The 57,671-nt window shown below is 46.7% G+C and carries 49 protein-coding genes (1 of these 49 running past the window's edge); 12 read left to right on the forward strand and 37 right to left on the reverse strand.

Annotation, left to right across the window (positions count from 1 at the left end):
* Positions 1–347 precede the first annotated feature (347 nt).
* A complete protein-coding gene (locus MHH56_RS21050) occupies positions 348–1,589 on the forward strand; it encodes a nitrate/nitrite transporter (RefSeq protein ID WP_339203640.1) in 1,242 nt (413 codons plus the stop codon).
* 280 nt (positions 1,590–1,869) lie between these two features.
* On the opposite strand, the gene MHH56_RS21055 is transcribed toward MHH56_RS21050, so the two are convergent.
* Together MHH56_RS21055 and MHH56_RS21060 are read right to left on the reverse strand one after the other, a co-directional pair.
* The gene (locus tag MHH56_RS21055; RefSeq protein ID WP_339203641.1) at positions 1,870–2,910 is read right to left on the reverse strand and encodes an anthranilate phosphoribosyltransferase; all 1,041 of its coding nucleotides are present in this window, start codon (positions 2,908–2,910) and stop codon (positions 1,870–1,872) included.
* Between the two features lie 12 nt (positions 2,911–2,922).
* A complete protein-coding gene (locus MHH56_RS21060; RefSeq protein ID WP_339203642.1) occupies positions 2,923–3,537 on the reverse strand; it encodes an ANTAR domain-containing protein in 615 nt (204 codons plus the stop codon).
* Positions 3,538–3,857: 320 nt separating this feature from the next.
* Here MHH56_RS21060 and nirB point away from each other — a divergent pair, with 320 nt between their 5' ends.
* From nirB to cobA, 4 genes are read left to right on the forward strand one after another with little or no spacing between them, the layout of a single operon-like run.
* The gene (nirB, locus tag MHH56_RS21065) at positions 3,858–6,296 is read left to right on the forward strand and encodes a nitrite reductase large subunit NirB (RefSeq protein ID WP_339203643.1); all 2,439 of its coding nucleotides are present in this window, start codon (positions 3,858–3,860) and stop codon (positions 6,294–6,296) included.
* Between the two features lie 12 nt (positions 6,297–6,308).
* Complete coding sequence (nirD, locus tag MHH56_RS21070) at positions 6,309–6,623, forward strand: nitrite reductase small subunit NirD (RefSeq protein ID WP_339203644.1); 315 nt, start codon at positions 6,309–6,311, stop codon at positions 6,621–6,623.
* 13 nt (positions 6,624–6,636) lie between these two features.
* Positions 6,637–6,819 (forward strand): hypothetical protein, encoded by a 183-nt coding sequence (locus MHH56_RS21075; protein ID WP_339203645.1) that lies wholly within the window; start codon positions 6,637–6,639, stop codon positions 6,817–6,819.
* Positions 6,816–7,592, forward strand: coding sequence for a uroporphyrinogen-III C-methyltransferase (gene cobA, locus MHH56_RS21080; RefSeq protein ID WP_339203646.1), 777 nt, complete (start codon positions 6,816–6,818; stop codon positions 7,590–7,592). Before MHH56_RS21075 ends, cobA begins: the two co-directional genes overlap by 4 nt.
* Before the next feature lie 120 nt (positions 7,593–7,712).
* On the opposite strand, the gene MHH56_RS21085 is transcribed toward cobA, so the two are convergent.
* The 10 genes from MHH56_RS21085 to MHH56_RS21130 form a co-directional block, all read right to left on the reverse strand.
* The gene (locus MHH56_RS21085) at positions 7,713–8,438 is read right to left on the reverse strand and encodes a FadR/GntR family transcriptional regulator (RefSeq protein ID WP_339209690.1); all 726 of its coding nucleotides are present in this window, start codon (positions 8,436–8,438) and stop codon (positions 7,713–7,715) included.
* An 81-nt stretch (positions 8,439–8,519) separates the two neighbouring features.
* Positions 8,520–9,245, reverse strand: a complete 726-nt coding sequence (locus MHH56_RS21090; protein WP_339203647.1) for an LUD domain-containing protein — start codon at positions 9,243–9,245, stop codon at positions 8,520–8,522.
* The gene (locus tag MHH56_RS21095; RefSeq protein ID WP_339203648.1) at positions 9,238–10,767 is read right to left on the reverse strand and encodes a LutB/LldF family L-lactate oxidation iron-sulfur protein; all 1,530 of its coding nucleotides are present in this window, start codon (positions 10,765–10,767) and stop codon (positions 9,238–9,240) included. Before MHH56_RS21095 ends, MHH56_RS21090 begins: the two co-directional genes overlap by 8 nt.
* Position 10,768: 1 nt before the next feature.
* On the reverse strand, positions 10,769–11,491 hold the full coding sequence (locus MHH56_RS21100; protein ID WP_076266754.1) for a (Fe-S)-binding protein: 723 nt from the start codon (positions 11,489–11,491) through the stop codon (positions 10,769–10,771).
* A 1,757-nt stretch (positions 11,492–13,248) separates the two neighbouring features.
* Positions 13,249–14,007, reverse strand: coding sequence for a DeoR/GlpR family DNA-binding transcription regulator (locus tag MHH56_RS21105; RefSeq protein ID WP_339203649.1), 759 nt, complete (start codon positions 14,005–14,007; stop codon positions 13,249–13,251).
* Positions 14,008–14,044: 37 nt separating this feature from the next.
* On the reverse strand, positions 14,045–15,514 hold the full coding sequence (locus tag MHH56_RS21110; protein ID WP_339203650.1) for a rhamnulokinase family protein: 1,470 nt from the start codon (positions 15,512–15,514) through the stop codon (positions 14,045–14,047).
* The gene (rhaI, locus tag MHH56_RS21115) at positions 15,511–16,731 is read right to left on the reverse strand and encodes an L-rhamnose isomerase (protein ID WP_339203651.1); all 1,221 of its coding nucleotides are present in this window, start codon (positions 16,729–16,731) and stop codon (positions 15,511–15,513) included. Before rhaI ends, MHH56_RS21110 begins: the two co-directional genes overlap by 4 nt.
* A 31-nt stretch (positions 16,732–16,762) precedes the next feature.
* Complete coding sequence (locus tag MHH56_RS21120) at positions 16,763–17,134, reverse strand: sensory rhodopsin transducer (RefSeq protein WP_339203652.1); 372 nt, start codon at positions 17,132–17,134, stop codon at positions 16,763–16,765.
* Between the two features lie 13 nt (positions 17,135–17,147).
* The gene (locus MHH56_RS21125) at positions 17,148–19,217 is read right to left on the reverse strand and encodes a bifunctional aldolase/short-chain dehydrogenase (RefSeq protein ID WP_339203653.1); all 2,070 of its coding nucleotides are present in this window, start codon (positions 19,215–19,217) and stop codon (positions 17,148–17,150) included.
* A gap of 255 nt (positions 19,218–19,472) precedes the next feature.
* Complete coding sequence (locus MHH56_RS21130; protein WP_076266748.1) at positions 19,473–20,378, reverse strand: ArsR family transcriptional regulator; 906 nt, start codon at positions 20,376–20,378, stop codon at positions 19,473–19,475.
* A gap of 183 nt (positions 20,379–20,561) precedes the next feature.
* Here MHH56_RS21130 and MHH56_RS21135 point away from each other — a divergent pair, with 183 nt between their 5' ends.
* Both MHH56_RS21135 and MHH56_RS21140 read left to right on the forward strand, forming a co-directional pair.
* Positions 20,562–21,728, forward strand: coding sequence for an iron-containing alcohol dehydrogenase (locus MHH56_RS21135; RefSeq protein ID WP_076266747.1), 1,167 nt, complete (start codon positions 20,562–20,564; stop codon positions 21,726–21,728).
* 16 nt (positions 21,729–21,744) lie between these two features.
* Entirely contained in the window at positions 21,745–22,572 is an 828-nt protein-coding gene (locus MHH56_RS21140; protein WP_339203654.1) for an aldo/keto reductase, read from the forward strand.
* 63 nt (positions 22,573–22,635) lie between these two features.
* Here the strand turns inward: MHH56_RS21140 and MHH56_RS21145 are convergent, their stop codons facing one another.
* The 10 genes from MHH56_RS21145 to MHH56_RS21190 all read right to left on the reverse strand — a co-directional run bounded on the left by MHH56_RS21145 (position 22,636) and on the right by MHH56_RS21190 (position 35,685).
* Entirely contained in the window at positions 22,636–23,796 is a 1,161-nt protein-coding gene (locus MHH56_RS21145) for a sn-glycerol-1-phosphate dehydrogenase (RefSeq protein WP_339203655.1), read from the reverse strand.
* Between the two features lie 84 nt (positions 23,797–23,880).
* A complete protein-coding gene (locus MHH56_RS21150) occupies positions 23,881–25,680 on the reverse strand; it encodes a substrate-binding domain-containing protein (protein WP_339203656.1) in 1,800 nt (599 codons plus the stop codon).
* Positions 25,681–25,757: 77 nt separating this feature from the next.
* The gene (locus MHH56_RS21155; RefSeq protein ID WP_339203657.1) at positions 25,758–26,969 is read right to left on the reverse strand and encodes a response regulator; all 1,212 of its coding nucleotides are present in this window, start codon (positions 26,967–26,969) and stop codon (positions 25,758–25,760) included.
* A 24-nt stretch (positions 26,970–26,993) separates the two neighbouring features.
* Complete coding sequence (locus MHH56_RS21160) at positions 26,994–28,766, reverse strand: sensor histidine kinase (protein ID WP_339203658.1); 1,773 nt, start codon at positions 28,764–28,766, stop codon at positions 26,994–26,996.
* Positions 28,767–28,883: 117 nt separating this feature from the next.
* Positions 28,884–29,933, reverse strand: a complete 1,050-nt coding sequence (locus tag MHH56_RS21165; protein ID WP_339203659.1) for an ABC transporter substrate-binding protein — start codon at positions 29,931–29,933, stop codon at positions 28,884–28,886.
* A gap of 70 nt (positions 29,934–30,003) precedes the next feature.
* Positions 30,004–31,032: a galactofuranose ABC transporter, permease protein YjfF gene (gene yjfF / locus MHH56_RS21170; RefSeq protein WP_076266740.1), complete on the reverse strand. Its 1,029-nt coding sequence runs from the start codon at positions 31,030–31,032 to the stop codon at positions 30,004–30,006.
* Entirely contained in the window at positions 31,032–32,039 is a 1,008-nt protein-coding gene (locus MHH56_RS21175) for an ABC transporter permease (RefSeq protein ID WP_339203660.1), read from the reverse strand. The genes yjfF and MHH56_RS21175 overlap by 1 nt, the downstream gene beginning before the upstream one ends.
* Positions 32,011–33,546, reverse strand: coding sequence for a sugar ABC transporter ATP-binding protein (locus MHH56_RS21180; RefSeq protein WP_339203661.1), 1,536 nt, complete (start codon positions 33,544–33,546; stop codon positions 32,011–32,013). The genes MHH56_RS21175 and MHH56_RS21180 overlap by 29 nt, the downstream gene beginning before the upstream one ends.
* A gap of 165 nt (positions 33,547–33,711) precedes the next feature.
* A complete protein-coding gene (locus MHH56_RS21185) occupies positions 33,712–34,764 on the reverse strand; it encodes a Gfo/Idh/MocA family oxidoreductase (RefSeq protein ID WP_339203662.1) in 1,053 nt (350 codons plus the stop codon).
* A gap of 33 nt (positions 34,765–34,797) precedes the next feature.
* Positions 34,798–35,685: a sugar phosphate isomerase/epimerase gene (locus tag MHH56_RS21190; RefSeq protein ID WP_339203663.1), complete on the reverse strand. Its 888-nt coding sequence runs from the start codon at positions 35,683–35,685 to the stop codon at positions 34,798–34,800.
* A 126-nt stretch (positions 35,686–35,811) separates the two neighbouring features.
* Here MHH56_RS21190 and MHH56_RS21195 point away from each other — a divergent pair, with 126 nt between their 5' ends.
* Together MHH56_RS21195 and MHH56_RS21200 are read left to right on the forward strand one after the other, a co-directional pair.
* Positions 35,812–36,702 carry an AraC family transcriptional regulator gene (locus tag MHH56_RS21195; RefSeq protein WP_339203664.1) on the forward strand — a complete coding sequence of 297 codons (891 nt, stop codon included), beginning with the start codon at positions 35,812–35,814 and terminating at the stop codon, positions 36,700–36,702.
* A gap of 76 nt (positions 36,703–36,778) precedes the next feature.
* Positions 36,779–37,696 carry a DUF4358 domain-containing protein gene (locus tag MHH56_RS21200; protein ID WP_339203665.1) on the forward strand — a complete coding sequence of 306 codons (918 nt, stop codon included), beginning with the start codon at positions 36,779–36,781 and terminating at the stop codon, positions 37,694–37,696.
* Between the two features lie 100 nt (positions 37,697–37,796).
* Here MHH56_RS21200 and MHH56_RS21205 read toward each other — a convergent pair whose 3' ends face one another.
* A complete protein-coding gene (locus MHH56_RS21205; protein ID WP_339203666.1) occupies positions 37,797–39,683 on the reverse strand; it encodes a beta-L-arabinofuranosidase domain-containing protein in 1,887 nt (628 codons plus the stop codon).
* 190 nt (positions 39,684–39,873) lie between these two features.
* On the opposite strand from MHH56_RS21205, the gene MHH56_RS21210 reads away from it, so the two are divergent.
* Together MHH56_RS21210 and MHH56_RS21215 are read left to right on the forward strand one after the other, a co-directional pair.
* Positions 39,874–40,731 carry a helix-turn-helix transcriptional regulator gene (locus tag MHH56_RS21210; protein ID WP_339203667.1) on the forward strand — a complete coding sequence of 286 codons (858 nt, stop codon included), beginning with the start codon at positions 39,874–39,876 and terminating at the stop codon, positions 40,729–40,731.
* 74 nt (positions 40,732–40,805) lie between these two features.
* The gene (locus tag MHH56_RS21215; protein ID WP_339203668.1) at positions 40,806–41,342 is read left to right on the forward strand and encodes a GNAT family N-acetyltransferase; all 537 of its coding nucleotides are present in this window, start codon (positions 40,806–40,808) and stop codon (positions 41,340–41,342) included.
* 83 nt (positions 41,343–41,425) lie between these two features.
* On the opposite strand, the gene MHH56_RS21220 is transcribed toward MHH56_RS21215, so the two are convergent.
* From MHH56_RS21220 to MHH56_RS21265, 10 genes are all read right to left on the reverse strand, one after another.
* Positions 41,426–42,598, reverse strand: coding sequence for a sugar ABC transporter permease (locus MHH56_RS21220; protein ID WP_339209691.1), 1,173 nt, complete (start codon positions 42,596–42,598; stop codon positions 41,426–41,428).
* Positions 42,599–42,600: 2 nt separating this feature from the next.
* Entirely contained in the window at positions 42,601–44,124 is a 1,524-nt protein-coding gene (locus tag MHH56_RS21225; RefSeq protein ID WP_339203669.1) for a xylose ABC transporter ATP-binding protein, read from the reverse strand.
* 80 nt (positions 44,125–44,204) lie between these two features.
* Positions 44,205–45,305, reverse strand: a complete 1,101-nt coding sequence (gene xylF, locus MHH56_RS21230; protein WP_339203670.1) for a D-xylose ABC transporter substrate-binding protein — start codon at positions 45,303–45,305, stop codon at positions 44,205–44,207.
* A 133-nt stretch (positions 45,306–45,438) separates the two neighbouring features.
* Complete coding sequence (locus MHH56_RS21235; RefSeq protein WP_339203671.1) at positions 45,439–46,986, reverse strand: response regulator; 1,548 nt, start codon at positions 46,984–46,986, stop codon at positions 45,439–45,441.
* Entirely contained in the window at positions 46,964–48,430 is a 1,467-nt protein-coding gene (locus tag MHH56_RS21240; protein WP_339203672.1) for a sensor histidine kinase, read from the reverse strand. The genes MHH56_RS21235 and MHH56_RS21240 overlap by 23 nt, the downstream gene beginning before the upstream one ends.
* A complete protein-coding gene (locus tag MHH56_RS21245) occupies positions 48,427–49,404 on the reverse strand; it encodes a substrate-binding domain-containing protein (protein ID WP_339203673.1) in 978 nt (325 codons plus the stop codon). The genes MHH56_RS21240 and MHH56_RS21245 overlap by 4 nt, the downstream gene beginning before the upstream one ends.
* Before the next feature lie 182 nt (positions 49,405–49,586).
* The gene (gene fucU / locus MHH56_RS21250) at positions 49,587–50,012 is read right to left on the reverse strand and encodes an L-fucose mutarotase (protein WP_339203674.1); all 426 of its coding nucleotides are present in this window, start codon (positions 50,010–50,012) and stop codon (positions 49,587–49,589) included.
* A gap of 39 nt (positions 50,013–50,051) precedes the next feature.
* Positions 50,052–51,554 carry a rhamnulokinase family protein gene (locus MHH56_RS21255; protein WP_339203675.1) on the reverse strand — a complete coding sequence of 501 codons (1,503 nt, stop codon included), beginning with the start codon at positions 51,552–51,554 and terminating at the stop codon, positions 50,052–50,054.
* Between the two features lie 50 nt (positions 51,555–51,604).
* Positions 51,605–52,264 carry a class II aldolase/adducin family protein gene (locus MHH56_RS21260; RefSeq protein ID WP_339203676.1) on the reverse strand — a complete coding sequence of 220 codons (660 nt, stop codon included), beginning with the start codon at positions 52,262–52,264 and terminating at the stop codon, positions 51,605–51,607.
* Between the two features lie 15 nt (positions 52,265–52,279).
* Complete coding sequence (locus MHH56_RS21265; RefSeq protein ID WP_339203677.1) at positions 52,280–54,070, reverse strand: L-fucose isomerase; 1,791 nt, start codon at positions 54,068–54,070, stop codon at positions 52,280–52,282.
* Between the two features lie 126 nt (positions 54,071–54,196).
* Here MHH56_RS21265 and MHH56_RS21270 point away from each other — a divergent pair, with 126 nt between their 5' ends.
* On the forward strand, positions 54,197–55,216 hold the full coding sequence (locus MHH56_RS21270; RefSeq protein ID WP_339203678.1) for a LacI family DNA-binding transcriptional regulator: 1,020 nt from the start codon (positions 54,197–54,199) through the stop codon (positions 55,214–55,216).
* Between the two features lie 45 nt (positions 55,217–55,261).
* Here MHH56_RS21270 and MHH56_RS21275 read toward each other — a convergent pair whose 3' ends face one another.
* From MHH56_RS21275 to MHH56_RS21290, 4 genes are all read right to left on the reverse strand, one after another.
* On the reverse strand, positions 55,262–55,783 hold the full coding sequence (locus tag MHH56_RS21275; protein ID WP_339203679.1) for an ABC transporter permease: 522 nt from the start codon (positions 55,781–55,783) through the stop codon (positions 55,262–55,264).
* Between the two features lie 165 nt (positions 55,784–55,948).
* A complete protein-coding gene (locus MHH56_RS21280; protein ID WP_339203680.1) occupies positions 55,949–57,037 on the reverse strand; it encodes a glycosyltransferase family 2 protein in 1,089 nt (362 codons plus the stop codon).
* A 150-nt stretch (positions 57,038–57,187) separates the two neighbouring features.
* The gene (locus tag MHH56_RS21285) at positions 57,188–57,394 is read right to left on the reverse strand and encodes a hypothetical protein (RefSeq protein ID WP_339203681.1); all 207 of its coding nucleotides are present in this window, start codon (positions 57,392–57,394) and stop codon (positions 57,188–57,190) included.
* Between the two features lie 97 nt (positions 57,395–57,491).
* Positions 57,492–57,671, reverse strand: partial view of an NAD(P)-dependent oxidoreductase gene (locus MHH56_RS21290; protein WP_339203682.1) — the 3' end only. It continues 669 nt past the right edge of the window; only the last 180 of its 849 coding nucleotides appear in the window; its start codon lies beyond the right edge, outside the window; the stop codon is at positions 57,492–57,494.

Consider the following 57,671-nt stretch of genomic DNA (forward strand, 5'->3'; position numbering starts at 1 on the left):
AAAAGCCCTTTCCCGCGTCTGGGAAAAGGCATCATTGCCGCAAGAGTTAGCACGCCACTGTGCTGTACTCGTTCTATAATATATAGATTAGTTCATGTTAATTTACATGTCAACATATATAACGTAACCAGAATCATTTTACCGAAAAATATTTATATGTAATGTATATTGACATAAATATTACGCCGACCTATAATTCGAGTTGGGGTTACAAAGTTTGTGATCCAATGCATACAAGAGGTCGCACAATGATGTGCTGCCTATGGCAATGAAGCCGCATTTCGTTCCTTAATAAGGACGGATTGCGGCTTTTTTAGTTTATACCATTAGAAAAGGGAGAGATTGGGATGGAGAGAAAAGGATTTTGGCAAAGCGGGCACAAACCTACCTTATTTAGTGCATTTCTTTATTTTGACATGAGTTTTATGATTTGGGTGCTTATTGGTCCTCTCAGCGTCATTATTGCGGCCGATTATCCGATGGACCCTGTTCAAAAAGCAAACCTCGTAGCTCTTCCTATATTAGGAGGTTCTATTTTAAGATTAGTGTTAGGTTTCATGACCGATTATATCGGCCCCAAACGAACAGCTCAGTTCGGAATGCTCTTTACTCTTATTCCATTAATAATGGGCTGGAAATTCGTGCATTCCTTGGATCAGCTCTATATCGTAGCCCTTCTGCTCGGCGTTGCTGGCGCCTCATTTGCTGCAGCCTTGCCGCTTGCCAGCCAGTGGTATTCCAAGGAGCATCAAGGACTTGCAATGGGGATAGCTGGGGCTGGAAATAGCGGCACAGTCATTTCTACCTTGTTTGCTAACCGCTTGGCGCAGCATTACGGCAGCTGGGAAATGGTTTTTGGACTGGCTCTCATTCCGATCATAATCGTCTTTATTATCTTCACGATCTTTGCCAAAAATAGTCCGAACCGTCCTGCGCCTAAGAAGCTATCACAATATGCACAAGTTTTAAAACAAGGTGATGCATGGGTGTTCTGTGCTTTCTACTGCGTAACCTTTGGCGGATTCGTCGGACTCTCCAACTATTTGACCATCTTCTTCAACACACAATATGGATTATCGCCAGTCAGAGCCGCTGATTTCACAACCTTCTGCGTCATTGCAGGCAGTTTCTTTAGACCCGTCGGCGGATATCTTTCAGACCGGATTGGCGGCGCAAGGATGCTCACTATACTTTACGGCGGCGCAGGTTTGATGCTTGCTGCAGTAGCATCATTGCCCACACTGCCTGTTGTCATTACTTTACTTTTCATCGGAATGATGTGTCTCGGCGCAGGAAACGGTTCTGTATTCCAGCTTGTACCGCAGCGCTTTGGCAGCGAACTAGGCCTCATGACAGGTATTATCGGGGCTGCTGGCGGCTTAGGCGGGTATGCGCTCCCTCTCATTCTCGGAAATCTTTATCAATCTACCGGCTCATATACTTCCGGCTTCTTGATCCTCAGCTTTGTGACGCTGGCATCTCTTATTTTGTTAACGGTCATGCAATCGAAATGGAAACATAAATGGATGGCTAAAGGCGGTAAAGCCCGTCTAGACGTTATCACAGATGCTTCTCAAGTTAATGTTTAATATGGAATTAATTGATTAGTTCAAGCAAAAACGCCTTCGGCGTCCTAAAACGCTGAAGTAGCTTTGACGGTGAAATATAAGATAAGTATGAGAAAATGATACACTTTCTTATATCCGAACCAAATACCCTTAGATTAAGCTGTTTGCTTAATCCAAGGGTATTTTTTCGTCATTTAAAGAGTTCTTTATGTACAGCCGTTTCGGAGTTTGAAGCAGCTCGCCATCTCCTCAGTACAGTAATTATTACGCAATCGATCCGATCGCTAATTCCGTTAGACCCTCATAGAATGGCAATGCCGCTACCGCGCATCGCGCCTTGCCATTTGCTATAAAGCTCCCATGGAGCACCTGTATCAAGCAAATGCTTACATGTATAAATCCCTTCTTCTATAGAGTCCACCTTCCCTGCGATCTGCAGTCGTACCGCCCCATTTAAAAGCACCTGGTTGACGAAGGCAATATGTCCTTCCCCTTGCAGGATAGCTTCCGTTATACGAATTTGCTCGGCTGGAGTCCAATCCGCGTCAGGGATAGGAGTCTCTAATCCATACGTGCCGGGATCGATAATTTGAAGACTAGATTCACCATTCTCGACGATATACGTACGAGTCGGACGCTCGATGAACAGATCCTCAGATCCTTCCACCCCTTGTACAATGAGTGCTTTTCTATACCGTAAATTAGTGGCCAATTGAGCCATTCTTGCAAAGACTGTATTATGATAAACGCCGAATACCAAATAAGGGGAATGGGAGTAATCGATTAGCTTCTCCGCCGTGTTGAGCACCGTTCGCATGCCAAGCTCTAATCGAATCGAACGCAATTGCTTCAGTGGTGGGCACCATTGCTCAGCTGGAACATAAAGCACACCCGTATCCATCGCTGCTTTTAAAATCTGCTCACGTGGAACAAGCTCCGCATTTATTCCTAATTCTAAAAGTAAATCGTGCAGCGTTATCCCCCACTTTGGAGGTAACGACGCTGTTCCATGGAGAGTGACCGGAAGTCCAGCCGCTGTAATCAGAAAGGCCGTCGCAAACGTACTAAAGAACGACTTCTTCCGCCCGTCATATGGCCCAGCACAATCTAGTCCTTGCTGCAGAGAAGTTCGATAAGCATGTTTACGACAGACAGACACGAACGCTTCAAGCTCTTCAACACTCTCCATCTTCATTCGTTCAGCTATAAAAAATGCACCGATTTGTGCTGGGGTAGCTTTCAAATCTAGAATGGCATTCGCTGCTCCCAGCGCCTCTTCGTAACTGAGATCGCGGGCGCCCCTCTTACCTCTGGCAACTTCCTTTAATAGATTCGTAATCATCGTATGGCTCCTTTATTTTGAATCTTGAAGGATTTGATAAACCTTAACAATTGACGTTGCGACGTCAACCATACGCTTGCGTTCATTCATCGCTTGCTTACGAAGCAAATCGTATGCTTCAGCTTCGGAAATATTTTTAATTTTGCACAAGATTCCCTTTGCCATATCAACCCACTTCCGTTCCTCAAGCCGGCTCTCCAGCTGTTTACGTTCATTCTGCCATTGCTGCCTCAAGAAATATTGTTTGGATGCGAAATGAAGTGCCCAGTGAAGTTCTTGCTCACTCATTGAAGCTGTCAAAATCCCGTCAATCGGCACTTCATCCTCGCAAAAAGCTGCGGATAAAGAAGCCATCGAGGCACTGCACCACCAGAGCATGGGCAAAGACCTCTGCTTCAGAAGAACCTCACCCCAAGTTTTAGTGTCATTCAATGGTAAGTGTAAAATAATTGCATCTGCGCTGCTTAAGTGTTTTCCAGCCTTTTTCGCGTCATTTATGCATACGACATGATAACCAAAGGTTGTAAGCCTATATTTTAGCGTTTGATTTTCAGGAATTAGTTCCATATAAGAAGCTGCTTCTGCTCCCGTTGTCACAGTACGATCCACCACTAACAAAGAACGCAAATAGAAGCACTCCCTCCTATTAGACTTTAGAAAAGTCTCAACACCAATCAATATCATTGTTACTATATATAACACAAAAACCTCTTTTTTGTCGATAATCAGATTTTTATTAATTTGATGTTATATATATTGACATTTAGTGCTGTGTCATTGTATATTTACGCTATTAGAAACCAAACATCCTCGAATACAATGGTGTATTCGTTTGAAGCGGCAAAGAAGCCTGCTTTCGTGATCTAGGGAGACGTACATCCTTCCTTGAACATGAAGCAGGCTTTATTTATTTTCAAACAGACAGAGATGAAGAGGAGAGGTAGACTATGGCTGTTTCAAAAAAATTAGTACTTATCGGAAATGGTATGGCGGGTGTCAGAACAATTGAGCATCTTCTCAAGATTGCCCCGGAGCGCTACGACATTACAATTTTTGGTTCCGAGCCTCATCCCAATTACAACCGCATTATGTTATCCTCAGTCCTTGCCGGAGGAGCGGATATGAATGAAATCGTCATTAATGACTGGGAATGGTACAAAGAAAATAACATTAAACTGCATACTGGACATAAGGTTACAAACATTGATACAAAACGTAAAAAGATTACCTCTCACTTAGGCATTGAAGTGGAATACGATGCGGTTATTATCGCAACTGGCTCCAATCCATTTATGCTGCCACTGCCCGGCGCTGACAAGGAAGGCGTCATCGGCTTTCGAGACATTAATGATTGCGAAGCGATGATTGATGCATCCAAAAATTATAGGAAAGCAGTCGTGATCGGTGGCGGTTTGCTCGGTCTTGAAGCCGCTCGCGGGCTTCTTCATCTAGGAATGGAAGTAAACGTTGTTCATATTCATCCCTATTTAATGGAACGACAATTGGATGAAGCAGCATCTAAGATGTTGCAACGTGAACTAGAAGCACAGGGCATGCAGTTTCTTTTGAAGAAAAGCACTGCTTCAATTAAAGGTAAACGACGCGCTTCCGGGCTAACCTTTACCGATGGCACTGAGGTTGATGGTGATTTGGTGGTTATGGCAGTAGGAATCAGGCCAAACATCGAGCTGGCTAGAGCCAGTGGCATTGAAGTTAATCGTGGTATCGTTGTCAATGATTTTATGCAAACCAATATTCCTGGTATTTACGCTGTTGGGGAATGCGCTGAGCACCGCGGCATTACCTATGGATTGGTAGCTCCGCTATACGAGCAAGGGGCTGTACTAGCCAAGCATTTGGCAAACGTCGAAACGACAGGCTATATGGGATCAGTCACATCCACCAAGCTCAAGGTATCAGGCGTTGATGTGTTCTCAGCAGGACGTTTCAGTGATGCTCCTGGTACACGCGCGCTAAAGTTTCAAGACGATTTGGCAGGTACGTATAAGAAAATTGTCATTCAAGACGGAATGCTGGTCGGAGCAGTACTCTTCGGTGACATATCAGATGGCGCGGAATTTTTTGCTTCTATTAAGAACGAAGTATCTATCACAGGACGCGAGAAGGAGCTGTTGCTCGGCATATCCTCTGATCTTATGGGGCAGTCCTCGGGCAATAACAGGCTTGAAGCCATGGCTGATGATGAAATCATCTGCGGTTGTAACGGTGTCTCAAAAGGAATGATCGCCGAAGCAATTACAACAAAAGGCTGTACTACCGTCGGCGCCATTAAATCCTGCACGAAAGCTTCCGCTTCCTGCGGCGGTTGTAAGGCTTTAGTTGAAGGCCTACTTAACTTATATGCTGGCGATGCTATTGGCGAACCTGTAAAGGAAGGTATATGCGGCTGCACAACGCTTAGCCGTGATGAAATTGTTTCAGAAATGACTCGGATGCGTCTAATGAGTACCAAAGAGGTTATGAATGTGCTCGAATGGCATAATCCAGAAGGCTGCACGAAGTGTCGCCCTGCACTTAACTATTATCTAGGCATGTTATATCCCGAGGAATATGTCGATGAAAAGGAATCACGCTTTACGAATGAACGATACCATGCGAACATTCAGAAGGATGGCACATATTCGGTCGTACCACGCATTTATGGTGGCGTAACGTCTCCTGCAGACCTAAAGAAAATTGCAGAGGTCGCTGAGAAATTTGAAGTTCCTTTAGTTAAATTCACTGGAGGACAAAGGCTCGATCTACTTGGGGTCAAAAAAGAGGATCTTCCAAAAATATGGGAAGAGCTCGATATGCCATCCGGTCACGCATATGGCAAAACACTGCGTACCGTGAAGACATGTGTCGGATCCACCTTTTGCCGATTCGGCACGCAGGATGCTATGGGTATGGGCATTCGATTGGAGAAAGCATTCGAGCGTTTGACGGCACCTGCCAAAGTAAAACTGGCGGTATCCGGTTGTCCACGTAACTGCGCGGAAGCTACAATCAAGGATGTTGGTATCATTGCTATCGACGGAGGCTGGGAAATTCATATCGCCGGGAACGGAGGCGTGAAAGTAAGAGCTACTGATCTACTCTGCATCGTTAAAACTGAGGATGAAGTTATGGAATGGTCATCTGCTTTTTTACAATATTACCGTGAAAACGCAACGTGGAACGAGCGTACCGCACACTGGGTGGAGCGTATAGGCCTTGCTCCCATTAAGAAAGCGCTCGAGAACCGTGAAGACCGCCTCGCTCTTGTGGAACGTATTCAGAAAACGCTCAGCTTAACGACCGACCCTTGGAAACAAATCGTCGAGAATGATAACTTACGTAAAAATTTCGAGCAATTACCTGGCGCGCAGCCGGTACAAATGTAGGAGGATTTACCTATGACAACGAAGCTATTGGTAGCTAACCTTTCCGACATTGATGTGAAAGGCTCACGTAGAATTAAAGTCAAAGAATTAGAAATCGCGATGTTCCGTCTGACAGACGGAAGTGTACTTGCCGTAGAGAACAGCTGCCCTCATAAAGGCGGTTTACTGTCAGAGGGTATGGTTTGTGGTTCAACCGTCCATTGTCCGCTACACGATTGGAAGATTGATCTTAAGAGCGGCAATGCACAAGAGCCTGATGACGGTTGTATTAAAACCTTTGAAACAGAAATCGACCACAAAAGCGGCTCCATTTATATAAAGATATAAGGTGGAATGATGTATGTCGTATGTAAAGCCTACCGAAGTACTGAATGCCATGGTCGAAGCCGGAATAGCAAAAGCTACTTTAAGAGCCTTTCAAATGGTGGTTTGCGGTTATCTCGCGGAAGCGATCTGTAACAAAGACGCATACGTTCCTTCAGAAAAATCGGTTTTGAATACCGCGGAAATCAGTAGCGTATGAAGATAAACACGAATGGTATCGTCTATATCGTCGGAGCAGGCCCTGGAGATCCTGAACTTATTACTGTCAAAGCAATGCGCCGTATTCAGATCGCTGATCTTATTTTGTACGATCGGCTTGTCAATAAGGAATTGCTTGACTATGCCGGACCCGATGCCGAACTAATCTACTGCGGCAAGTCACCAGGCATTCATGCGATGCCGCAGAATATTATAAATGAGGCACTAATTAAACATGCTTTGGAAGGAAAAAAGGTCGTCCGCCTAAAGGGCGGAGACCCGTTCGTCTTCGGACGCGGCGCCGAAGAAGCACTCGAGCTTGCCGCAAAGGGAATTCCTTACGAGATCGTGCCAGGCATTACATCTGCGATCGGCGCAGCCGCCGCTGCAGGTATACCTGTAACACATCGTGACTACGCAGCCTCCTTCGCTTGCGTGACCGGCAGCCGATGTCATAATGACAAATCGCCAATCCGATGGGATTTACTTGCGCATGGCGTCGATACGCTTGCCATTTATATGGGAGTTAACCAGTTGCCATTCATTAGAGAAGAGCTGCTGAAACACGGAAAAGCAACTACGACTTCTGTGGCTATCATCGAACGAGGAACGACAAAGGATCAGCGAACGATTATCGGAACCATTGCAAATATTCATACACTCGCCGTCTCTATGAATTTGATTAGCCCAGCTCTAATTATTATCGGCGAGGTCGTCCGTGTTAGGGAACATCTTCTGCATGCCGAGCAACAAGCAAATATATTAATTAGGTAAGACATTATTAGTGACCCCTCAAGCAAATTCACGATGAAAATGCTGCCCCCAGGGCAGCATTTCATTCTATCCTGTTGAAAGCACAATAAACCTAAGGCTTTCCATATCAACTCCTCTTAGCTACCTCTCTCCCAAATGCTTCAGCACGATGCTCTCAACATGCTTCAAATGCTGCTTCATTCGCTCAGCTGCAAGCTCAGGGTCCTTTTTCGCAATCGCTTCAACTATTGTAGAATGCTCCCTATAAAGTCGTTCCGCTACAGCCGCGCTCGAATAAAGCTCCACCCGCCTAATGTCATGGATAGCTGTTTCGATATGATTCATAATCGATTCGAACAAACGTACCATGATCGTGTTATGGGTCGCATTGGCAAGCGTGAGATGAAATCGTAGATCCAGTCTCTCACCTTCGGACTCATCACCAGCGGCACGCTCCATCTCATCGATAATTTGGCTCAGCTGTTTAAGATCCTCATCCGTATGCTTTACAGCTGCGATTGCAGCATTGGAAACCTCAAGCGATTCGCGAGCTTCCAGTAATTCCAGCACTGTCTTTCGGTTCATACGAAGAGACGCTAGCTCCGGCAGCTCCATATCAATCGGTACGCTGCGAATGACGCGACAGCCGCCTCCTTGCCGAATTTCAATCAAGCCCATCGCTTTAAGTGCGCTCAGCGCTTCGCGGGTAGTCGAGCGCCCTACCCCAAATTGCTCGGACATTTGTTTCGTAGAGGGAAGCTTATCTCCCACTTTTAATTTGCCATCTATAATAAGACGCTTCACTTGCTCGGTAATTTCCTCGTAATGATTGCGTTTTGACAGCTTCTCTACTTCTAATGACGGAATAACCTCTCACCTCCAACCTTAAACGGCATGCACTGCCTTCTAACAACGTCAAGCCGCTTCTCCTACCTTTTTACTTTACAGCTACCCTACTAACAGCGCATACACGATGCCTGGTCCGTGAACACCGATAGTCAAATCATTCTCAATATCGGATGAGCGGCTTGGGCCAGTAATAAAATGAATACCTGCTGGCAGCTGCTCGCGTCCCGCTTCATCAAACGTCACGAGCACTTCGCCAAGCCTCGTTTTTAAACGTTCGATCGGGATAATAATAATAAGTACGGTTGGCAGCAAACTGACGGACCGCCCTTTATTCGGAGCTGATAATACGGTAACTGAACCCGTATAGGCAACGGCATGATCCGCGATCACGATGCCAAAATCTGCTTCAGCTGCACGTGCGCGCCAATGCTGCTCAGCATCCGTATTCCACACTGATACCTGCGAACCCTTCAAAGCGCCTTCAAGATCGAGTTCATCCAGCTCTGGCTGATTTTGACGAATAATATATTTAGCACTCATTTCCTCCGCTTTGGAAACGATAAAGGATTTCACATCATCCATCGATGGAAGACGGGCTACATGACCGCCTACTGAAAGAAAATTGTCTGTAAACTGTTTGATTCGCTCTTCTTCCGGCCATTCGAATGAATTCCAAAAATCGGGAGCACCGCGAAAAGGATGCTGCGGCTTATGTGTCATTCTCGGATGCCTCAGCTTTGCCGCAATATCATTCATAAAAAACTCCTGTTTCGCCCGTGAATCTGCTTCAAGCTTTTCCAGCCATTGTTTATGTGTCTCAGCCATGACCATGTCCTCCTTTACTTTGCTTCTCCTCATGCTCACGAGTACGTACAAGCTCCTCCATCCGATTTTGCATGGACGGCTCCATCTGTTTTAAACCCTGCTTCAGCTCCTGATCAAGCGTATCCCAGCGATCACGGAACGATTCCTTCGGCAGGCTAGGTGTCACACGATAAGTGTTCCAGCCCTTTAGCGGCCCAAGCTTCGTCTTAATGACGCCGCTTCGTACGACGAGCTTCTGACCGAGCTTACCGAGTCGCAGTACCCCGCCAAGTCGCGAGGAATTGCCCATAATGGTGGCGAAGCCTTGCATACCGATGGACTCCATTTTGCTGCCATTTCCACTCTCCACCTTGCGTCTGCGTAAATAAACAAGCATATCATGAAGGGGGATTTTGACCGGACATGCCTCATAGCAAGCGCCGCATAAGCTGGAAGCATTGGCGACATCATCCCATTCGGCGATGTTTTTGTTCAAGGACGGCGTAAGCACGGCTCCAATTGGTCCGCTATACGTGCTGCCATAAGCATGACCGCCAATGTGGCGATATACCGGACAAGCATTCAGACATGCACCGCAGCGAATACAATTGAGCAGCTCTTGGAACTCAGGATCGCCAAGCTGCAAAGAACGGCCATTATCAATTATAATGATGTGCATTTCGTCCGGGCCGTCTGCATCCTCGGAGCGGCGCGGGCCTGTAATGCCATTCATATACATCGTCAGCTTTTGTCCAGTTGCCGAGCGCGGCAGCAATGTAGCCATCACCTCAAGATCAGACCACGATGGAATGATTCGCTCCATACCCATCAACGTAATTTGCGTTTTAGGGACGGTACTCACCATCCGAGCATTGCCTTCATTTTCAAAAAGCACCATCGATCCCGTCTCCGCAATCGCAAAGTTGCAGCCGGTCATCCCGATCTCAGCCTCCAAAAACTTCTCGCGCAGCTTTTTGCGAACGAAACCTGCAAGCGCCGTCGTATCCGGCGGCAGCGTATAACCAGCCTCCTTGGACAGCAATTCGGCGATTTGATAACGGTTTTTGTGAATGGCTGGGATGACGATGTGGGATGGCATTTCACCTGCAAGCTGAATAATATATTCGCCTAAGTCGGTTTCTACCGCTTCAACGCCAATGGATTCAAGCGCATGATTAAGATGCAGCTCCTCTGAAACCATTGACTTGGATTTGACGACCGACTTCGCATTCGCATGCTCTGCTATGTCTAGCGTCAGCTTGACTGCTTCCTCAGCCGTACTCGCAAAATGGACATGAACGCCGTTTGCGCGGGCATTGTTCACAAACAAGTTCAAATAATAATCCAAATGCGCGATCGTATGGAGACGAATTTGTCTGCCCCGCTCCCGCCATTCTTCCCAATTCCCGTGCTCGTCAGTCGCTTTTTTCTTCCCATTGCGCAGCCGTTCTGTAGTGAATCGCACCGCTTTGCGCAGAAATTCGTCGTTGAGGGCAAGATCCGCTCTTGCTTTTACTGTAGCTTCCTTTTTCACGACAGCCATCTTATTTCACCCCTTCATATAGCAGCTCAGCCAAGTGCATAACACGGACGGGTTCGTTGCGATAACGCAGGTTTCCAGCAATGTTGAGTAAACAAGCCATATCTAGCCCGACCAACACTTCCGCTTCCGTCTCCAGCACATGATCGACCTTCTCCGTCACCATTGCTCCAGAAATATCAGCCATCTTGACAGCGAATGTTCCGCCAAAGCCGCAGCAATCCTCAGCAAATGGGAGCGGTACAAGCTCAAGTCCCTTCACATTCTGAATAAGCGCAAGCGGCTCATCCTTTACGCCAAGTATCCGACTGCCGTGGCAGGAAGGATGATATGTCACTTTATGAGGAAATGCAGCGCCAACATCCGTAACGCCAAGCACCTGCACCAGAAACTGTGTGAATTCATAAGATTTGCTCTGAAGCTTGTTGGCCCGTTTCAGCATGACCGGATCATCCTCGAACAGCTTCGGATAATGGTGAATCATTCCCGTGCAGGAGCCTGATGGTGAAATAACGAAGTCGCTGTCTTCAAACGCATCCAATATCGTTTTGGCAGACTCCCTCGCTTCCTTCCAATAGCCGCTGTTGTAGGCCGGCTGTCCGCAGCAGGTTTGCACCGTCGGAAACTCCAATGAAACACCGTACTTTGCCAGCAAGCGCACCATCGCTTCGCCGACCCTTGGATATAACGCATCGCTTAAGCAAGTAATAAATAATGAGACCTTCATACCCGCACCCCTTTCGTAACTTATACCTCTATAATATCAGGTTGTCAGACAAGTTTGGTAAAATTTTTTATGTGAAAAATGTTTTAGATGTAAGAACACACATGCGCTTTCCAGCTCTCTATCGCTGATAACCAAACTGCCGCTGTATTCTGTAAGCACATATAGGTGCTTACAGACTCTCAACAATGTAACTTTTACGGCTGTAAGAACACATATGCGCTTACAACTCTCTTTCGTAGGTAACCAGCCTGTTAAGTTGCTCAATAAGCACCTATTTGTGCTTACAAGCACTCAGAAACGCCACTTTTACCGCTGTAAGAACACATATGTGCTTAAAGCTCTCTTTCGTAGGTAACCAGCCTGTTAAGTTGCTCAATAAGCACCTATTTGTGCTTACAGACACTCATGAACGTGACTTTCAACGCTGTAAGAACACATATGCGCTTACAGCATTCTCTCGTAGGTAACTAGCCTGTTAAGCTGCTCAATAAGCACCTATATGTGCTTACAAGCACTCAGAAACGCCACTTTTACCGCTGTAAGAACACATATGTGCTTAAAGCTCTCTTTCGTAGGTAACCAGCCTGTTAAGTTGCTCAATAAGCACCTATTGGTGCTTACAGACACTCATGAACGTGACTTTCAACGCTGTAAGAACACATATGCGCTTACAGCATTCTCTCGTAGGTAACCAGCCTGTTAAGCTGCTCAATAAGCACCTATTTGTGCTTACAAGCACTCTGAAACGCTACTTTTACCGCCGCAAGAACACATATGCGCTTACAGCATTCTTTCGTAGGAACCTGCCTCTTAAGTTGCTCAATAAGAACTTATATGTGCTTACAGGCACTCAGAAACGACACTTTTACCGCTGTAAGAACACATATGCGCTTACAGCATTCTTTCGTAGGTAACCAGCCTGTTAAGTTGCTCAATAAGCACCTATTGGTGCTTACAGACACTCATGAACGTGACTTTCAACGCTGTAAGAACACATATGCGCTTACAGCATTCTCTCGTAGGTAACTAGCCTGTTAAGCTGCTCAATAAGCACCTATATGTGCTTACAAGCACTCAGAAACGCCACTTTTACCGCTGTAAGAACACATATGTGCTTAAAGCTCTCTTTCGTAGGTAACCAGCCTGTTAAGTTGCTCAATAAGCACCTATTGGTGCTTACAGACACTCATGAACGTGACTTTCAACGCTGTAAGAACACATATGCGCTTACAGCATTCTTTCTAGGTAACCTGCCTCTTAAGTTGCTCAATAAGAACTTATATGTGCTTACAGGCACTCAGAAACGACACTTTTACCGCTGTAAGAACACATATGCGCTTACAGCATTCTTTCGTAGGTAACCAGCCTGTTAAGTTGCTCAATAAGCACCTATTGGTGCTTACAGACACTCATGAACGTGACTTTCAACGCTGTAAGAACACATATGCGCTTACAACTCTCTTTCGTAGGCAACATGCCTGTTAAGTTGCTCAATAAGCACCTATTTGTGCTTACAAGCACTCAGAAACGCCACTTTTAACGCTGTAAGAACACATATGCGCTTACAGCATTCTTTCGTAGGTAACCAGACTGTTAAGTTGCTCAATAAGCACCTATTTGTGCTTACAAGCACTCTGAAACGCCTCTTTTACCGCTGTAAGAACATATAAACTCTTACAGCTCACTTTCGCCAGTAACCCTATACTATATAACAATAATGGCGCTGCGCTTCTACTGAAGCCAGCGCCATCTATGCTCTACACCGTTGTAACGGAAATTTGTTTTTCCTTAAGCTGCGATAAGATCGCTGCTGGCAGCCGCTCATCCGTAATGATTGCATCTACATCATCTAATTCTGCCACGTGGGTAAACGCTTGAACGCCGAACTTGCTGGAGTCGGCGACCAGAATAACTTGATCCGCCATACCTACCATTTTGTGCTTGATGCGTGCTTGCAGCTCGTTCGACTCGCTTACGCCGCGCTCCAAATGGACACCTTTGCAGGAGAGAAATGCTTTATCCACATGATATGCGTCAAGAGAACGCTCGGCTAACGGACCGACATAGGACAATGAACGCGAAGCCAAGATGCCGCCCGTCGAGATGACTTCAATCTTCTCTTTGCTGCTCAGCTCCATCGCAACTTTGATGGAGTTGGTTAGCACCGTTAGAGGAATATCCGGCATGCTTGCCGCCATATACCAAGCCGTCGAGCTCGCATCAAGCAAAATACGCTCATTCGGCTGAATCAACTTAATCGCTTCCACAGCAATTCGTTTTTTCTCCTCCGCATGCGTAATCTCCCGCTCGAAATACGGAATTTCCGGCTGCTGATCCTTTACGCTAACCGCACCGCCATGGGAGCGGCGCAAACGTCCGGCTTGCTCCAAGCGGTCAAGGTCACGCCGAATCGTTTCCTCGGTCACCTGACATAGCTCGCTCAGCTCCGTAACCCGGATGCTGCCTCTCTCATTTACCAGCTGTACAATTTTATCGTATCGTTCATGGACCAGCATAACGTACCTCTTTCTTACTTATATTTGTATTCGCTGCTTAAGCGATTCCTGTTGTTTCTTTAAAAGCACGATATGCGCTCTTCCAAGCCTCATGCTGCTCTGGCTCATACACATCAACTGGGAATGATTCGCGTATCACTTTGCGCGCTTCCCAAATGTCAGCAAGCTGACCATTGGCAATCCACTGCACAATCATGTTGCCTATTGCGCTTCCTTCCACGGGTCCTGCCCACACCGGCTTGCCAATCGCATTTGCAGTCCATTGGCAGAGCAGCGTATTTTGAATGCCGCCGCCAACCATATGCAAACCGCTGAACGCTTGACCAGACAATTGCTCTGTTAACTCTAGCACATTTCGGTACTTCAAGGCTAAGCTCTCCAAAATACACCGAACAATCGCCCCTGTATCAGCAGGTGCCGTCTGCCTTGTGCGCAAACAATACTCCGTTATTCTAGCAGGCATATCACCCGGGTGCAAAAACAACGGATCATCCGGATCAATAAACGCAGCGAATGGTTTAGCTTCTTCGGCAAGCTTTACTAATTCGGGGAACGTATAAGAAATTCCTGCCCGCTCCCATGAACGTCTGCATTCCTGCAAAATCCACAGCCCCATAATGTTCTTCAGCAAACGATACGTGCCATAAACGCCGCCTTCGTTCGTAAAGTTCAGCTGCTGCGACAATTCATTAATGACTGGCTCGTCGACTTCTGTACCCATAAGCGACCAAGTGCCGCAGCTTAAGTAAGCAAATGACTTTTCAAGTGCAGGCACTGCAGCAACCGCTGAGCCCGTATCATGCTCCGCTGCTGCATAAACAGGAACGGACTCTATGCCAAGCTCCTCGCAAAGGGAAGCTCGCAAGCTGCCAACCTTCGCCCCTGGCTGAACAACCTCACCAAACAGTTCCGGCGAAATGCCAATCGAGCGAATCAGTTCCTCGTCCCAGCTGCCGGTAACAGGGTTATACAGCTGCGTTGTCGTTGCGTTGGAAAACTCATTATATTTCTCACCCGTCAAAAAATATCGGAGCAAATCCGGAATCATTAGAAAATGTTTGGCATCCCGCAGCTGCGGTGAATCTGCCTTCTTCAAAGCAGCCAGCTGGTAAATCGTATTAAACGGCAGAAACTGAATACCCGTCTTCGCAAATATCCCCGTTGCCGTCAATTCCTCTACTACCTGCTCCATTACGCCATCCGTATGATGATCGCGATAATGATAAGGATTGCCAAGCAGCTCCCCATTGCTTCCAATCAAGCCAAAATCAACGGCCCAAGAATCAATCGCAAGACTGTCCAGCGTAATGTCGCGATGCTTAACTAGCAGCAGCGCTTGCTTTAACTCATGTAGCAGTCGCAAAATATCCCAGTGCAGTCGATCGCCGACCTGCACCGGATCATTGGAGAACCGGTGCAGCTCCTCTACCTCGATCTTGCCATTATTCAGCCTGCCAAGCAGCGCTCTTCCGCTGCTTGCTCCGAGATCGTAAGCAAGGATGGTCACCAGCTGGCACCGCCCTTGCCTCTCGCCAATATGTCTTTGCCATAGCTGCTGCTTAGGTATGCTTTCATTGGATCATGCGGCAAGCCCTGCTCTTCGCGAATCGCGTGCAAAAGCGGTGTAACATCGAATTCAAATGCGCGGCGCACAGCATCCTCAGCGCCAAGAACATCATTGCGTTCAGCAGCATCATTCACTTCATCATGGTTAATGAGCAGCGCCTTTGCCAGCTGGGTTTGCACATTCAGGACGGAGCGGAGCATGGCAGGGATTTTTTGCTCGATATTATGCGACTGGTCAATCATATAAGTAATGCTCTCTGCATTGCCGCGAACAGCAGCATCCGCATCGCCTGCTGCGCTCAAGATTTGATAGAAAATCAAGAACAGCTCATAAGGATTCACAGAACCTACAATTAGATCATCATCCGCATATTTGCGGCTGTTGAAGTGGAAACCTCCCAGACGTTTCTCGTCCAGCAAATAAGCAACGATATGCTCGATGTTCGCGCCTGGCAGATGGTGGCCTGTATCAACAAGCACTTCCGCTTGCGGCCCTAGCTTTTGCGCCAAGTTGTAAGCCATGCCCCAGTCCGCAAGATCCGTATGATAGAACGCCGGCTCGAAACATTTGTATTCAATCAGCATACGCATGTCAGGCGTCATCGCACTGTACATTTCGGCCAAAGCTTCCTGCATCCAAGCTTTACGCTTGCGGATATGTCCTTGTCCTGGATAGTTTGTACCGTCGGCGAACCATAAGCTAAATTCACGCGAGCCCGTTTCCTTGGCAATATCTACGCATTCAAGCAAGTGATCAGTCGCTTTCCGGCGCACTGCAGCATCGGAATTCGTAACACTTCCAAGCATATAGTCTTCATCTTGGAATAGATTCGGATTTACCGCTCCAATCGATAGTCCAAGATCTTCCGCATGACTTCTAAGCTTGCCGTAATCCTCTACCTTATCCCAAGGAATATGGATAGCGATAGACGGAGCGATTCCTGTCAAACGATGCACCTGTGCAGCATCCTCAAATTTCTCAAACGGATTGCGAGGCACGCCTTCCTTCTGAAACACCTTAAAACGAGTACCGGAATCACCATATCCCCATGAAGGTGTTTCGATTTTGAGCGCTTTCAATTTTGCTTTTACCTCTTCAATGCTAATGCCTCTTTCTTTCTGCTGCTCCTCAAAAAACGTATAAGCGCGATCAGTCATTATGGAACACCCTCTCATTTATATTTTGAACCTATTTGATTGGAAAAGCCATCGTAGACATCAACGTATTCTCTGCCTGCGTCGAATCTAATCTGCTGTATTGTACAATGATTGGAATATTGCTCAGCACCTCAATGGCGTAAGGAACGCCGATTGGAATCGACGCCCCTTCCTTCATTAATGAGCTGGTGCGTATATGGTTTGTTCGTCTGCCAGGAACAACAACTTGAATATCTTCCATCGGCTCGCGATCCTCAAAATAAATCGTAATATGAATAATGGCTTCTTCGGTGGAGCAATTCAGCACGCATATCGATTCATGGCTGGTAAGCGTTCCCGTGCTGTCTGGCGGTATATAACCATCCGGTATATACCAAGATTTCTCGCCTCTCCCTTGGATCATATCGCCTAACCTCCTAACGGGTGAATGCAGCAGGTACGCCGCCGTCAATAGTTAACATACAGCCTGTTGTTTTATCTGCTTTGGAGGAGGCAAAAAATGCAATGCCCTCTGCGATGTCGCGCGGATAAATGTTGACGAGCAGCGTCGTGCGCTTGCGGTAGTATTCTTCCAGCTGATCCGGCTCAATGCCATAAGCCGCTGCACGTTCATTGCGCCAGCTGCCGTTCCAAATTGCCGACCCCTGCAAAATCGCATCCGGCAAAATCGTATTTACACGAATGCCGAATTCGCCGCCCTCAGCTGCGATACAGCGTGCCAAATGAGCTTCAAGCGCTTTTGCCGAGCTATAAGCAGATGCATTTTTACCCGCGTACACAGAGTTTTTCGATCCGATGAACACCATGTTGCCGCCAATGCTTTGCTGCTTCATTAATTTAAACGCTTCGCGAGCGACTAGGAAATAACCTGTTCCAAGCACATTCATATTCAAATTCCATTCCTTAAGTGATGTCTCGTCGAATGGGCTTGAAGTCGCAAGACCAGCGTTGTTCACGATAATGTCCACGCCGCCGTAAGCAAGTGCTGTCTCCGCATAAGCAGCTTTGACCTGCTCTTCGCTCGTTACATCCATTTTCACGGCTGTTGCTCGGCATTCGCCAAACTTCTCATTAATCTCTGAGGCAACCTTTTGCGCGCCTTCAAGATTAAGATCTGCAAGCACAACATGCGCACCCTCTGATACTAAACGGCGTGCTGTTTCACTTCCGATACCGCCAGCGCCGCCTGTGATGAAAGCAACCTTGCGCGAAAATTCCGTCTCAGCCGGAGCAAGCGACAATTTGTAAAGCTCTAATGGCCAGTATTCCACGTTGTACGACTCGTTCTCGCTAAGCGATACGAAATCACCTAATGCTGTTGCGCCGCGCATCACGGCAATCGCACGGTGGTATAGCGCTCCGCTCACTTGTGCCATCGCCCAGCTCTTGCCGGTGTTGATCATACCGATACCCGGAATTAGAATGACGCGAGGCGCTGCTTCAAACATGACGTCGCCTTCATTTTTGTTGCGTTCAAAATAAGCTTTATATTGCTCTTTATATGCAGCGATTCCTTCTGATAGTTTCGCCTTCAAACCATCGATATCCTCTGCATTTGGCGTCCAGTCAATAAACAATGGAACAACCTTCGTATGCACCAAATGATCCGGACATGCAGCGCCGACCTGCGATAATGTTGGAGAATTATTCCCGCTTACGAATGCAAGCACATCCGCTTCATCGTCAAATGTCAAAATCATCTTCTTCGCATCGCTCACTGCGCCGCGAATTGTAGGCATAACCTGTGCAGCTACGCTTTTGCGAACATCAGCTTCGAGCACCTCGTATTTCACGCCGCCAAACAATGAAGCCTCGTCAAAACGAGATTCAATGAATGCCTCTGCCTCGGAAATGATTTTGATCGTTTGCGCGTAACATTCCTCGCTTGTCTCGCCCCAAGTAACAAGGCCGTGCTTTTCCATCAGCACTAGCTCGGCATTTGGATTGGCAAGAACACCCTCGGCAATCATTTTGGAGAGATTGAAGCCTGGTCGTACATAAGGAACCCAGACGAAACGGTCGCCGAAAATTTCCTTCGCAAGCGCTTTGCCGTTATCCGCACAGCACAAGCTAATAATAGAATCGGGATGTGTATGATCCACATGTTTAAATGGAAGAAAAGCATGCAATAGCGTTTCAATCGACGCACGCGGGTGCTTCGAATCGATCATGCAGTTGACTAGGTAAGCAACCATCTCTTCGTCCGGCATTTCAGCACGTTCAAATAATGGACGGATATCATCCATCCGCAGTCCAGTAAAATTGCCTGCTTTCATAGAAGCAAGATCCGAACCGCTGCCCTTCACATACATCACTTCAACGTCGCGACCGCGGAAATCTTTTACGATTGTTTTGCTAGATGTATTGCCGCCGCCGTAATTGCAAACTCTGCGATCTGCACCAATGATGTTGGAGCGATATACGAGCTCAGCCAATCCGCCTTCCAACTGCGATGCTTTTTCGTTTTCCCACAAACTTTGTACCATGGATATACCTCCGAATGATGTTTTGTATTTGTTTGAATTGATCATACCACATTTGTTTGTGTTTGAATACGATTATTTCAAACACAAACAAAAATGTATATTTGTCGTTTTCTTTTTATTTTTTCGACTTACAAGCTATTCCCACAATTACGGGCAGCAAGCATATACTTAGTAGACAAACAAAAAAAGATGCCCCTCAAGGTTGTCAAAAACCTAAAGGGGCATCTCTTCATTATATACACTACGCAGCATTCCTTACTGGCAGCGCAGCGTCACTTCAATATCTTGGTTATAATTTCCGAATCCTTTGCCAAACAGCGTAACGCCGCCGCAATTTCTCGTCGTTGTGCTGGATGAGATGCGGAATAAAATTTCTTTGTCATACGCGAGCATTAGCTCGCCAATCGTAACATCAGATACTTTTATCCCGTCAATGTAAGATCCTTGCTGATTGACGCGGATCGTTTTCATAAATCCATACTGAATATTTTTATGCCACCACTCGGGAGTATACAACCCTCGCGAGCTTCCAAAATCGCCTGGATACGTCCACGTTCCAACACCGACACCGTTAATCGTAAAAGCAATATCCGATGGCAGGTGGTTGACGCTGCAAGGCGTGTCCGAACAGATCTCCATCGCGATTTCGAGCGACTCTGGCATTTCGTTGTTCACCATATAATTAGGTATACGGTATTCCACAAATCCTGAACCGAACCATAAGACTTTAGCATGGACATGCTCTGGATCGGCAAAATAACGCGGATCATCGCACATCCCGATCATTTGAGTATCGGATGCCAGTCCGCAGGTTGGTTTAATTTGGTACGAAGAATAATGTCCCACGGGAAGTGAAACCGAGTAACGCTTCGTTTCGTCCGTGACTGGTTCACTCTTAAAAACCAGCATCGCCTGCGACAGCTGGAGATGGCATATCTTTTGCATGCCGCGCTTGCCCGCCACGCTTTCGCTGCGAACAATGCCGGCTTCCTCCAGCATATGAATATGTCTTGTAACGATAGGAGACTTTATATCTAGCGCCTCGGATAAGCTTTTTATATTCATAGGCTGCACGCCTAGCAATTCAATCATTTTGACCCGTGTGTGTGATGAGAAGCATTCAAGAAACTTCATATTGCGGCTGCTCACTTCAATTTCCATTGCTGCTTCCCCTGTCTCTAGCTAATTTCAAATCATTATATAACTAAAAAGTTATCCTTTCAACACTTCCCTGCTCCACCTTGACTTATGGAGTAGAATTAACTAAAATAAACGGCGTATACATAACTCAAAAGATATTTAGTTACCTTTTTAGTTATCTAAATAGTTTTAGGAGGAATTAAGATGAACTCATTTCAATTCGTTAATCCAACTCATATTGTGTTTGGTGAAGGTACAGCCAAGCAAGTAGGCCAATTAACCTCCAAATACGGCAAAACAGTCCTGCTCGTTTACGGATCAGGCAGCGTCAAAAAAACAGGCTTGTACGATCAAACCGTAAGCCTTCTTCAAGAAGCTGGCATCAAGGTGCACGAGCTTCCTAATATTGAACCAAACCCGCGTTTAACTACCGTCAAAAAAGGGATCGACATTTGCCGCGCTGAAGGCGTTGATTTCATTCTAGCCGTTGGTGGAGGCAGCGTTATTGATGCAGCCAAAGCTATCGCTGCAGGTGTTCCTTATGAAGGCGATGTATGGGATTTCTTCACAGGCAAAGCTGTTATTCAAAAAGCGCTTCCGCTTGGTACGATTTTGACACTGGCTGCAACAGGTTCGGAAATGAACGGCTCTTCGGTCGTTACGAACTGGGAAGAAAACTTAAAGCGTGCTTTTGGCAGCTCGCATACGTATCCTGCATTCTCGATTCTCGATCCTACGCTTACGTACACGGTTCCTCGCAACCATACCGTTAACGGCGCTGTGGACATCATGTCCCATGTGTTCGAGCAATATTTCAGCTTAACGCCAAATACTCCGCTGCAGGAGCGCTTCTGCGAATCCATTTTGCAAACGGTAATTGAGAATGTTGAGTTAGCTCTTGAAAACCCTGAGGATGCGGCTGCTCGCGCGAACCTTATGTGGTGTGGTACGATGGCTTTGAATGGCGGTCTTATCAGCGTTGGCATGAGCAATGACTGGGCTTCGCACGGCATTGAGCATGAAGTGAGCGCCATTTACGATATTCCGCACGGCGCAGGCTTGGCTGTTATTTTCCCGAACTGGATGAAGTACGTTTATGAAGAGCGGGTGGATCGTTTCGTTCAATATGCAACTCGTGTATGGAATGTGAATCCAGAAGGCAAATCAGACAACGAAATCGCTCTTGAAGGCATTCAAGCGACTCGTGATTTCTTCACGAAAATTGGCGCTGAGTCACGTCTTGCCGACTTTGAGATCGGAAGCGACAAACTGGATCGCATGGCTGAGGAAGCTGTACGTTATGGCACGATTGGTTCATTCAAGCGTTTGGAAAAACAAGATGTTAAAGCTATTTTGGAATTATCACTTTAACTGGAGGTTACGATAAATGACTCATGCACTAACAGCACATACCACATTAAGTAACGGAGTAAAAATGCCTTGGCTTGGCCTTGGCGTTTGGAAAGTGAAAGATGATGGGGAAGCGGAAAGAACGGTCGCCTCTGCGATTGAAGCTGGTTATAGAAGCATCGATACAGCAGCAGCTTACAATAATGAAGAGGGGGTTGGCGCTGGTATTCGCAACAGCGGGATCGCGCGCGACGAAATTTTTGTAACGACAAAAATTTGGAATGCTCATCAAGGCTACGATTCCACGCTGACTGCCTTTGAAGACAGCAGACGGAAACTTGGCATTGAAGTTGTTGATCTATTGCTCATCCACTGGCCTGTAAAGGATAAGTACTTGGAAACTTGGCGCGCGCTTGAAAAGCTGTACCGTGACGGTTATGTACGTGCAATTGGCGTGAGCAACTTCCAAATCCATCATCTACAGGATGTCATTACAGCAGGTGAATTTGTTCCTATGGTCAATCAAGTGGAATACCACCCGCTTCTTACACAAACGGAGCTTCACACTTTTGCCAAGAGCCGCAGCATTCAGCTAATGGCTTGGAGCCCGCTTATGCAAGGAAACCTGGATCAAAGCGTGCTCGCTGATATTGCTGCCAAATATGGCAAATCGCCTGCTCAAGTGGTGCTTCGTTGGGATCTGCAAAACGAGGTCGTTACGATACCAAAATCGATTACTCCGGCTCGCATTAAAGAAAATGGAGATATTTTCGATTTCACGCTAACGTCTGAGGAAATGGCTCAAATCAGTGCGCTTAACCAAGATCACCGTTTTGGCCCAGATCCAGATAATTTCAACTTCTAAATTAAATCACTCCAAAATAATAACGGCTCCATCCTTGTTTCAAAGGATGGAGCCGTTTTTTGCTTAAATAGAATTATACGCGCTTAGTAACGTATATCTGTTTGGCCTAACGAGATGGGCTTTCTGCAAACTTGCCGTGAGCAGCTCCGTATCGACCCCGAGCTCCTCCGTCGTTGTCGGACCGCCAACCTGCTTTAGCCACGCTCTAATTTGGGCTTCATCCGGAAGTGCGGCAATGGCCTCCCGTACCTTCTCAGGATTAGCTGTAAAAGCTAGACCTTCTTCTTCAGCAGCAAGCTGGTGATATAGCTTGGAAATTTCCGCGCAGGCTACGCCAACCTTTGCACCGTGCAGCAGCTGTCTTTTGCCAAGGCGAATATATTCCATTTCCCAGAAATGCGATAAATGATGTTCTGATCCGGACGCTGAATGCGATTGACCGAATAAGAGCATGGCAAGGCCGGATTCAATAAGCGCTTCAATAAGTATGCGAATGCCTTGCTGGTCACGGGTAGCAATTAACGAAGCATTCTCTACACATTTGTTAAGTGCAATACGCGTAATTTCAGCAACCTCTTCTGAATAGGGCTCACCGCCTTCAGCTGCGCCAAAGCTCCAATCAAATAACGAAGTATATTTTCCCAGCATATCGCCAAAACCAGCAGCTACCATGACTGCTGGCGCAGCTGCGAGGATTTCCAAATCAGCAAATATCGCATCGGGGCCAATGGCCGCGATCGTCTTCTTCTCGCCGCGAATAATAATCGGCGCTCCTTTGGAATTGAAGCCGTCAACAGATGACGCAGTCGGAACAGATACAAAGGGAATGCCCGCTGTATAAGCGGCATAACGAGAAATATCATGTATCGTTCCTGTGCCTGCTGCAATGACTACCTGTGCTTTGCGCAGTTGAATGTCCAATAAGAGCTGCACGATCGATGCTTCATCCGCAATGACATCGCCTTGGCGGTCCGCCTTTATAATCGTCACATGAACAGAAATATCTTGCGCTGCAATGGCTTCCTCAAGTTGTTTCCCAGCAATGCTGTATGTAATCGCATCCGCAGCAATAACAACCTGACTATACTGCTTTTCCTTTATATATGGAGCTACCGCTTGAAGGGCACCCGCTTCGACAAGCAAAGGGTTTATTTCAATCGCTCGCAACGTTTCTTCATCAAAACCTGCTGCTAGCTTTTTCACTCTATCAATAAGGTTTGACATGGGCTATGCCTCATTTCGTAGTGTAATATTTTTATTCTGCTCTTGATGGCATACCTTGTCAACTTTAACAGCACTCTCCTTCTATTAATATTCACGGCTTGCTAGCGCCATTTTGGCAGATTCCTGCGTAAAAACACCTTCAGCAGTAATAATCTTCATCGGAAGCTCCTTGCCCTCTGACAAATCCTTAACCGCCTTCATGAGCTGAGGACCAAGCAGCGCATTGCATTCAACTGCAAAGTTAAGCTTTCCGATACTTAATGCTTTAAGAGCTGACTTAGTAGCATCAACAGAGATAATCGTAATGTCCTTACCCGGCCGCAAGCCAAAATCCTCAATGGCCTCAATAGCGCCTAAAGCCATATCATCATTATGGGAATAAACGACGTTTATCGCAGAGCCATGCCGTTTAAGCGCCGCCGCCATCAGCTCTTTGCCCTTCTTCTTCGTAAAGTCGCCTTGCAATGATTCAAGCAAAGTGAAGTTTTGATTGGTTTGGATAACCTCCTTGAACCCCTGCATTCGCCCAACAGCTGGCGCAGAGTGTGCGGTTCCTTGCAGCTCGACGAATTGATAGCTTTGTCCTTCCTCTGCCTCTTGAATCAACCATCTTGCCGCCCTTCTGCCTTCCTCGCGAAAATCTGAACCGATGTAAGCTGTCCACAGCGTATCATCGCTTACGTTCACTTCACGATCAGACAGTATGACTGGAATTCCTGCCTCCTTCGCCTCCTTCAATACTTCTTCCCAGCCGGTCTCCGTCTTCGGTGAGAAGGCGATCACATCCACCTTTTTCTTTATAAACTGCCGAATCAGTTCAATTTGTTTATCCTGCGACTGCTCCGCATTCTCATAAAGCAGCTCCACGCCTGCTTCCTTTGCCGCATTAATCACCGACTTTGTATTTGCGATTCGCCAGCCGCTTTCCGTACCCACCTGTGCAAACCCTAATACAATCGGAGATTGTGCCTCTTGGAGCGTAGGCGCTGGTGAATGCGTAACGCGCGGCTCGCCCTTCCCCTCCAGTTGATTCGTTATTTTCTGGCTGCGCAAAATAACTTTTTTGGGAATTCCCTTTTCTTTATTCAATATATCGACCGCATAACGAATCGCTTCCTTGCCGCCAGGGGGACTTGTAAAAGTGCCTGTCAGCTTGTTCTCCGAGACGAGCAGCAGGCTGCCGTTTTCAGAATTGACGCCATCGATGCCAATAATATTAATATCATTCCTATCAAGCTTCTGTACTGCACGATATGCGCCTAACGCCATCGCTTCATTATGGGCAAAGATTAAGTCAACCTCGGGTTGATCTTTTAACCAATCCGTTAGCAGATCCTCCGCTCGATCGCGCTGCCAATCCGCATTCATCGTCTGCACGATGCTAAGTTTGGAATTATGAATCGCTTCCCTAAATCCATTGCTGCGTTCTTCAACGGTCGGAGAACCGGCCAACCCTTGCATTTCAATAATTTTACCGCCCGACTCACCCAGCGTTTCCATTGCAAATTCGCCTGCTTTTCTGCCAATCATTTCATCGTCCGTACCGACATATAGCGTATAATCATATCCTGTCACGCCTCTTCCGAGCACGATAACAGGAATATTCTCGTAAACGGAGCTTACTGTTTGTGTGAGAGCTACTGGATCATCAAGCGATATGATGAGCAGATCGACGCCATATCCAACCAGCTTCTTCACATCCTTCGCCTGCTGCTCGCTGCTTTGCGCGGCATCGGTGAAGATGACCCGCATATCCGAGTGCCTGCTGACCTCCTGCTGAATTTCCTCATTCATGGCCACGCGCCAAGGCTCGCTCAAATTGGGCTGGGACACCCCGATCAAATAATTGTATCCGCTGTCATTTTTCACAACCTTTTCGTTCATTACGCACGCCCTCGTCCATACAACCAAAGCCACAAAAATCAAGCAAAGGATAAGAAAACCTGCTGCCTTTCTTCCAATCATGAACGTATCCCTTTCTTATAGACCATCGGCGAGGTTCCAGTCACCTTCTTAAAGGCGCTGCTGAAATAATGCTGGCTGCTGTACCCTACCTTCTCTGCAATTTCATACACTTTGAACAAGGGATCGCTCATCAATTGAATCGCTTTCCGAATTCGAACCTCTGTCAAATAATCGATAAAAGAAAGCCCAAGCTCCCGCTTCAGCTGCTTGCTTAAATAAGTAGGACTAACCTGCACACCTTCAGCGACATCACCAAGCGTCAGCGAAGGCATGTAGAAATTACGATCAATAAATTTTTTCGTCAAAATAACGATCGGAGACAAACTGCCTTTGCTGCCAAGCTCTCTTGACAACGTACGGTACAGCTTCGGAAACTCTTCGATACTCTCCACTGCCTGCTGCTCAAAAATAATCGTTTTTTCAAGAAGCGCTTCCATTTTATCTTGAATTTTCTGTCCTAACTTGAGCCATTCGTTATAGCTGTCTATACAGCCCATGACGATGATTTGACCTTTCTTATCGTTAAGCACAACATGATTGCCTGCTCCATTGCCAGCAAGCAGGTCCTCCGTAATGTTTTTCAAAGCAAACTCCAGAAGGTCGCGGTCCCACACGCGCATCGCCTTGCCGGATTCCACGTTTTGAATCACCTTAAAGGCGATCATGCCGACAGCATCTACCCAGCCAAGCCTTAGGAAGGCGGTCTGATTATGAATTTCCTCAGGCGCAATAATGCCTTCCAGCCATTTCAACAAAAACGTATCCCGAATCGCGACGGAATTGGTTTTGAGCTGCTTATCCATCCATTCCAGCTTTTGCTCCTTGTCTCGTTTCTGCTCAAGCTCGCTGATTGCTTTGCGTACAACAGTCTCCAGCTTGCTTTTCATTACAGGCTTGAGCATATATTCAAATACATGCAGCTTTACGGCCTGCTGTGCGTAACGAAACTCATCATGTCCTGAAATAACAATCACAATGCTGCGTTCCAGCGTTTGCCGCAGCCGCTCAATGAACTCCAGCCCGTCTACAAATGGCATGCAAATATCAACAAACAAAATATCAGGCTTACGCTCTTCCGCAAGCTCAAGCGCTTGCAAGCCGTTCTCGGCTTCGCCTACCAGTTCTATGCCAAGCTCCTCCCAAGGAAGCACCTTGGCTAATCCTCTGCGAATCTTCGGCTCATCATCCGCTATAAGCAGCTTCCACATCTCCATACCCCCAGCCATTTCAAGTTATCCAACCATTAACGGTAGTTTTACCACGATTTTGGAGCCTTGTCCCCGCTCGCTCTCAATGGTAAGACCATAACCAGAGCCATATGACAGCTTGATTCGTTCATTCACATTGTACAATCCATAACCTCGATCCTCGCCGCTTTGCCGGATAGCATGAAACGATTCATTCATCTGAATCAGCCGCTCCGCTTCAAACCCGACGCCGTCATCTTCAACGACGAGAACCAGCTTATTGTCTTCTGCAGAGCCATGTATACGAATCGTGCCTTTAGCCAGCTTTTCTTTGATGCCATGATAGATCGCGTTCTCGACGAGCGGCTGCAAAATGATTTTGAGCACGCTTAGCGTCTGCAGCTCCTGCGGAATGTCGATCTCGAAGGATAACTTATCCTCATATCTGGCCATTTGAATAATCAAATAGCTCTCCACATGCTGAATCTCGTCGCTAAGCGGAATAACCTCTCGTCCTTTGCTAAGGCTGATTCGGAAGAGATGAGTTAAGGCAACTACGATATCGACGATATCATCGGCATCCCGGTCCTGTGCCATCCACTGAATCGTATCCAGCGTGTTATAGAGGAAATGGGGTTTAATTTGTGCTTGCAATATTTTCAGCTCGGCCTCGCGTTTCTCCCTTTGCTCCAAATATACGAGATGAATCAAATTGTCAATTTCCTGCACCATATGGTTAAAGCTATTGCCCAGCTGTCCGATCTCATCTTTCGTTTTACTAGGAAAGCGCAGATGAAGCTCTCCTTCTTCTACCTTCTTCATTAAACTGCGCAGCTTCCCAACGGGACGAACGATCGCATTCGTGAAATACCAGGATGCCATAAAGGCAAGCAGCAGCGTGACCAGCGCAATAATAACGGTATAAAATTGAATGTCCGCAACGACTTGAAGCGACTCCTTAAGCGGAAACACGCCGACGATTCGCCAATCAAACTCTGGAAAGGTATTATAGATCATCTGGTATTCAAGCTCATTAACTTGGCGAATGACTTTGCCAGAGCGCCCCTCCATCCAATCGCCCGAAATGCGGTATACAATCGGATTGACTGGCGAATACACGACACCGCCATTCTCATCCATAATAAAAATAAAGCCGCTTTTCCCTAGCGATACCGATTCTACGATCGCCTGAATAATGTCTAATTTCATATCGATCAAAATAACGCCAAGCACTTGGCCGGTCAACGGGTCCTTTACAGCCCGCACGAACGACAGCACCTGATCGGCGCTTAAATTTTGCTCTGCTCTAATATTTCTCCCAATCGGATGGCTGAACAAATGAATATGCTCCGGCTGAAGAGCTGCCTTCTTATACCACTGCTCTTCCGTCATAAAATCTCTCGTAATCGGCTCTAAACCGCTGCTTGCGAATTGGTTGTTGCGGCTCACAATCATTGCTCCAGCAATTTCTACATGCTTCTCTATATAGACCCTCTGAAGTTTCCTCACCTTAGAATCCAGCAGCTTCAGCTGCCCTGATTCATTATTCGACCTTCTCATAAATTCGATGACCGACGCGTCCTGTGACAAATAATAAATAATGTTATCCATTTCTTTTATATATACTTCAATGTGGTTTTTTACCTGATCCATCATTTGCACCGTATGTGCGTTCGTTTCCTCTTCAATAGCATTTTTGTATAAGGTGCTGCCCAGAATGCTGAGTGCAGCGATTGAAAATAAAGTAATGATGACGAAATAAAATAAAAGCTTGAAACGGATACTACGATTCGCAAATAAACCGCTTAGCATAAACATTCAATCCGTCCTCATCAAAAAATGATCATTTCCTTTGAAATGCGAAAAACGAAACTGCATAAGAGATTTTTCTCTTCTGCAGTCTCGTAATTTACCTATCTTCAATTGCCATAACGATTAATATTTGCGATTTGGCAGCGCATCGATTGCTTTTTGGCCGAAATAAACGTCCTCATCCGATTTAATCCATTTTTCGAGCGTAGTGCCAGCTTTGTAATCGAGAATCGCTTGCTTCAGCTGTGGTCCCAGCAATGGATTACATTCTACAGTAACATTCATTTTACCTTCTGCAATCGCTTCAAAAGCTGCTTTAATGCCGTCAACGCCTATAATTTTAATATCTGTTCCTGGCTTCAAGCCCGCTTCTTCAATCGCTTGAATCGCGCCTAGCGCCATATCGTCATTATGTGCGTAGACAACTTGGATGTTTTTATCCTTTTTTAAATAAGCTTCCATGACCTCTTTGCCTTTGGCGCGAGTGAAATCGCCTGTTTGGGAATAAACGATTTTGTAGCCGGCTTCGCCAGCAATCGCATCCTCGAATCCTTTTTTACGGTCATTCGCTGCGCTTGCACCTACTGTGCCTTCCAATTGAACGATGTTGACCTGAGCGCCAGCGCCAAACTCATCGATCATCCATTTCGCTGCGTTTTGACCCTCGAGAATAAAGTCGGAACCGATAAACGATACATACAAGTCCTCATTGCCTTTTGTAATGCCGCGGTCTAGCAAAAACACTGGAATATTCGCATCTTTAGCTTCCTTCAATACCGTTTCCCAGCCTGACTCTACGACTGGCGCAAGTCCAATGGCATCTACTTTTTGGGCGATAAACGTACGGATCGCTTTAATTTGGTTTTCTTGCTTTTGCTGTGCGTCAGAGAATTTCAGCTCGAAGTTCGGGTCTTCGCTAAATGTCGCTTTAACCGAATCGGTCTCAGCATCACGCCAGCCGCTTTCCGCACCGATTTGCGCGAATCCTACAACCAGCTTCTTGTTCGCTTCCGGTGGTGCTTCCGTTGCCGCATTCTCTGTTGGCTTGTTTGTTGCATTTCCGCTTACTGGTTTGTTGCCCCCATTATTGCTGTTGTTGCCACAACCGGCGATCAAGCCTACCAGCATAATCGCAGCTAGCATCGTGACGATAAACGGTTTCTTTCTGTTCATTCTTATTTCCTCCCTATCGAACTTGTATTGGCTACACTCTCAATATACAAATGTTGCAAATGTTCTGTATTTACAAATTAACGACTTTATTTTCAAATTTCGGTTTATTTTTGGAAGCTGGCAAGGCGTTTTTTTCTTTTCTCATCACAATAATTCGTTGAAAAGCCATGAAAAGAAACAATAAAAATCCAATAGTAATCTTGGTCCACCAAGAGCTGAGCGTCCCTTGAAACATAATGATCGTTTGTATAATGCCTGTACAAAGCACGCCGAGCGTTGGCCCGATCAAATAACCAAATCCGCCAGTGAGCAAAATACCGCCAATAACGCACGACGCAATCGCATCCATTTCCATACCCATCAAATGCAGCGAATAGCCCGACAGCATATAAAGTGTAAACACGATGCCCCCAATTGCAGAAAACAAACCGCTTAAGGTGTATACAAGAATCGTCGTTCGAGCAACAGGCAGCCCCATCAAAACAGCGGACTTTTCACTGCCGCCAATCGCATACACCGCCCTGCCAAAGGAGGAATACCGCCCGATCAGGAGAGCAGCGATAACAACGGCAATCGCAATGACGACACTAATCGTTATAAAATGATCGCCCCACAAATAAATTTTGTATTGGGAGAGCTTCACATAAACTGAATTGCTAATAACGATACTCTCCGTGCTGATGAGAAAGCTAATCCCTCTAGCGAGGAACATTCCCGCCAGCGTGACAATCCAAGGATGAAGTTGAAAGCGCTGAATCAAATACCCTTGCCCTGCCCCAAACAGCGTACCAATGACGAGAGCAACGATCGTTACAACAAGCGCGTTTGCCCCATGCTGGAAGAGTGACGCCGACACCATGCTGATCAGCGCAACGACCGAAGCCACGGATAAATCGATGCCGCCTTTAATAATGACGAATGCCATGCCTGTGGCCACAATAATGAGATAGGCATTGTCTATAAAAAGATTCAAAAATACTTGCATGGAGAAAAAGCCCTTGTAAAGCGCAGCACCTGACCCGTACAAAATAAACAAAAGAAGCAGCGTAGCCAAAACAATAATATTGTTATGGCTAATTTTCAGAGAAATCAGCTTCATTATGCCGCCACCTTCTTTTTCACCAATTTGAATGACTGCCGGAATAAGTCGGATTGAATCAAGCAGACGATAATAACAACAACCGCTTTAACGAGCAAAATGCTGGAAGGCTCAACACCCAAAGAATAAATCGTCGTCGTCAAGCTTTGGATGAACAAGGCTCCGAAGATCGTTCCGCCAAGGTAGAAGCGTCCGCCACGCATCGAGGTTCCGCCAATTACGACAGCTAAAATAGCATCCAGCTCTATCCACAGTCCAGCATTGTTCGCATCGGCACTTGCTACGTTTGCGCTAATAATAATGCCGGCAATACCGGCGCAAATGCCCGTAATCGTATATGCGGTCATGAAGATTACTTTAGGACGTATACCCGCATAGCTGCTCGCTGTCTTATTGCCGCCAGCAGCCTCTAGAAAAAGTCCGAACGCGGTACGTGTTTTGAATAGATATACGAGTAAAAATACAGCCATTGCAATGAACAGCGGAAACGGCAGCCCTAGCAAATGCCCTTTTCCAATAAACTGATACGCCCTATCGTTAGTCGTAAGCACTTGCCCGCTCGTAATTAGTTGAGCGATTCCTCGGCCAATCGTCAGCAAAATTAAGGTAGCCACCATCGGCTGAATGCCAATCATCGCAACCAGCATCCCATTCCATAAGCCGCATAATAATCCTGCAAATACACCCGCTAGAATGACAAGCCAAAGTGGATAACCATCGAGCATAAATACCGCGATAGCCCCCGAAATAGCGAGAACTGATCCTACGGATATATCAATTCCCTCTTTAGCAATGACTAGAGTCATGCCAATAGCAATGATGATGAGCGGCGATCCATTTTTCAAAATATCAATCAAATTGCCGAATAAATGACCGTCCTTCCATTCCATTCGAAAAAAATCAGGGATGACGATCAAATTGAAAAGAAACAATACAGCGAGTGCCAGAATCGGCCAAATGATTTTCTGCTTGCTTAAACTACGCGCCAATCCCGTCAGACCCGCCATACATTTCCGCTCCCTTCGCAATCATTTCCATAATAATGTTCTCGCGCATGTTTGCGCCGGCGACCTCGCCGATCTTAATCCGATCGCGTAAAACGATAATCCGATTGCAGCATTGAACGATTTCCTCAAGCTCCGCCGATATGATGAGGATCGATATGCCTGTTGCCGCCAAATCAAGAATGAGCTTGCGTATTTCCATCTTGGAACCAACATCGATTCCGCGTGTCGGCTCATCCAGAATAAGTAGCTTCGGCTGCGTAGCAAGCCACCTCGCCAAAATAACCTTTTGCTGATTTCCGCCGCTTAGATTTTCAATCTTCTGCTCGGCGCTTGGCGTTTTGATCTTTAGCAGCTCAATGTAATGATTGGCGATTTCCTTTTGCTTGCGCAGCGGTATGAATGAGAAGAGGCCTTTACGGGCTTGCAGCGCCAAAACGATATTTTCACGAATGGTAAGCTCTCCTATGATGCCTGCTACTTTGCGATCCTCTGGCGTGAATCCAAGCCCTTTCTGAATAGCTTTCTGCGGGTACATAGAAGAAATAAGCTCGCCGTCAATGGTCAAGCTGCCTTCATCCGCTTTGTCGATGCCAAAGATGAGTTTAGCGATTTCTGTTCGGCCAGAGCCAAGAAGTCCTGCAAGACCAAGCACCTCCCCTTTCCCGATCTGAAGATCGATAGGATTAATGCTGCCTCGTTTGCCAAGCGAGCTGGCCTCCAAAAAGTTTCCGCCAGCCGTTCGCTCTACTGCCTTTTTCCCTGTTGCTTCTTCTACGCTCCATTCCCTGCCGATCATATGGGACACAAGCTCTGTTTTGGTCAGATCCTTCGTTAAGTATTCGCCGACGAGCATCCCATTGCGCAGCACCGTAATCCGGTCGGTTACTTCATATACCTGGTCTAGGAAATGAGTAACAAATAAGATGCCCATGCCCTCTTGCTTCAGAATGCGCATAACTTTGAACAGCTGTTTAACCTCATTCGCATCAAGGCTTGACGTAGGCTCATCCAATATAAGAATACCGTTCGAAATATCAACAGCTCTCGCAATGGCTACCATTTGCTGAATAGCAACCGAATAATGCGATAATGTTTGCTTAACATCAATCGCAAGGTCTAGACGCTCCAGCAGCCGCTCGCTGTCGTTGTACATTTTGTCCCAGTCTATTAATCCGCGTTTTCTGGGATGACGACCAATATAAATGTTCTCAGCCACGCTGAGATTTGGGCATAAATTGACCTCTTGATATACCGTACTTATGCCAAGCCGCTGTGCTTCCAGCGGAGATTTTGGAGCTATCGTCCTGCCAGCTAGCAACACCTCTCCAGCATCCCATTTGTGCACGCCGGTCGCTACTTTAATCAACGTCGATTTTCCTGCGCCGTTCTCTCCCATGAGCGCATGGATCTCGCCTTTCCTGAGACCAAAATCAACATTTGAAAGCGCCTTGACGCCAGGAAACGATTTGCTAATTCCTTTCATATGCAGCACATAATCGGTGCCCATGGTCCTTCACCTCTTTCCGTTTTCACCTCCAATTGTAGAAAAAACGACCATCGTTCGTATTTAGAAATATAGGTCTTTTTTTAATGAATTCGGACATTTATGCAAAACAAAAGAGCGACCCCGCAGCTGCATCAGCTAGGAGTCACTCTTTTGTTTACCTTTGATTTATTTGCCTGCGGCTGCTTCCATAAAGCCAGCAATTTGTACCTTTTGACCGGTTTTTGCACTCTCAAGTGATGCCAGAACCATCGCCATACTATAAATATTGTCGCTGCAATCCGTTTCCGGCTTGCTGCCTGCCTCAAGCGAAGCGAACATATTGTCCAAACAGCCTTTATGATGCGTATTTTCCATTTCAGGAAGCTGGGATTCTACTCGTTTATAGTCACGTATGAATTTCCCACTCTGGTCACCGCTAACCACGATCTCCGCGTACGGGTTGTTATCTCCTTCCCAAATCGCTGTACCATGCTCGCCAGTTACTCTCCAAGAAGCCTCCCATGTTGTGGACGCCCCCTCCGCGCACCAAGACCCGCGATAATTAAATACGGAACCGTCGGACATCTCAAAAATACATATCGCATTGGCATTTCCTGCATACCAAGAGCCTGGAGGATTAAACTCATGACAATAGACAGAAACAGGATCAGCACCAATAATAAATCTCGCCTGATCGAAGGTATGAATCGCCATATCCAGCAGTAATGGGCTGTCCATCGCATCGCGGAACCCGCCAAAATGCGCGCCTAGAAAAAAGTCTGCGCCTACAAAACCTGGTTTGCCGATCGTGCCCTCCTCAAGCAATTGCCGAAATGCACGAATACGCGGGTCAAACCTCCGATTTTGCATTACGGCATGTGTTCTGTCCGACTCGGCAGCAATACGTACGATTGCATTGCAATCAGCCATCGATTCTGCAAGCGGCTTTTCTCCGAATACATGGCAGCCCATCTCTAGAGCCGTCGTGCTGATTGTATAATGGCTTGCAGGAATGGTCACATCAAATACGATCGTTGCATCTGTCTCCGCGATCGCTTTTTTAATGTCGGTAAAGGTTGGACAATGAAGTCCCTTGCGTTCAGCCATCGCTTGCGCAAACTCTTCCTTAATATCAACAAGCCCGACAATTTCAGTGTCTTCCCGTTCTTTGGCGTAGTCTACCCAAGTATTCGCCATGCCTCCGCAGCCGGCTACGACTACACGATGCTTAATCGACATTGTATTCTCTCCTTTTTTGAATTCTATTATTTTCTATACCGGGTTAGGAACAAAATCGCCGCCGCGGCAGTTTTTCAAATAATTAAGCGCATGTACTTGTCCTGTCATTTCCAGCTCGTCCTTATAAACAGGATCATGCCAGCCCTCAATATCAATTGTGCCTTTATAATCGTTCTGTCTCAAAATCGTAATAATATCTTTCCAGTTGGTATCGCCAAAACCAGGTGTACGGTGCCATACAAACTGCTGCTTGCTGTGTACCCCGTGCTCCTTCACGATATCCCATGCAATTGTTGCATCTTTGCCATGCACATGGAACACCTTATTCGCCCATTTGCGCAGCTGCGGAATCGGATCGATTAAACTGACCATTTGGTGGCAAGGCTCCCATTCCAATCCGATGTTGTCCAGCGGCACCGCATTAAACATAAGTTCCCAGGCTGCCGGGTTATGGGCAATATTCCAATCGCCTGTCGCCCAGGTTCCGCCCATATCGCAGTTTTCAAAAGCAATCCGTACACCTTTATCCGCTGCTCTGCGTGTGAGCTCCCCGAAAACTTCCTTGAATTTCGGAATGGACTCGTCAATCGGTTGATTCGTCAAGCGGCCTGTGAACCCAGATACAATATCAGCACCAAACAGATGCGCATGATCAATCAGACGCTCCCAGCTCGCAAGCGTATCTGCGTTGTTTCCTTCTCCCGTTAGCGGGTTTCCGAAAACGCTTACAGCTGGAACCACAAAGTCATGTTCATCTGCGAGCGCTCTTACCCGTTTAGCCATCTCCACAAGATCTGTTTCACCAGTCGTTTGCCAGAAAGTTAAGTTAAACGATTCAAATCCGTGCTTTACGATTTGTGGAATGATCTGATCCGCATTCCCTCCGCCGACAAGCGTTCCAATTCTCAATTTGTTATTCATCCTTGTATATCACTCCAATATTGGCTTATAGTATTCTCAACAACTTCATTATAACTAGGAGTTTTGCATATTTCTCTATACAATCTTGCGCAATACTAGTCAAATCTTGTGTTGGAGGTGCTGTAGATGAGCTATCCGAAAGAGCTATGGGAAAATACGCGTCTAGAGCAAAAAGCGTATCCATTTCAGCTCTTCCAAAACCGTGCCTATAATGTAACGCCAAATGAATGTTTCCTTTATTTGCACTGGCATGAGCATTTCGAGATTATCATCATGAGAGAAGGCAATGCTCTCTTCCATATCGACAGCCGTCCATTTGTCGTCAAGCCCGGAGAAGTGCTGCTCATCCCAGGCGGCGGTCTTCATGTCGGCTATGCACTGGGTTACGACAATATTTATTATGATTGTATCGTCTTCAACGCATCCCTCTTCAATGATTGGGTGCATGATCCGCTGCATGCGCAGTTTGTTGCGCCTTATTTGGAGGGAAGGCTTCGTTATCCCGTAAAGCCGGCCGAGCAGGATGAGTCCTGCCTTCAGCATTACTCGCTGCTGGAAGAAGCAATTACCGAGCTGATTGCCAAGCCGCCAGCCTATCAGCTTATCGTCAAATCAAAGCTGTATGCTCTATTTACGCTTCTTTCCCGCACTTTCATCGAGCGTCAGCTGGTAGGCATGCCGGCTGAACCATACTTTGTCAATCGCGACCGCTTCAAGCTGCTCATTCAGCGTATTGAATCTGATTTTCGCGAAAAAATGTCGATTGATCAGGCCGCCAAGCAAGTCAGCCTCAATCCCTACCATTTTTGCAAGCTGTTCAAAAAGCTGACAGGACGCACCTTCGTCGAATATGTCAATGTCAATCGCATGAACGAAGCCGAGCGGCTGCTGCGCGAAAGCAATGATACAATTACTGAAATTGCAGCAAAGGTAGGCTGTGAGAATCCGAACTATTTTACGAAGCTATACAAGCAGTACAAAGGGATTACCCCCTCGCAGGCACGTAAGCTGCAATAGCGGCAGATGAGCGTACAGCAACCTTTTGGCCTTTCCCTGCGTCTTACTTACAACGATGATTAAAGGAGATAATTGGATGTTTATGCTTAAAACGAAATACTTCTCCGTCATATCCATGGTTATACTCATAACGGTCATTACAGCTGCCTGCAGCAGCGCCGGCAAACCATTGAATAATGACGAGAGCAGTTCTTCAATATCAGGTGGAAATACCGCAACGGACAAGCCTACCGAGGCACCACTCCCTACTGCGACTGAGGATATAACTACTGAAGCGCCGACAGCCACCACAGCTCCAACGGATGCTGTTGAGACGGCCACACCTGCACCAACTAAACAACCAGCAAAAACTGATGAACCTGCTGCGACTGCGAAACCAACGAAGAAACCAGCAGCCTCGGCTAAACCTTTGCCAACCATAAAGCCGACCAAGAACCCAGCCTCTCCAGTACCAACTGAGAAGCCAAACAATGAGACACTAACCGAGAAGCCGATCATTAAACCAACGGTTACACCGAAGCCATCCACCCTGCCGATTGCTACGCCGTCTCCTACCCCGAAGCCGACGACGAAACCAGATCCAGGCAATCCATCTGGTGCGGTCACCGTTGCTGATATCGCAGCCAAAATAAAAGCCGATGCAGGGCTTGGGTCGCTTTCGGAAGTTGAAGGCGAACGAATAAAAGACAGCTATGGCATAGACCCGGAAACGATGCTGATTGACGGCATTTTCTATCAACCGATGATAATGATTCAAGCTGGAGAGTTTTCCGTCGTTCAGCTCAAGTCAGAGAAAGACTTTTCCGACATTGAAGCGCTGTTCAAGAAACGTGCCGAGGCTGTGCAAAAAGTATTCGAAACCTATGTGCAAGATCAATACGAACAAGCTTTAAACTATCAAATCCTGCGCAACGGAGATTTTGTTCTCTTCTCGATCTCGCCTGACCAGAAAAAAACAGCTGAACTTTTCAATGCGTTTTTCAAGAAAAAATGATGATGCAGAAATAAGTATAAAATATAGCCTTAATAGAAAAATGGCGGTGCAGGAACTCCTGCACCGCCATTTTGTTGTAAAGCGTGCGATGTCACTTTGCTTATCTCCAAATAACCGGCTTTCGCTCTCCAAGCAGTGGGAATTCACCGATTCGCAGCTTCGCGCTGCCATATGGCACCAGCTCCAGCTCAGTCACCGGCTGACCCTCTGTATCCGGATTAAGAGGCGGAGTACCCGCATTGTTGCCTTCCATCCGCCATTCTGCAACAAGCTTGCCGCTTGCTTTCAAGCGGATCGGCGCAGCAGCCGCATCAAACGGCTGATAGGGAATCGCATCTTCGCTCACTATTACCTCAAAGCTCGTGTCCGCAAGCAGGCCATATTTCCATGGAGAACCCGGATATATTTCCCAGTCATGAAACCGTTCACGCGGCCTAAGCAGCTGCCAGTTTTCCACCAGCGGCAGAGCGTAGACTAAGGGTCCACGTTCTACGCTTACTGCGTACAAATTACGCGAAACGGTACGAACCTCCATAGGCAGCTTCAGCAGCAGCTTATCACCGTCTTGCCATTCCCGTTCAATTCGCGCGTAACCTTTTACTGGGTTTAAAACAATAGTTTCACCGTTCACAAGCAGGCTCGAATTGACGGACCATTCCGGCACACGCAGTGAAATAGCAAAAGTAGCGGAACGTTCAAGCACTAGCTCGATCGTCACTTCATCACGGAAAGGATATTGTCCGCTTACTCGCACCTCAGCTGCAACGCCGTCTGCAACTGACGTTTGGACATGGCATGGAGCATACGATACAGCTGCCAAACCTCCGGCTGCATCCGTCATCCACAGATGAGAAGCAAACTTCGGCCATCCCTGATGCATATTTGAAGTACAGCAGCCAAAATTAGGCTCTAAGCCAAATAGATTGGCATCTGGCCCATTGCTCCAATTTCTAGGCGCTACATTACAAACAATTTGATTCACCTGCTGATCATATTGATGCGCGCTCCAATCCTTTGAAATCGTAGCTGGCAGCGCGTTGAACGCCACCTTCTCTAATATATCACCGAATCGCCCTTCGCCAAAAATCCGAGTAAGCTGCTCCATCGAATACATATACTCAACGACTGCGCAAAGCTCAACACCCTGACTTGGATGTGTACCCGACAGCCATTCGTCGCCGGAGAACATGCCATGCGCTTGCCCATGATGAGTCATCAAGCTGTCTATGCCGCGATGAACCGCATCACGCTGAACACTCTCACCATACAGCTCATATAAGATGCCTGGCATCTTGATACCCATCGCCACATTGACAACATGTGTTCGAAAATCCCATTGCTCCACTTTTCTCCAGAACGGGAAGTCATGGAAAATATCCGTCCAATCCAGTGTTTGACGGGCAACAATATCAGCCAGCTTGAGCAGCTCCGCATCTTCCGTCTTCTTATATAGCCATAAAATACATAACAGCATTTCGGAACCGCGAGACTTCGCCCAGCCGCGCAAAGGCTGCTCCTCAATAATCGAGCTTACATAACCGAAAAATTTGCTAAGGAATGGAACGATTCGTTCATCGTTCGTTGCCTCCTCATATTGCATCATCACCTTAAGCATAATCATGAAATGCCACCAGTCCTGCTTCTTATCCAGGTCATTATTAACCGTCGTAATATGTGCAGGCCCAAAAAAGCCATTCTCCTGCTGGCTGGCGAGCGACCATTCTATCCAACGGTTTGCTTTCGCGATCAGCTTCTCGTCGCCCAGTATATACGCAAGCGGCAGCAGCCCGTCCAAATAATAGGGGCCGCGCTCCCAGCTCTCGCCTTCCCCTCCTATCCAACCATTGTTCGGGCCAACATCCGCCCAATGCTCCTCCAGATGACCCGTAAGTCCGTCCGCTTGTATTCGAAGCTGATTATACAGCCAGCCTTCTGCCTTAATGCTGCCAAGCGGCAGCGCCCCAAATGCTTCATGTAATTGTCCCATGCTTCTGTACCACTCCTTCATGCCATGATGAATGCATACCGAATATACCATGCGGGACTTGCCCGATTGGATAGCTGATCTCAACCACTTTTTATCCAATCACAATATCTTGGTTTTATAGTATCTTTACTCAAACTGCAATCATCGCATATGATTATCCCGTAATGACTAAGCAAGGAGTGAAGCCTGAATGTTACAATTCATTTGTCCCCCCATGCCTCATTTCATTCATGGCGGCGAGGACACTTATCCTATACTTGGCAGACATGCTGATCGTTCAAACATTGGCGTATTCGATCTTATATACGTAACACGCGGTAGTTTATACATGGAGGAAGAAGGACAGGAGTTCAATATTTCGGCAGGCCATTATGCTATTTTTCGACCTGACCGTTCTCATCGAACGACTATGCCCTGCACCGAGGAAACCCATTTTTATTGGCTGCACTTTCAAACGGTCGGTGATTGGAGTGAATCACATGAACGGCTGCCTTTCTCCATTTCACAGGAGGGGCAGCCCTTTGCTCCGATCGAGTATTTCCCTTTCCAGCTTCCAAAGCAGAAGCGTCTGCTTGTCCCTCATGCCATTGAAGAGAAAATACGCGAGCTGCTGAAACTGCAGGAGCAGCCCTCTGCCCAATCGCGGTGGACCCAGCAGCAAATTTTCCACATCCTCCTCCAACTGCTTCAGGATCAAAATCAATCGGCGGTGGATAGTCCTTATTTGCAAATTGCCGAAGCAACCGCTCTGTTCCTCCGGCGCAGCTATCAAGACCCGCTTAGTTATAAGAAAATGGCAGAGGAGCTGCATTTTCACCCCAATTATATTGCGATTTGTATGAAAAAAACATTTGGGTGTACTCCCCTTGAGTACGTCACGCGCCACCGTATTGAGCAAGCGAAGCGGCTGCTTATCCACACGAATGAACCTATCGGCAAAATAGCTGAAGAAACAGGCTTCGGCTCCTTTCCTTATTTTGTTCGCTGCTTCACGAAACACACGAGCACGAAACCAAAAGCCTTTCGAATGCTTTATCGCTCTAAATAATCAATAAAAAACCGTTGCAACTTCCATTTTTTTCTTTATACTTAATTAAAATTTACAATTTGGAGGTGCATGCTATGACTGTATTTCATACCGACAGATTAATACTCAGACCATTTGAAGCTGGAGATGCCGAGGAACTACAGCAGCTAATAAACGATTTTGATGTTGCAAGCACCACTCTAAATATTCCTTATCCTTATCCAGAAGACGGAGCTGCTGCCTTTATTGCACGACGCGCTGAGATTGATCAAGAAGGAACAGGCTACACATTTGCTCTGATCGATAAAAGAAACCATACGTTTATGGGAAGCATCGGCATGACAATAAATAATAATCATAAAAGAGCTGAGCTTGGTTATTGGTTAGGCAAACGGTACTGGAATCAGGGGTATGTTACAGAAGGCGTCAAACGAGTTTTACAGTTTGGGTTCGAGGAGCTTGCACTTAATAAAATTGTTGCAGCTGCCATGACAAAAAATCCTGCCTCATCAAGCGTTATGAAAAAAAACGGCATGCAATACGAAGGCACTTTCCGCCAGCATTTCCTAAAGTGGGATGTATATGAGGACATCGCTTATTACAGTCTTTTGCGCGAGGAATATTTCAAATGATAGATTAGCAGGACATCAGGGAGAAACGGTTTCCCAGCAAAACTCCCTGATGCTCAAGCTTAGCTCATTGCCTGAATTCATACTTAAACCTTCTTGCGCTGCCGTGTGTAAATATCGACGTACACCGCAAGAATCAGTATGCCGCCCTTTACGATATACTGCCAGAAGGATTCAAGATTCATTAAGCTCATCCCGTTATCTAAGCTGGCCATTACGAGAGCTCCAATAATCGCGCCAACGATGGTGCCCGTACCGCCCATCAAGCTCGTTCCGCCGATTACGCAAGCCGCAATGGCATCCAGCTCATAGTTCTGACCTGCACTCATTGTTGCTGCATTTAAGCGAGCAGTCAGCACTAGTGCAGCTATGGCTGCTAGCGTATTGCAGAGAACGAACACGAGCAATATGCGGCGCTTAATATTAATGCCTGATAATCGCGCAGCTTCCGGATTGCCGCCAATCGCATATACTTGACGGCCAAAGGTCGTATTTTTTGATATAAACGTAAAAATAAGTGCCAGCACAATAACCATAACAAATGGAACAGGAATACCTTTGTAGCTGTTCATTAAATAAACGAATCCAATAACAATGGCGCCAATGACGCCTAATCGCAGCACGCTGACGGCAAACGGCTCAACATCAAAGCCAAATTTAGCTCTTGCTGCTCGCTTCCGCATGACAAGATATCCCGCAATGGCTAAAGCAGTAATGCCAAATATCCATCCGATAATATCCCCCACATAAGATTGACCAATGGCTTTCACCGATGGCGTCAGCGGAGCAATCGTAACGCTACCGGTTGTACCAAACAAAATACCCCGAAATATGAGCATCCCGCCAAGTGTCACAATAAACGCCGGCACCGCCCGATAAGCGATAATCCAGCCTTGAATAAAACCGATCGCCGCACCCACACCTAAGGTAGCTAAAATAACCGGTATCGTATTCCACTCGTACCACACGTTTAGAATTGCTGCGATACCACCCGTCAAGCCGACAAGGGAGCCAACCGACAAGTCAATTTGCCCTGCGACGATGACGAGCACCATTCCGATAGCCAGTATAGAGGTAACCGACATTTGTAGAAACAAGTTTGATATATTCGTCGGTGATAGAAACCGGTCATGCAGCAGCGAGAATAAAACCCAAATCGATATTAATGCCCCGATCATCGTATACGCGCGTGCGTCAAATTTCAGCCATTGCGGCCGCTGCTTCGTTTTTGTCTGGCTTATCACCGTTTCTTGATTCATGCTCATCGTCCTTTTCCTCCCGTAGCAGCCGTCATAATCATCTCTTGTGTTGCTTCCTCTGCCCTAAACTCACCCGTTTGTTTTCCTTCTGCGATGACGATAATTCTGTGGCTCATGCCTAGCAGCTCTGGGAGTTCGGACGATATCATAATGATGGACACGCCCTGCATAAGCAATTCGTTCATAATATTATAAATTTCAAATTTGGCGCCAACATCGATGCCCCGCGTCGGTTCGTCCAAAATTAAAATTTTCGGATTCGTCATCAGCCATTTGCCGAGTACGACCTTCTGCTGATTGCCGCCGCTTAAAGTTCCTACAATCGTCTCCACTGAATTCGCTTTCACTCGTAAAGAGTTCAAATATTGATTGCCTGCCGCAATCTCCTCATTAGGGCGAAGCACCCCGCCTGAGGATATAGCTGCAAGGCTTGCTAGACTGACATTGCTTTTAATATCCATGCCAAGAACAAGCCCATACTTTTTTCGATCCTCCGAAACGAGCGCCAGTCCAGCTTTTATAGCATGCCGCGTATGCTTAATCTTTACAGGTTTCCCGTCGATCTCAACCTTTCCATTGCTTTGACCTGGATAAGAACCGAATAAGCTCATGACCAGCTCCGTTCGCCCCGCTCCCATCAAACCGGCAATGCCTAATATTTCACCTTTGCGCACCTCAAAGCTTAAATGATCGATCACTTTTTTACCTTGCCGCTCTGGATTCATAACCGTATAATCCGTCACCTTGAGCATGACTTCGCCGGGCTTTGCTTCCACGCGCGGGAATCGCTCCTTGAGCTCGCGTCCAACCATCAGTGAAATGACTTTATCCTCATTCACATCAGCCACGTCGTATGTGCCAACCGCCAGACCATCCCGCAGTACCGTAACGGTATCTGCAATCGCAAACACCTCGTTAAGCTTATGAGAAATGTAAATGCAAGTAACACCGCGTTTTTTAAACTCACGCAAAATATTAAGCAATATATCAACTTCCTGCTCCGTTAAAGCAGCTGTAGGTTCATCGAGAATAAGAATATTCGCATTCTTAGACAATGCCTTTGCAATTTCGATTTGCTGCTGCTTGCCGATGCCAAGGCCGCCGATCAATTGCTCTGGATTCACATCCAGAAGGCCGACTTCCTTCAGCCACCGCTCGCTCTCCTTGAATACGCGCTCCCAGTTAATAATTCCGAATACCGCTGGTTCTTTGCCGAGAAATAAATTTTCGCCAATCGATAAATCCTTTACTAGAGCAAGCTCCTGATAAATAATTGCAATACCCGCTTCTTCCGCGTCCTTTATTTTATCGAAGCGCTTCTCTTCACCGTTAATGAGTATTTGCCCATCGTAGGTGCCGTGCGGGTATAGACCGCTCAATACCTTCATGAGCGTCGACTTTCCTGCTCCGTTCTCACCGCACAGTGCATGCACCTCTCCTTTTTTCACCGAAAAGGTCACGTCGTTCAACGCTTTAACGCCAGGAAATTGCTTCGTAATATTACGCATTTCTAATGCCGCCGTCATTCCTTCCTCACCTCCGTAAATGGCAAAGAGGGGAAGAGCGTCATGGCACCCCGCTTCTTCCCCCTTACCTAGTCAAGCAGCTACTTCACGTTTTTGTAAACATCGTCCTTGGAATGGAAGCCGTCTGCAATGACGGTAGCATCCATGTTCGTTTTGTCTACAGCTACTGGATTAAGCAGCACGGACGGCACATCGATTTTACCATTGTTAACTGTTTTATCAGCGCCTACATCCTCGCCTTTGGCCATCTTCACTGCAAGGTCGGCCGCTTTCTCAGCCAAATCCTTAATTGGTTTGTATACCGTCATCGTTTGTGTTCCTTCAACGATACGCTGTGCTGCCGCAAGCTCGGCATCTTGGCCAGAAACAGGAATTTTTCCATCCAGCCCTTGCGCTGCAAGCGCTTGAATAACACCGCCTGCTGTACCATCATTCGCTGCGACTACAGCATCGATTTTATTATCATTAGCAGTTAACGCATTCTCCATATTAGCCAGCGCGTTAGCTGGGTTCCAATCCTTCGTCCATTGATCGAATACGATTTGGATGTCACCGCTGTCGATGAGCGGCTGCAAAATATTAAATGCGCCTTTTTTAAATAAATGGGCGTTATTATCCGTCTCGGCACCGCCGATGTATACGAATTTCCCTTTTGGAGCCAATTTAATAATCGCCTCAGCCTGCATTTCGCCTACCTTTTCATTATCGAAGGAGATGTATAGATCCAAATCAGAGTTTTTGATTAAACGATCATAAGCAAGCACTTTAATACCGGCCGCATGAGCCTTTTCAACAATCGCTGCCGTTGCTTCTGCATTATGAGGGACGACGACTAGCACATCTACACCTTGGCTTATTAAGTTTTCTGCCTGAGAAATTTGCTTCGCGTCATCGCTGTTTGCTGCTTGCACCTCTACCTTAGCGCCAAGCGCCTCGGCTGCTGCGATGAACAAATCACGGTCGCGCTGCCAGCGTTCCTCTTGCAGCGTATCGAGTGAAAGGCCGATTACAATTTTGTCGTCGCCTGATTTTACGTTGTTCGTTTTTGTTGTTGCTTCTTTATCGGTTGACTTGGACCCCGCGTTCCCATTGTTTCCATTGCCGCTAGAGCATGCCGAAATTACGATGACTAGAGCTAGTACAAGCGATACAACCCCGCCTCTTGTAAACCGTTTCCCCATTTTCTTCGCTCCCTTTTATAAAAAAATGTAAATGCTTACATTTCTAATATAACATCGCGCTGGAAGCAGAGAGCCGCCATCTTCCAGTACTCTTTTGCTATCGTCTGCATTTTTTTAAGGCGAACAGCCCTGCTTAGGCTCTTTTGCCAAGGATGGCTCTGCGGTAATCGGTCGGCGATACTCCACATACCTTTTTGAACACCTTGCTGAAATAATTAGGATCGTTATAGCCAATCTCATAAGTAATTTCCTTTAAGCTTCGATCGGGATCAGCCATCAGCTTCTTGCCCTTCTCAATTCTGCATTCGGTTAAAAAATCGATATAATTCATGCCTTCCTGATCCTTGAACATTTTGCTCATATAAAAAGGGCTTAAGCCAAATCGCTGCGACATCAGCTCCAGCGATATATCCTTCTCTGAATGCTCAATGATATACTGCTTCATTTGCAAAGCCGCATCCGGCTGTACTCTGCTCTGATGAGTGACGATACCTTCGATCAGCTTAGTAAGCAAGCTTTCCGTTTCTGTACGCAACTGCTGATACTGCGTCACTTGGAACGAAAATAACGGCTTCTCCACTTCGATCCCCATCTCCTCTGCGACACGGGCTATAATCCACAATCGCTCCAGCACCCATTGGGCAGATTGCTCCAAGGAAGCATGATGCTGATCATGGACAACGATTAGCTCCATCACCATCTTGCGTACAATATCCCATTTCCCTAATCGAATGTGATCGACAAATTGTTTTTCCGTTTGTTTATCTTGATACCCGCCCGCAAAGGGACTACGAGATTCGATTTCACCATAAAATTGATGTTTCGCAGGCAGCGAGGCATTAGCCGTTGCAAGCAAAGCTTCTTGATATGACAACTTCACGTTTTCTAATCCCTTATAGGAATCTCCGATTCCAACAAATAAATCTCCGCCAGCTTCGCGCTGCCGCAGCAGTAAAAACTGCTGGACAAGCGAGGCTGCTTGAGCACGATAGGTTTTACTGGCATCTCGAAAAATGACGATTGGAATTTGCCGCGCAGACATCGCACCTACCCAGCCGCTTCCAGCTTGTCTCACCTTCGCTTTAATCTCACCATACAGAACTTCTGACGTTGAATGGATTGGCAGCATGACGAGCATAACAAATGCCTCGCTTGTCCGCTCTCTGCCAAGCAGCCCCAGCATATCGTCGATATGGACATCATGCACATGGTCGAAGAGCAGCTGTGTCACGACATCTGATTCGACAATAGGCATCACTTTCCTCAGCGCTTCCTCCTCGTATTGCCTGAGCGCGAGCTCGCTTTTTTCACGCATAATCTCCTCTATGACCTTGCCAATGGTTGTTGTGATTTCACTTGCCTTGCTTGGCTTTAGCAAATAATCCTTAACCCCAAGCTTGATAGCCTGCCTTGCATAGTCAAACGTGTCGTATGCGGTGACCATAATAAATTTGGCCGAAGGCAGAAACACCGAGATTTTCTCGATTGCTTCGATGCCGTTAACGCCGGGCATTTTGATATCCATCAATATAAGATCAGGCTGCCACTCGCTTGCCGTCTCGATGGCTCTAGCCCCATTTTTTGCTTGCATAAATTGACAAGAAGGAAAACCTTTTTGCAAAATAGCCTGCAAGCCTTCCCGTTCTACTTGCTCATCGTCAACGATTAACAATTTCAACATGCTCAGCTGCACTCCCTACGATTGGCATTTTTATCGTTACTTTCGTGCCCTCTTGCGGCGCACTTCTAATTTCTATAACGTCGTCGTCACCGACAAATAACCGCAGCCGTTTCACTACGTTGCTGAAGCCGATCCCCGTTGAATGGCCTACGCCATCCGCATTTCCGCCTTCTGTCAAAATATGATTGGCCTTCTCCGCCGTCATGCCTGTGCCGTCATCCTCAATTTCAATAAGAACAAGATTCTCCTTCTCATAGATGCGAAGTGAAATCGTGCCTCCATCCTCAAGCGGCTCAACCGCATGGATGACTGCATTTTCGATAATGGGCTGAAGCGTCAAGCAGGGCAGCAGCAGCTGCAGGCAGCTCTCATCCACCTCCAGTACAAATCTAAGCCGATCTGTAAAACGCGCGCTTTGAATTTCGATGTATTTCAATATGACAGACAGCTCTTCTTCAAGCGTGACTGCCCGGTCTAGCCGGCGCAAATTATAACGAAGCAAGCCTGCTACGTTGGCAATCAGATCGCTCGTTTCCTCCGAGCCGTCTAGGTATGCTTTTTTGGATAAAATATCTAAGGTGTTGAATAAGAAGTGAGGGTTAATCTGGCTTTGAAGGCTAATAAGCTGGCTTTCCTTCAGGAGCAGCTTATTCTGCTGAAGCTCGCTTTCGAGCTGTGCCTTCTGCTGAATCTCGGAGATGAGATTGTTAATATTGATCCGCATGCGATCAAAGGTTTTGGCGAGGAATGAAATTTCATCATTGGAGTGTACTGCTATAGGCTTATCGAATCTGCCGCGCGATAATTCCTTTGCAGCGATAGTCAACTTCTGGATAGGCCTTGTAATGCTAAGCGAAAACCAATAAGTAAACAGCAGCAGCATAATCGTGATTAGTGAAAGCAGCCATATGCCAAGCCGCTTCAGCTCCGCGCTTTGTTCAATAATGCCGCGGTAAAAAGCATCGTACGTCCGTACTTCCTTGTCGATGAGCGTTACTGTGGTCTCTGCTATGTATTTGTCGATGCGGGTCGCTTCCTCAAATTTTTCAGCTGATTGCTCCCCATTGCCTTGCTCCAAAAACATGACTGACAAATCCGCCGACGCCACCAAGCTATCAATCATATTGATAAAGCTCGTCAGCGTAAAAGCATTATCCTTATTTCGAAGGCTTATCGTTTGCTGCTTCGCCATCATTATGTTTTCCTTGCTTTGATTCAGCGTCTGCTGCTTGAGTGCTGTTGGCTTCTGCAAATAATCATTTAATGCTGTAATCGTCTGATGACTGCGATCAGTCACCTCATTCATGCGCAAATAACGCTGCAAAATATCATTGTATTGCTCCTGCGTCTTCTGATTATAGTAGGTGAGCACCATCCAAATCGTAACCATTATAAACAGCACGATTAACGACATCGTCAATATTTTACGCTGAATGCTGTTCATTTGGCATCCTCCGCCCGCATGACCCGAATATCTGTGAAGTAACCGTCAGGGTTTAGTGGAACCTGCTCGCCTGTCAGCCATTTGATCATGAGTGCGATGCTTTCCTCGCCCATCGCCTCTGGGGATTGCGCAATTAAGGCATCTATCTTTCCTTGCTGCATCAACGTAAGCGTCTCCGGTGAATCATCGAAGGAATAGATAAAAAAGTTGTCCACTCGCATTCGCTTGCTTATTTCCTGAATAATCGAACCCGCATGATTCGCCGAAACTGCGATGAACGCATCCGCATCCGGCTCCTCATTAAGCAGTTCATTTGTTGCCGCCGCCACATCCTCACGGGAATCTCCTGCAGCTACAATCTTGGTTATAATCTTCGGGTAGGCGTTCAGTACATTCAATATGCCCGTTAAGCGCGTTCTTTGGAAGTATTCCTGACGATCTGACACCATCAATACCACTTTGCCCACAAAGCCCATATCCGACACCATCTGCCGCGCAATCATGCTCCCCGCTTCCAAATGATCCGAGCCTACATACGTTCTGCGCAAACTCTCGTTCATCGGCACATCGTTCGCTACCGTTATGACGGGTATACCTCTACTTGCCGCCTTCACCTTTGTTAAACTTTTAAATTCGTCCGTATCAAGCCCCTGTACGATGATTCCATCTACTTTAGAAGCAATCGCAACCTCAATATTTTTCAGAAAATCATCCCGATTTGTGCCATATGTCCCCCACACCTCAAGACTTGCACCATTTTGCTCTGCTGCAGCTTTAGCGCCCCGTTCCACCTTCGCCCAAAAAGGGGTATCCAGCTCCCTCGTTATGAGGACAAGGCGGTAGCTATTGTGCTGCTCTGCCGTTAATGCAGGTTCAATCAATTCGGAGGAGAACACTTTAACCATGGAGGTCAGCGTAAAAAACAAGATGACCAAGCACACTGCAAACAAGCTAACAATTATCGATTTGCGCAACCTATTTTCCTCCTGCCGACAAAATAGGATATTTTTATGAGAGCGGTTTCATATACAAATCATAGTAGATGGCTGGCTTGCTGTCTAGTTGTAGAGATAGAAAGAGGCTGCCCTCGGTATTTAACCGTGAAGGCAGCCTCCAAATATGAAGCCATAATATGAAACATAATTAGTCGGTATTTTTAAATAACGCCCTTTTTCAAAATAAGATTGGCATAAAGCGCACTCTCACCTGTAGCAATTACCGCATAAGCCTGCTTGGCCCGCTCGTAAAATCCAAAACGTTCGACCTGCTCAAATGGCTCCGATAGACCCGTACGCTGCTCGATAATCGAGCGGTATTGCTCCCAAATTGGGGTTTCAACCGTATCACCCGGAACCACCTGCATAAGTGCTGCTGGCTTCTCAACATATTGATCTAAAGGGAACAGCTGCAAAATAGCGTCAAGCAGCGCTGGTACATCATGCCCATCCGCACGAATGAGCCGCTTGGCATGACTTGCCGCGGGAAAGTTGCCGTCGGCAATCACGATTTCGTCGCTATGTCCCATTTCGCTGAGCACCTTCAGCAGCTCTGGAGAAATCAGTTTCGATATCCCAATCAGCATGCTAACCTCCTCCTCCCGGTATCGATATAATCATATGAGTTATTTGACTCTAGCAACACGCTCATAAGCTTCGAACGCATAATTCCACTCATTCTGCTGCTCAGGAGCAAATTCCTCTACCTTAAACGATGCAGCTACAAGCTTCCTTGCTTCTTGAAGATTGCCGCATTCACCTAGCGCGACGAGCTGCATGAGCATATTGCCAATCGCACTTGCTTCTACTGGTCCCGTCCAAACCGGACGGGCAATCGCATTAGCCGTTAGGCGGCAAAGCAGCCTATTCTGAATGCCACCGCCAACCATATGCAAGCCATCAAAACGCTGCTTCGTCAATTCTTCCATTTGAGCCAGCGCCTGCCGATACCTTAATGCCAAGCTCTCCAAAATGCAGCGTGTAATTTCACCTATAGACTGCGGAACCTTCTGAGACGTTTGTTCGCAATAAGCTTGTATGCGCCCGATCATGCCGGAAGGTGCAAAAAACATCGGATCGTCGGGATGGATAAAGCTGCGGAAAGGCTCAGCCGCTTCCGCTTGCGTCACGATTTCTGCAAACGTCCAATCGTTCCCCTGCTCCTCCCATTCCCGTTTGCACTCTTGCAATATCCAAAGTCCCATAATGTTTTTGAGCAGCTGATAGGTTCCCTGAGCGCCTCCTTCATTAGAGAAATCAAGATCTTGCGCTTCTCTTGAGACGTTTGGACCTGCAAGCTCGGTCCCAAGCAGCGACCATGTTCCGCAAACTAGATATGCAAAGCCCGATTCACCATCCGCAGGAACAGCTGCAACCGCTGATTCGGTATCATGCGTTCCAACAGCAACCGCTGTAATCGGAGGGACATCCAGCTCGGCGCAAACCTCTGCCGTTAACTGTCCAATCTTCGTACCCGGATGAATCGGATCAAGAAACAACCGATTTGGAATGCCCAGCTCATCCATTAACTCTATATTCCATTGCTGTTCCTTAGGCTTGTATAGCTGCGTAGTCGTCGCCATGGTAAACTCGCACACCTTCACGCCTGTTAAGAAATAAGCAAGCAAATCAGGCGTAAGCAGCAGCGTTCTAGCTGCCGCAAGCTTCGGCGATGCCGCCTTCTTCATCGCATACAGCTGGTTTATCGTATTAAAGGGCATAAACTGCAAGCCGCCCTGCTCATATAATCGGTCTTTGCCAAACCGTTCGAGCAGCTCTTCTACTATTCCATCTGTTTGCGAATCACGGTAATGATATGGATTGCCAAGCAGCTCGCCATTATTATCGAGCAGCCCAAAGTCTACGCCCCATGTATCAATGCCTAACGTTTGCGGAGCGTAGCCTTCTTGAAAGGCTTTGCGAATGGCAAACTTCAGCTCATGCAGCAGGCGCAAAATATCCCAGTGCAAATGACCGTGTACAGAAACCGGCTGATTCGGAAAACGATGAATTTCCGTCACCTTCAGCAAGCGCTGACCGCTTGCCTTATCAAGCAGCAGCTCGCCGATTAACGCCCTGCCGCTGCTTGCGCCCAAATCAAACGCGAGCACAGTCGCAAGCTTCGTCATGCTTAAAGCCTCCTTTAACTAAAGCTAGCGCTTCACGAATGGGCACCGAATCACTTCATCTTTTGCAGTAATTCGATGCGGTAAGCTTCGCTCTCCAGCGATGCGATCTCTTCAAACTCTTCTGTCGTCAGCACCTTAGGCTCACGAATCGCCTTGGCAATCAAATAAATTTTTGTGCTTTCCTCAACGACCTCCGTACGATAGTAAGCCTCGCGTAAATTGCGACCAGACGTTACTAAGCCATGGTTGCCAAGCAGTACTGAGCTTGCTTCATTTACTTTCGCTACGTATGCATCAGCGAGCTTATCCGTCGTCGGAAGCACATATGGAACGTACACCGTCTTGCCAACGAGCGCTGCTTGATCTGGAAACATAATTGGAAGCTCCTGCTCAACTAAAGTGAATGCAATGCAATAAGGCGGATGCGTATGGACGATTGCTCCAATATCCGGATTAGCACGATAGGCATATAGATGCATCAGCACCTCAGATGATGGACGAAGACCGATATCTGTTATTTCCCCAGTCTCAATATCTACCTCGACCCATTGATGCGGCTCAACCTCATCAAGAGCAAATCCGCTTGGCGAAAGATACATTTTGCCTTCAAACTTTGCGCTAATATTGCCGCCTGGCCCTACAACCAGCTTGTTCGTTACTGTTTTGCGAGCATATTTGCATAGCTCGTTGCGAATGTCCGTGCTGCTCATTGTAAAACCTCCGATTTATTTGTAGATAGGCCCGAAATTTTGACAAGCTAGGTAATCGGCATTCTCTGGATTTGCCGTACCGAACAATCCCCATGCTCTTGGGCGGAATACACGTTCTCTTGAAACGTTATGCATATTAACCGGAATCCGCAGCATCGAAGCGAGCGTAATTAAATCAGCGCCGATGTGTCCATAGCTGATAGATCCGTGATTTGCCCCCCAATTATCCATTACCTCATAAACGGAACTGAAAGCCCCTTCACCCGTCAAGATTGGTGCAAACCATGTTGTCGGCCACGTCGAATCGGTACGTTTGTCGAGTGTGTCATGGACATCCTGCGGCAATTCTACCGAATAACCTTCTGCGATTTGTAGTACGGGGCCAATGCCCTTCACCAAATTAATGCGAGACATTGTCATCGGCATGCCGCCGCGCGTTAAGAAATCAGAGGAGTAACCGCCTCCGCGGAAATATTCGACCGAAGCTGGCCGCCATGACGTAGCATCCAAACATTTTTGCGCTTCTTCCTCCGATATTTCCCAGAACGGCTTCATGACCGGTTCGCCATCCTTCGTCTGCTCTCCTGTTCCGTCAAGCGTTGCTGAACCGGAGTTGATCAGATGGAGCAAACCGTTCTCAGCTGCACCCGCCAGCTTGTGTCCCGTGACTCGCTCCACAGATTCTGGGCTCCAATACGTGCGGACATCGGCAAAAATTTGAGCGGTATTCGTAAGCAAATATCCGAAGAGCATTACCACGCCATTTAAGCTGTCATTTTCCGTAGCTACCATATAAGGCGCCCTTATGCCGTTCCAATCGAATGATGAGTTAAGTATGGATTCCATGAAATCACCGTTTGGAAAATGATCCGTCCACTGCCGCTGCCCTTGGAATCCAGCGACGATCGCGTTATGGCCGCCAGCTTCCTCGCCGAAGCCCAGTTTGGCAAGCTCAGGGTTGCCAATCATCAGATCACGGGCGATTTGCGTCATTTTCACAACTGTTTCCCAGTCCTCATCTTTACGCTCTCTTGACGTCTGGATATCCGCAGCATTGTTATCTGCTCCTTCGATACAGTTCTCCTTCACCCAGGTAAGCGCTTTCTCGAACTCTGCTGTATCATATATGTTCTCTTCCATACGGCGTACAAATTCAGTCATATCGATGTACTCAGTACGCATGCCAAGATATTCTTGGAAGAAAGCGTCATTTACGATTGAACCGGCGATACCCATAGATACAGAACCCATCGACAAATACGATTTACCGCGCATATAAGCAACCGCCAGGCCTGCTTTCGCAAATCCAATCAGTTTGTCTTTAACATCAAACGGAACGGAAGTATCGCCAGAATCTTGAACATGCTCACCATAGATGCCAAAGGCTGGAAGCCCTTTTTGCGCGTAACCTGATAGTACAGCTGCCAGATACACCGCGCCTGGGCGTTCTGTCCCATTAAAGCCCCATACGGCCTTCGGAATGCTTGCATCCATATCCATCGTTTCCGTGCCATAGCACCAGCAAGGCGTTACCGTTATCGATACCCCTACGCCAGAGGTTGCAAATTTTTGCGCACAGGCTGCTGCTTCAGCTACTCCGCCAATGCAGCTGTCAGCGATGACACATTCAACCGGTTCGCCGTTTGGATAACGCAAATTGTCCGATAAAAGCTTAGCAGTCGCGATTGCCATGTTCATGGTTTGTTCTTCCAACGATTCGCGAACGCCTTTTCTTCTTCCGTCAATTGTTGGTCGAATACCTATCTTTGGAAACCCTGATTGAAAACGAAAGCTAGTATCTGTCATATTAAAACCTCCATTATGTTATAATAATGTTACCGATAACATTAAAATAACAACAATAAGGCTTGCTGTCAATGACTACTTTTTTGTATGATAGAATCTACGATTTATCCATAAGGGGATTACGAAATGGTAACGATATATGATGTAGCCGCTAAGGCAGGCGTCTCCGCTATGACCGTCTCCAGAGTTATCAATAACACTGGTAAAATAAGCGAAAAAACGAGAACGAAGGTAACTCGTGTTATGGAGGAGCTGGGTTATGTTCCGAATCAAACGGCGCGAAGCCTCGTACTCCAGCAAACGAAGCTGCTATTCCTGCTCATAACTGATATTATGAACCCTTTCTATACAACGCTCGCACGCGGCGCGGAAGATGCTGCCAAACGTTCGGGTTATCGTCTGCTGTTTGGGAACAGCGACGAAAATCTGGAAAAAGAAGCTGATTATGTGACGACCATCTTAACGACTCGCGTTGACGGCGTTCTTGTCGCTCCTGCTGGCGATCCTTCTCTTCCTCATTTAAATTCGCTGCGCAAGCATAATGTGCCATTTGTACTGCTTGACCGTGAGGTGCCGGGCATTGACTGCGATATCGTGCTTGGTGACAGCAGAGACGGTGCAAGAAGGCTTGTTGAGCATCTAGCCTCACAAGGGCATTCCACAATAGCGATGGTGAATGGTTCTTCCTCCATCTCCAGTGCGAGATTAAGACTGCAAGGCTATCAAGACGGCATGAAGCTCAATGACCTGGAATACAACGAGAAATATGTATTTGAGACCAGCTTTGGTCCTTTAAACGATTTGACCGAAATGGGGCAGTGGTTCGATCAGCTCTCCCCTCCTCCAACGGCTATCGTTGCGGGCAACAATGTGCTTGCTGTAGAAATTTTACGACTGTTCCGTGAACGCGGAATGAGCGTTCCTGACAATATGTCCATCGTTTGCTTTGATGATCTTGGACCTTATTCAGAAGTAGAACCATTCCTTACCGTAGCCGCTCAGCAGGCTTATCAGTTCGGCTACATGGGCATGCAAATGCTAGTTGACCGCATACAAGAGCGTGAAGCAGCGCTGCCATGGAAAAAAATCGTTTTGCCGGCAGAGCTGATTATTCGTCGATCCGTGAAGGAAATCACTTCACTCTAGCTAATCTTGTAAAAAAGTGCCTAGAGGAAACCTCCAGGCACTTTTTTAGTTTATTCTTGCTCCTTCAAAACGAGTAGCTAAACCGCTTTGGATTTGGACATTCTTATTCAAAACGGTAGCAAAAACCTGTACTCGATCACGAGCCTGCAATTGTACAAGACCACTGGCCTCTATAATGCCGCTTGTATTTGTAAAATCTTCTTGATCTGAAATTCTTGGCACGCCATTTACTCTTATCTCCAAATCAAGCGTAAAGGTTGTGACCGTAACCGTTTGAAAGAAGACACTTGCAAAAAGAGCGTAAACGCCTTTTTGTTTTGGACGAAAAGTTGAGTTAGCCGGGTTGTATTCATTGTTGAGATCCAGCTCTTCCACTTGATAAAGAACTTTAGCAGTTGTACCATCAAGAAGATTCTGATCGATTCCAGAAACAGCTCTGAACGCGGATTTGCGTCTTCTCACTGGCTTACAGATCAATTTCTTGCTGACAGGTCGCTTGCAGACAACCTCTTTGCAGATAAGCCTTTTACTGCTTTGTTTTACCTTCCTTGCTCTTGTAACAGTCATGCTTTTCCCTCCTTCTAACCCTATTTATTTAGCTAGTAACAAAACTAGTTGTTCTAGCAATACATTATTATATGGATCGAATCGATTAATAGAGACGGTACTTGTCTAGCAAAGATGAATCAGGCTGTTTTATTAAAAATAAAGAGTAACATAGTTATGATCCTGCTAGCTTCCAGCCTTTCTTTTGCCCAGTCGTTTCTCTAGCAATTGTTTGTTGTCTAATAGGTTAGTATCCGTGGGAGCATACGAAAGAGCAATCTCATTATGTTTATACGCATGCTCTAGTTTCCCTAACTTGCCGTAACAGGCCACTAGCTGCAAATGGGGAAACCATGTCCAACCCATGTGATTAATGCCAAGCAGACGTTTTTCCGGTTTTTCCAGCTTCAGTGCCAATTGGTACCAGTTAATCGCTTTCTCATAATCATAGTTTTCCTGAAAATAATAAGCGATACGGCATACGTAATCAGCACGCGGGATATCATAGTTGAATGTTTTTATAAGTGAATGCAGCTCCTGCTCTTTATTGCCAAGCTCATGATGACAATGAGCCATTCGATCACAAGCTAGCAATTGATCTTCAAAGTAGCTTGCGCGATTAGAAATAATAGCTTCATAAATCTCAATTGCCTTTTCAAAATAATTATTAGCGGTTAACTCCATTGCATAGTGCAGCAATTGCCGATTGGAGAGAACGTCTCCTTTCGCAAGCATTCTTTCATAAATACGCAAATTTCGTTCCGAGTTTGTATGCACGCGCCCGTGACTCACAGCAATATCGGAGAAGACAACATGCCCCTCAACTGCCAAATATTCATGCACGGGATCATGCCACTGAAATTGCTTGGAACGCTTCACCAGCCGATTTCTTTGAATGACAGCTGTAGGCTGTCCAAGAGGATCGAATCCAACATAATAATCCATGCTGACGGAGTCAACAGTTGAATCTATCGTTTGTTTAAGCAAGCTGAGCTTCGTTCTATCGTTTTCTTGAAGCCAATCGTCTGCATCCAGCCATAAAATATAATCTTGAGCAGCATGGCTGAAAGAGTAATTTCTCGCAGCCGAAAAATCATCATTCCAATCCATATGAAAGATTCGACTTGTGTAGTTAGCTGCAATTTCCTTTGTCTTATCTGTTGATCCCGTATCTACAATTATGATCTCTTCAACTAGGTCTTTGACGGAGTTTAAGCATTTTTCCAGTACCTGCTCCTCGTTTTTTACAATCATGCATAAACTAATCGTAATCATTGCTTCACACCTCCATAACCTATTCTCTAAGCAGTATATGGAGCCATAACTTGTGGTGTTTGGACAAATATACAAACAAAAAAAGGCCTGGAGCTCCTCCTTTTACGGAGAAATCCGGCCTTAATTGTTGATTGCATATGAACGTTAACTCTAGTATTGCTTTGGTGGAACCTCAGGCGGAATGTCCGGCTTGATCTCAGGTTCAACCTCCGGTTTAATTTCCGGGATCGTCTGCGGCTCAATTTCCGGAATAGGCTGGTCGGGCTTAATTACCGGCGAATCCGGGGGGATAATTTCCGGCTCCTGTCCTGGATTTGTCTCAGGAACCTCCTGCGGCTTGTTTTCATTATCTAACATGCTTCATCAGCTCCTTTCGCTTATAAGCATGTTTACCCCAAAACAGTCCTAAAATAACGTTCAACGTATAATTTTTTTCTCAGACTCGACTTTCCTTTTACCCGTTGACGTAATCGCGCCATTGATGTTTTGGCTTCCAGTTGAGTAGACGTTTAGCCTTTTCATTGCAGAGCAATGTTTCGTTCCCCTCCAGCGGCTTGCGGAAATCATTGACCTCCGGGAAACGAGCTGCCATTAGCGCACGGCTTGGCAGCGCCATGCTGCTATCATCCGCTGC

It is taken from the genome of Paenibacillus sp. FSL K6-3182, from assembly GCF_037976325.1.
Classification (GTDB): Bacteria; Bacillota; Bacilli; order Paenibacillales; family Paenibacillaceae; genus Pristimantibacillus.

What these genes read in the sequence shown, in the direction of transcription:
- MHH56_RS21050 (WP_339203640.1), top strand. Translation starts at nt 348, where the DNA reads ATGGAGAGAAAAGGATTTTGGCAAAGCGGGCACAAACCTACCTTATTT.
- MHH56_RS21055 (WP_339203641.1), bottom strand. Translation starts at nt 2,910, where the DNA reads ATGATTACGAATCTATTAAAGGAAGTTGCCAGAGGTAAGAGGGGCGCC.
- nirB (WP_339203643.1), top strand. Translation starts at nt 3,858, where the DNA reads ATGGCTGTTTCAAAAAAATTAGTACTTATCGGAAATGGTATGGCGGGT.
- nirD (WP_339203644.1), top strand. Translation starts at nt 6,309, where the DNA reads ATGACAACGAAGCTATTGGTAGCTAACCTTTCCGACATTGATGTGAAA.
- MHH56_RS21075 (WP_339203645.1), top strand. Translation starts at nt 6,637, where the DNA reads ATGTCGTATGTAAAGCCTACCGAAGTACTGAATGCCATGGTCGAAGCC.
- cobA (WP_339203646.1), top strand. Translation starts at nt 6,816, where the DNA reads ATGAAGATAAACACGAATGGTATCGTCTATATCGTCGGAGCAGGCCCT.
- MHH56_RS21090 (WP_339203647.1), bottom strand. Translation starts at nt 9,245, where the DNA reads ATGGCTGAGACACATAAACAATGGCTGGAAAAGCTTGAAGCAGATTCA.
- MHH56_RS21095 (WP_339203648.1), bottom strand. Translation starts at nt 10,767, where the DNA reads ATGGCTGTCGTGAAAAAGGAAGCTACAGTAAAAGCAAGAGCGGATCTT.
- MHH56_RS21100 (WP_076266754.1), bottom strand. Translation starts at nt 11,491, where the DNA reads ATGAAGGTCTCATTATTTATTACTTGCTTAAGCGATGCGTTATATCCA.
- MHH56_RS21105 (WP_339203649.1), bottom strand. Translation starts at nt 14,007, where the DNA reads ATGCTGGTCCATGAACGATACGATAAAATTGTACAGCTGGTAAATGAG.
- rhaI (WP_339203651.1), bottom strand. Translation starts at nt 16,731, where the DNA reads ATGACTGATCGCGCTTATACGTTTTTTGAGGAGCAGCAGAAAGAAAGA.
- MHH56_RS21120 (WP_339203652.1), bottom strand. Translation starts at nt 17,134, where the DNA reads ATGATCCAAGGGAGAGGCGAGAAATCTTGGTATATACCGGATGGTTAT.
- MHH56_RS21125 (WP_339203653.1), bottom strand. Translation starts at nt 19,217, where the DNA reads ATGGTACAAAGTTTGTGGGAAAACGAAAAAGCATCGCAGTTGGAAGGC.
- MHH56_RS21130 (WP_076266748.1), bottom strand. Translation starts at nt 20,378, where the DNA reads ATGGAAATTGAAGTGAGCAGCCGCAATATGAAGTTTCTTGAATGCTTC.
- MHH56_RS21135 (WP_076266747.1), top strand. Translation starts at nt 20,562, where the DNA reads ATGAACTCATTTCAATTCGTTAATCCAACTCATATTGTGTTTGGTGAA.
- MHH56_RS21140 (WP_339203654.1), top strand. Translation starts at nt 21,745, where the DNA reads ATGACTCATGCACTAACAGCACATACCACATTAAGTAACGGAGTAAAA.
- MHH56_RS21145 (WP_339203655.1), bottom strand. Translation starts at nt 23,796, where the DNA reads ATGTCAAACCTTATTGATAGAGTGAAAAAGCTAGCAGCAGGTTTTGAT.
- MHH56_RS21150 (WP_339203656.1), bottom strand. Translation starts at nt 25,680, where the DNA reads ATGAACGAAAAGGTTGTGAAAAATGACAGCGGATACAATTATTTGATC.
- MHH56_RS21155 (WP_339203657.1), bottom strand. Translation starts at nt 26,969, where the DNA reads ATGTGGAAGCTGCTTATAGCGGATGATGAGCCGAAGATTCGCAGAGGA.
- MHH56_RS21160 (WP_339203658.1), bottom strand. Translation starts at nt 28,766, where the DNA reads ATGTTTATGCTAAGCGGTTTATTTGCGAATCGTAGTATCCGTTTCAAG.
- MHH56_RS21165 (WP_339203659.1), bottom strand. Translation starts at nt 29,933, where the DNA reads ATGAACAGAAAGAAACCGTTTATCGTCACGATGCTAGCTGCGATTATG.
- yjfF (WP_076266740.1), bottom strand. Translation starts at nt 31,032, where the DNA reads ATGAAGCTGATTTCTCTGAAAATTAGCCATAACAATATTATTGTTTTG.
- MHH56_RS21175 (WP_339203660.1), bottom strand. Translation starts at nt 32,039, where the DNA reads ATGGCGGGTCTGACGGGATTGGCGCGTAGTTTAAGCAAGCAGAAAATC.
- MHH56_RS21180 (WP_339203661.1), bottom strand. Translation starts at nt 33,546, where the DNA reads ATGGGCACCGATTATGTGCTGCATATGAAAGGAATTAGCAAATCGTTT.
- MHH56_RS21185 (WP_339203662.1), bottom strand. Translation starts at nt 34,764, where the DNA reads ATGTCGATTAAGCATCGTGTAGTCGTAGCCGGCTGCGGAGGCATGGCG.
- MHH56_RS21190 (WP_339203663.1), bottom strand. Translation starts at nt 35,685, where the DNA reads ATGAATAACAAATTGAGAATTGGAACGCTTGTCGGCGGAGGGAATGCG.
- MHH56_RS21195 (WP_339203664.1), top strand. Translation starts at nt 35,812, where the DNA reads ATGAGCTATCCGAAAGAGCTATGGGAAAATACGCGTCTAGAGCAAAAA.
- MHH56_RS21200 (WP_339203665.1), top strand. Translation starts at nt 36,779, where the DNA reads ATGTTTATGCTTAAAACGAAATACTTCTCCGTCATATCCATGGTTATA.
- MHH56_RS21205 (WP_339203666.1), bottom strand. Translation starts at nt 39,683, where the DNA reads ATGGGACAATTACATGAAGCATTTGGGGCGCTGCCGCTTGGCAGCATT.
- MHH56_RS21210 (WP_339203667.1), top strand. Translation starts at nt 39,874, where the DNA reads ATGTTACAATTCATTTGTCCCCCCATGCCTCATTTCATTCATGGCGGC.
- MHH56_RS21215 (WP_339203668.1), top strand. Translation starts at nt 40,806, where the DNA reads ATGACTGTATTTCATACCGACAGATTAATACTCAGACCATTTGAAGCT.
- MHH56_RS21220 (WP_339209691.1), bottom strand. Translation starts at nt 42,598, where the DNA reads ATGAATCAAGAAACGGTGATAAGCCAGACAAAAACGAAGCAGCGGCCG.
- MHH56_RS21225 (WP_339203669.1), bottom strand. Translation starts at nt 44,124, where the DNA reads ATGACGGCGGCATTAGAAATGCGTAATATTACGAAGCAATTTCCTGGC.
- xylF (WP_339203670.1), bottom strand. Translation starts at nt 45,305, where the DNA reads ATGGGGAAACGGTTTACAAGAGGCGGGGTTGTATCGCTTGTACTAGCT.
- MHH56_RS21235 (WP_339203671.1), bottom strand. Translation starts at nt 46,986, where the DNA reads ATGTTGAAATTGTTAATCGTTGACGATGAGCAAGTAGAACGGGAAGGC.
- MHH56_RS21240 (WP_339203672.1), bottom strand. Translation starts at nt 48,430, where the DNA reads ATGAACAGCATTCAGCGTAAAATATTGACGATGTCGTTAATCGTGCTG.
- fucU (WP_339203674.1), bottom strand. Translation starts at nt 50,012, where the DNA reads ATGCTGATTGGGATATCGAAACTGATTTCTCCAGAGCTGCTGAAGGTG.
- MHH56_RS21255 (WP_339203675.1), bottom strand. Translation starts at nt 51,554, where the DNA reads ATGACGAAGCTTGCGACTGTGCTCGCGTTTGATTTGGGCGCAAGCAGC.
- MHH56_RS21260 (WP_339203676.1), bottom strand. Translation starts at nt 52,264, where the DNA reads ATGAGCAGCACGGACATTCGCAACGAGCTATGCAAATATGCTCGCAAA.
- MHH56_RS21265 (WP_339203677.1), bottom strand. Translation starts at nt 54,070, where the DNA reads ATGACAGATACTAGCTTTCGTTTTCAATCAGGGTTTCCAAAGATAGGT.
- MHH56_RS21270 (WP_339203678.1), top strand. Translation starts at nt 54,197, where the DNA reads ATGGTAACGATATATGATGTAGCCGCTAAGGCAGGCGTCTCCGCTATG.
- MHH56_RS21275 (WP_339203679.1), bottom strand. Translation starts at nt 55,783, where the DNA reads ATGACTGTTACAAGAGCAAGGAAGGTAAAACAAAGCAGTAAAAGGCTT.
- MHH56_RS21280 (WP_339203680.1), bottom strand. Translation starts at nt 57,037, where the DNA reads ATGATTACGATTAGTTTATGCATGATTGTAAAAAACGAGGAGCAGGTA.
- MHH56_RS21285 (WP_339203681.1), bottom strand. Translation starts at nt 57,394, where the DNA reads ATGTTAGATAATGAAAACAAGCCGCAGGAGGTTCCTGAGACAAATCCA.